Consider the following 55953-nt stretch of genomic DNA (forward strand, 5'->3'; position numbering starts at 1 on the left):
CAGTGAGCGTTTTCACGTGCGAGGGTATCGGGAGGAGGGAACGACCACGACGCCCTTTGACATGTTGGTGCTCAATGGCATGAGTCGTATCCATCTGGCGCTCGATGCGCTGCGCTACGCACCGGGGCATCTCAAAAATGCCGTACGTATCATTGATGAGCTCGAGGGGCTGCTGGAGCGCCACCATGCCTATATCCGCGAGCATTTCGAAGATATGCCGGAAATTACCCAATGGCGCTGGAATGCCGGACAGGCGCCGCTGAAAAATTAGTAACCCTTGAAAAAGGCGTAACCCTGTAGAACGCTGGAACGTCAAAAGGGGCCGATCGCGATCGGCCCCTTTTGTATGCTTGCTGATCCGAACGGGCCAGCGTTTGTCAGTGTTTAAAGATCATCCGGATCACGGCTTTCCATGTCCGGGCGGGTGCGCTGTGGGTCAACGTGGTCGCCGCCGTCGGACTCCTCAAAATCAAGCGACTTGATGTTGGCCTCGATGCCTTCTTCATCGGCTTCGGTGACTTCCAGCTCGTTTTCAAGCTCGGCCTCCTTTGCATCAAGGAGACACTCATCGTCATCCAGTGCGCCGGTCTCTACCAGGTCGGCGTATTCATCGTTTTCATCAGGCAGGACGGAGGCATTCTCCGTGGAGCCCGTGCCGTCGTTGATGTCTTCCAGATCATTGGTCCATGCAGCCGTTTCCGGCGTGGCGGCGGTCACATCCCGGCCGTCGCGTGCCGGGCGTTGATCGCTGGGACCCTTCTTTTCCTCGTCCATGAGTACGCTCCATCGTTATCAGGGAAATTGAATGACGTTGCCTTGAGTCTAGAACATTACGAGCCATTACCTGCAGGGAAGTGGTGATCCTGAGGCGTTTCTTCAACGTGGCGGGTCATGCGCTCACGCCGGAAATGCCAGTACACCATGACGCTGATCAGCGCAGCGTAAAAGCACCATACCGAGGTAAAGGCCCAGGTGCGAAAGAGCGCCACGACCGTCAGCCCGACCAGATTGGCCAACCCCATGATCATGAGCCAGCGCCGACGCGAGGCCAGCAGGGCGCCGCAGGTCGCGATCACGTAGACGATGGCGACCAGCATCTCGCGTGTGCGCGGATTGTGATAGGTAATGCTGTGCCCGCACTGACCAATCTCGGTAGGCAGGGTAGCGAGAAACCAGAGGTTGTAGGCCGAAAGCGCCGTGCCCAACAGCAAAAAGGGCACAATACGCCGACGCTCGCCGGAGGGCAGCAGCAGCCAGATGGCCATGGGCATGACCACAGGCAGCAGTCCCTGGGCATAAAAGACATAGAGCTCACCGGCAAGCCCCGGCCAGGGCGGCGCCAGCCTGCCGTCCATGCCCAGCCAGACGATGCCTTCCAGCAGCTGATGCAGGGCAAACAGGATCGGTATGGCAGCAAACAGCAGCGTCCGGGGCGTTCTGACCTGCATCAGTGTGGCCACACCCACCAGGGCGATGCCGGCACTGCCGGCAAAACTTGCAGAGGCGGAAAAACACATATTGATGTCCGAAGGCCGGCAGCGTTTCGGACGAACCCAAAGCGCTGCCGGTGAAATGGGAGAGTAAAGAGATAGCCCTCAAGAATAACTGAAAGATGATGATTCTGCCCCGGGCGTTTAGAATGGCCGCTCTTGATCATCACTCGAGGAAATGAACCGATGGACGACCTTTCTACTGCAGGCGTGGTTGTTGCTGGCGTCGTTGTGCTCGAAGGTGAACATATTGTGGCTGCTGGTTCGAGCGAGCAGGACGCCATGGCCAGCGTGCCTTCGGCCTGGCAGGCCAGTCCGGCGTTGAAGTGCGTCCCTGCTTCCATGAAGCTGGTACGCCAGGTCCAGAAGCACGGCAGCGTGCCCTTTGTTGTGGTGGAAGGCGTGCTGTGCACGATCGATGATGCCGATGCCCTGCTCGATGCCGATGAGGTGGTCGAGGAGCCCGGCAGCCCCGAGGTTGAGAACCTGTTGCGTCGTAGCGACGCGCTGGTGGCCGACAATGATGAAACGGATGCCGAAGACGTCGGCTGAACCGCTTGATGCTTTCCATCTCTTATTGATGCCGCAGGACAGTATGTCGCATGACCCGGAATGAGGCCTCACTTCGCCACGGCGAATCCCTTGAAAGCGATCAGCCGATCTGGCTGTTCGGCTATGGTTCGCTGATCTACAAGGTCGGCTTTGACTATCAGGAGCGCCGACCGGCCAGTATTCGCGGTTGGACGCGTCGTTTCTGGCAGGGCTCCCACGATCATCGCGGTACGCTCGAGTCGCCGGGAAGAGTGGCGACCCTGGTCGTCAGTGAAGGTGCCGTATGCCACGGCATGGCCTATCGCATCGCGCCCGAGGTGCTCAAGGCGCTCGATATCCGTGAGAAAAACGGCTACGTGCGCGTCATCACTGATCTCTATTTCGAGGATGGCACCCGCGACGAGGCGCTGGTCTATATGGCCACCCAGGGTAATGAAGCCTGGCTGGGGGAAGCCACGGCGTTCGAGATCGCTCAACAGATTTCAACCGCCGCGGGCCCCAGCGGTCCCAATCGGGACTATCTGCTGCTGCTGGCCGATTCCCTGCGCGACATGGGCCACGATGATCCCCATGTCTACGCCCTGGAGGAGGCCCTGCTGGCGCTGGAGGCCGGTACGCTCTGAGGCGTTATCTTCATGCGCAGGAGTCAAAAAAGGGGCCACTGATGCGGCCCCTTTTTTATGACAGATTTGTTTTATGGACGATCCATTTTACGGCTGATCCGTGGCAAATCGTCTGACCTTCAGAACGTCTCCCACTCATCCTCATCGCTTGTCACGCGACTGCTCCTGGCCGCAGGTGCAGAGTGCCCGGCTCTGGCAGCAGTCGTTGCCGAGGCGTCGTTCAAGGCGTTTGACCCTGCGGTTTTGATGGTTTCGTTACGATCATGGGACGCCGCCGCGGGCCGCGTCGATTGATGGGGGCCGGTTGAGGCTGTGGTGGCACGAGTATGGGCATCGTTGCCATGCGCGGCGGATTTGGCAGTCCCTGCGGCTCGAGCCTCGTGATGACCTGTTGCCGACGTATCACTGCCTTTTGAGGCCGCGCTGTCCTCGTCTGTCAGGGTGAACAGATCGACCGAATCGCGCAGGGCATGAGCCTGCCGTTCGAGCTCACTGGCGGCGCGGGCGGCGTTTTGTACCAGCTCGGCATTTTGCTGGGTGACCTGATCAATCTGGGAGATCGCCTGATTGACCTGGCCGATGCCGCTGCTCTGTTCCTGCGAGGCCGAGGCGATTTCGGCGATGATTTCAGTGGCGCGCTGAACGGATTCCACGATCACCTGCATGGTGCTGCTGGCCTGTTCGACCAGTTCAGAGCCGTCGCCCACCCGCTTCAGCGAGTTATCGATCAGCTCGCGAATGTCGCCGGCGGCGCTGGCCGAACGTCCTGCCAGCGCGCGGACTTCGCCGGCAACGACTGCAAATCCCTTGCCCTGTTCGCCGGCACGCGCAGCCTCGACCGAGGCGTTGAGGGCGAGAATGTTGGTCTGAAAGGCAATGGAGTCGATCAGGGCAATGATATCGCCCATCTGCTGAGAGCTCTGATTGATCCCCTGCATGGTCTGCTGAACTTCTACAATGACCTCACCGCCGCGCTGGGCCTGACGGGAAGCCTCCTGGGCCAGCTGACTGGCCTGACGCGAATTTTCGGCGTTTTGTGACACCGTGGCCGTCAGCTCTTCCATGCTGGCTGCCGTCTGTTCGAGAGACGCGGCCTGCTGCTCGGTGCGGGCCGACAGATCCATGTTGTCGCGGGCAATCAGGCGCGCATCGTCATTGATGCGATGACTGCCCAGGCGAACGGTGCTGACCGTATGTGACAGGCTCTGCTGGGTGGCCGATAGCGCCTTGAAGAGGCGGCCGATCTCGTTGTCGCCGCGCTGCTCGGCGCTCTGCGACAGATCGCCCTCGGCCATGCGCTCGAAATGGGTCACCAGCCGCTTGAGCGGATTGATGACGTTGACCGTCACGCCCCACATGACCACGGCACTGACCGCAACCGCCATTACCATGGAAAGCCCCATGATCGTGCGAAGCAGGGTAGCGGTCGTATCAAAGCCTGCCTGCAGCCGCGCGGCGTCATCGATCGCAAGGCGAGAGACGATGCCTTCACTGTAATGAAGACCGTAAAGTCCGAGGGCACCAACGCCCATGATCAGTGCCAGAAACACTACGATAACCAGTGTCCAGCTTGTTCTGACGGTCATGTCGTCAATCAGCTTCATGTCGGCTCTGCACCCTTTCAGGAGTCACGGGGAGGTATCTGATAATGCAGTGTTATCGGCGGTACACGGCAGATCTGAAGCTGTCATCGTCCGTATGAGGCGTGAGGGTGTGAAATACACTTTAGAAAAGTGCATCGAGGCCGTTATTCACGAAGCAGGCTCAAAAGAGACGATTGATTCGCCATGACCGTATTCTACGACCACAAGGGTGTTCCGGTACTTCAGCAGCTGTTGCGTAGCGCTGCGCATGCTGCCGACTGCACGTGCAGCGTTTTCTACGGCACCCGTGGCGATATTGTGGCCGGTTATGGCAGTGGTCTCTCCGCGGGTATGTCATCCGAAATGGTCGCCATGCTCGGTCAGCTGATCGACAGCAGTGGCGAAGGGCATCTGTGCATCGAAGATGTGCGCTGCACTCAGCCACCGCTGGCGGACATCGTCTGGCCCGAGGGCACCGCTTTCGCAGCACTGTTTCTGGTGCGATCAAGCAGTGCAGCGCTTCTGGGGGTGCTGGTGGTCGGCGATGACCGGCCGCGTTCGGGACTGAGCACGGCGCAGCGCTATGTGCTGCATACCCATGCCGCCCAGATTGCCCACTATGATGACTGCCAGCAGATACGCGAATCGATCGAGATCGCCAATACCACCACCAGCGAGCGCCTCAGGCTGCTGGAGTCGGTGGCGGTACATGCCAACGATGCGATCCTGATCACCGAGGCCGAGCCGATCGGTCTGCCGGGACCGCGCATTGTCTATTGCAACGCCGCCTTTACCCGCACTACCGGCTACACCGAAGCCGAAGTGCTGGGCAAAACACCGCGCATCCTGCAAAACCAGCGCACTGACCGCAGGGCACTGGATCGATTGAGAGCCGCGCTGGAAAAGTGGCAGCCCGTGGAACTCGAACTATTGAATGAACGCCGTGACGGCAGTGAGTTCTGGGTAGAGCTCAGTATCGTCCCGGTGGCCAATGAACGGGGCTGGTTTACCCATTGGGTGTCGGTCCAGCGCGATATCAGCGAGCGCAAACGGGCCGAGGCCGTCGAGCTTCAGGCGCGCCGAGCGCAGGCGGAAAACGTGGCGCTGGAAGCGCGGCTGCTGGAGCGCCAGCGCATCGAGCAGGAGCTCTCCTGGGCGGCGACCCACGATAATCTGACCGAGCTCTACAACCGGGCCTGGATCATGGGGCGCCTGCGTGAACTGCTTTCAAGAACGCCGCCGTCGCAGCCTGAAGCCGCCGTACTGTTCATGGATCTGGATCGCTTCAAACTCGTTAATGACAGTCTCGGTCATCGCGCCGGTGATCAGCTGTTGACGGACATGGCACGCCGGCTCGAATCCTGTCTGCGCAGCGTCGACACCCTGGCCCGAGTCGGCGGCGATGAATTCGTGGTGTTGATTGAGGATGTCTCGCCGAAGCGAGCGGCCGGTGAGGTCGCCCATCGCATTGCCCAGTGCCTGCAAAAGCCCTTCAGAATTCAGGGGCAGAATATCTTTTCTTCCAGCAGCATTGGCATCGTGCTGCTGGAGGCGCATTACCATACGCCCGAAGAATTGTTGCGTGATGCCGATACCGCCATGTATGTCGCCAAGGAGGAGGGTGTTGGGCGCTACGTCTTCTTTACGCCCTCGATGCGTGAAAGCGTGGTCGAGGCACTGGCGCTGCAAAATGACCTGCGCCATGCCATGAAGCGTGACGAGTTTACGCTGTGCTATCAGCCCATCCATGAACCGCATTCAAGGGCGATCAGGGGCATTGAGGCCCTGTTGACCTGGCAGCACCCTCAGCGTGGCAGAGTGGCACCGGAAGTCTTTATCGGCATGGCCGAAGAACTTGGCATTCTGCGAGACATCGGCCGCTGGGTTGTGCGTGAGGCCTGTCAGCAGCTGGCGGTCTGGCGCCGGGCGCATCCCGAGGTCTGTGACCAGCTGACGCTGAACATCAATGTCTCGGCCCAGGAGCTCAAGCATCATGGTTTCAAGAGTGATCTCGTCTCGGCGCTGGAAAGCAGCGGGGTGCCCGCGCATCTATTGCAGCTTGAAATCAACGAAGGCGTTTTTCGCCATCACCCCGAGGTTATCGGTCAGATCCTGCACGATATCCGCGCACTGGGCGTGAGCATCGTGCTGGATGATTTCGGCACCGGCTATTCGGCGCTGAGCTATATCGATCAGTACGAGATTGATGCCATCAAGGTGGATCGTGCCTTTGTGCTGCGCATGGTCCTTCACAAGCGCTCCATGGCGATCATGCAGAGTCTGTTGTGGCTGGGCAGGACCCTTGAGCTGGACATCGTGGCAGAAGGTGTGGAAACCCTGGAGCAGTTACAGATGCTGCAGCGTCTCGGATGTCCGCTGGCGCAGGGATATTTTCTTTCCCGACCGATGGCCCCCGATCAGATCGATCTGTTGTTGGCAAAACGTGAAAAGACGCCGTCCGGTGCTCGTTCGGCGTTACCGCGGCTGACGCCCTAGTCTGTGCCCGACGCTGATGAGGGCAGCTGCGCCTGATCAACGACCCATACGCACGAATGATCGTTGTCAGCGGTGAACGGGACGCCGAGCAGTCATGACCCGTTGATGCAACAGTGGGTCATGCACAAAAGGGGCGGGACAGCATCTTCGCTGTCCCGCCCCTTTATGATTGGCAGTGACGCTTGCGCACTGGTGCTCGATCAGTAGTGAATGACCGTACGGATCGACTTGCCTTCATGCATTAGCTCAAAGGCTTCGTTGATCTGCTCCAGCGGCATGGTATGAGTGACGAAAGGATCAAGGTCAATCTTGCCGCCCAGATAGTCGTTGACCATGCCCGGCAGTTGCGAGCGACCCTTGACGCCGCCAAACGCGGAGCCTTTCCAGACGCGGCCGGTGACCAGCTGGAAGGGGCGGGTGCGGATTTCCTGCCCGGCGCCTGCCACACCAATGATGATGCTCTCGCCCCAGCCCTTGTGACAGCACTCCAGCGCCGAGCGCATGACGTCGACATTGCCGATGCACTCAAAGCTGAACTCGACGCCGCCGTCGGTCATTTCGACAATCACTTCCTGGATCGGACGGTCATGATCCTTCGGATTGACGCAATCAGTGGCCCCCATGGAACGGGCCAGCTCGAACTTGTTCGGGTTGGTGTCGATGGCAATGATGCGCGAGGCTTTCGCCTGCACGGCGCCCTGAATGGCGGCAAGGCCAATGCCGCCCAGACCGAAGATGGCGACGGTATCCCCTTCCTTGACCTTGGCAGTATTGTGTACCGCACCGATGCCGGTGGTTACACCACAGCCCAGCAGGCACACCTTTTCCAGCGGCGCCTCTTCGTTGACCACGGCCAGCGATACCTCGGCGACCACAGTGTATTCACTGAAGGTGCTGGTGCCCATGTAGTGATAGATCGGCTCACCGTTATAGGAGAAGCGAGTGGTGCCATCCGGCATCAGACCCTTGCCCTGGGTGGTGCGAACCGCCGAGCACAGGTTGGTCTTGCCCGAACGGCAGAACTTGCACTCGCCGCATTCGGCCGTGTAGAGCGGAATAACGTGATCACCCGGCTTGACGCTGGTCACGCCTTCGCCCACGGCCTCAACAATACCGCCACCCTCATGGCCCAGCACGGCAGGGAAGATGCCTTCCGGGTCGTCGCCGGAGAGCGTGAAGGCATCCGTGTGGCACACGCCGGTATGCGTAATGCGCACCAGTACCTCGCCCTTGCGGGGCGGTTCAACGTCAATTTCCACGATTTCGAGCGGTTTGCCTGGTCCAAAGGCGACAGCAGCACGTGATTTCAAGTGACTCTCCTTAGAGGTTGTGAAGGGCCCGCCTACCGGGCCACAGGCTATTTCAGATAGGAACGGATCAGTGAGGCCGTCTCATCCACGCGATCAGTACGCTCCTCATCGCTGGCGGCAGCGTCGCCAAAGGTCTCACGGATGTGCGTTTCCATCATCTCCGACATCAGGCCGTTGATGGCGCCGCGCATGGCCGCGATCTGTTGCAGAATCGGGGCGCACTCGGCGCCGGCTTCCAGCTGACGCTCCAGTGCCTCGCACTGACCTCGAATGCGACGCACCCGGGTAAGAACACGCTTTTTTGCAGCGGGAGAATGCGGCATGAGGACATCTCTATATACTATACCCCAGTATGATAAAGACATTTTGACCGGGATGCATCCCTTCATTGGTTGGGCCGAAAACCCCACCACTCAATGTCAAAACATTCCCTTCAATGCATGTCTGCCATCACATATTAATGTAAAAACACTTGAGACCGACGGCCGGCAAGGCCATCATCGGCGGCCTTCTTGCCGCAATGCCCCAGCAGGGCAGGCGAGACCACGACCGGGGTGGCATCGGGTCGGGGTGTGCTGAATCTTTCCTGGTGAAAAGTTGGTTGCCCACTACCGATAAGACCCTTACCACTGTTGACTTTCCCGATCTGGAATTGACTCCATGAACAAGGTTCTGATTATTGGCGCCGGTGGCGTCGGTGGCGTTGTAACCCACAAGTGTGCGCAACACCCTGAAGTGTTTGGCGAGATCTGTCTGGCCAGCCGCAACGAAGCAAAGTGCAAGGTGATCGCCGATCAGCTGTCGCGCCCCATTCAGACCGCACAGGTCGACGCCGATGACGTTGACGCCCTGGTGGCGCTGATTGAATCCTTCAAGCCGGATGTTCTGATCCATGTGGCACTGCCCTATCAGGATCTGACCATCATGGAAGCCTGCCTGCGCACCAATGTGCCCTATCTGGACACGGCCAACTACGAGCATCCCGACGAGGCGAAGTTCGAGTACAAGGAGCAGTGGGCCTTCCAGGACCGCTATGTGAAAGCGGGCAACATGGCCACGCTCGGCTGCGGCTTTGATCCGGGCATGACCAACATCTACTGCGCCTATGGCCAGAAGAACCTGTTTGACGAAATCCACCGCATCGACATTCTCGATGCCAACGGTGGCGATCACGGCTACCCGTTTGCCACCAACTTCAACCCGGAGATCAACATTCGCGAAATCACCGCGAATGGGCGCTACTGGGAGAAGGGCGAGTGGGTTGAAACCGCGCCGCTGTCGGAAAAGCGCACCTTTGATTTCGACGGCATCGGCGAAAAGGATCTTTACCTGCTCTATCACGAAGAGCTGGAATCGCTGGCGCTGAACATCAAAGGCATCGAGCGCATTCGCTTCTGGATGACCTTTTCTGAAAAGTACCTGACGCATCTGAAGGTGCTGGAAAACGTCGGCATGACCAGCATTGAGCCGATCAATGTCAACGGCTGCGAGATCTCGCCGCTGCAGTTTCTGAAGTCGGTGCTGCCTGACCCGGCCTCGCTCGGACCGCGCACGAAAGGCAAGACCAACATCGGCGTCATCCTCGACGGCATCAAGGATGGCAAGCGTCGCAAGGTGTATATCTACAACATCTGCGACCACGAGAAGTGCTACGCCGAAGTGCAGTCCCAGGCGATCTCGTTCACCACCGGCGTGCCGGCCGTCACTGGCGCCATGCTGATGCTCGAAGGCCTCTGGAAGGGCGAAGGCGTGTTCAACGTCGAGCAGCTCGACCCGAACCCCTTCATGGAGCGTATCGGCGACATGGGCCTGCCCTGGCAGATGGTCGAGCTCGACCCCGACCATGACCCGCTGGGCTGAGCCTTGATGAGCGATACCGGAATCGACTTTGACCTCCACGCCTGTCCGTCACCGGCCTACGTGGTCGATGACGCGCTGCTGCGGCGCAATCTGGAGCGGCTGGGGCGGGTGCAGGAAGAGAGTGGCGCAAAGATCCTGCTGGCGCTGAAGGGCTTTGCCCTGTGGGACAGCTTTCCGCTGGTGCGCCAGTATCTGGTCGGCACCACCGCCAGCGGTCAGGATGAGGCGCGGCTGGGGGCCGAAACCTTCGGTGGCGAGGTGCATGTCTACTCGCCGGCCTTTACCGAGGCCGAGATGGCGGAAGTGCTGCGCTACGCCGATCACCTGAGCTTCAACTCACCCAACCAGTGGCGGCGTCATCGCGACACCGTCATGGCAGCGCCGCGGCGTCCCTCCTGTGGCCTGCGGGTGAACCCCGAGCACTCCACCGGGGCCGTGGCACTCTATGACCCCTGCGCGGCGGGCTCCCGGCTGGGTACCCGGGCGAGTGATATCGCGCCAGGGGATCTCGACGGTCTGGAAGGGCTTCACTTTCACACCCTGTGTGAGCAGAACAGTGATGCACTGGAAGAGACGCTGGCGGCGTTCGAGGTGAAGTTCGGTCAGTATCTGGGTGATATGCGCTGGGTCAACTTCGGCGGTGGGCACCACATCACGCGGGAGGATTACGACGTGGCGCGGCTGGTGCGCGTCATTCGTGACTTCCGGGCGCGCTATCCGCATCTCAAGGTCTATCTGGAACCGGGTGAGGCCATTGCGCTTAATACCGGCTACCTGGTGGCGACCGTGCTGGATATCGTCGATAACCACGGGCCGATTGCGATTCTGGATACCTCCGCCACGGCGCACATGCCGGACGTGCTGGAGATGCCGTATCGGCCCGAAATCATTGGCGCCGGCCATCCGGGAGAGAAGGTCCATACCTATCGCCTCGGCGGCATGACCTGCCTGGCCGGTGACGTGATCGGTGACTACGCCTTTGACGCACCGCTTGAAATCGGCGACCGGCTGGTCTTTACCGACATGGCGCACTACACCATGGTCAAGACCACCACCTTCAACGGCATTCGTCTGCCCTCGATCTGCCGGATTGATGAAAAAAGTCGCGAGATTCGAACGGTTCGAACCTTTGGCTACGTCGACTACATGCAGCGTTTGAGCTGATTAGAGCGCTGTCATGGCATGACCCAACGCCCCGCACCCGCGGGGCGTTTTTTTAAAGATATGTCGAGCAGACGCAACAGGTGTCAAGGCGCTTTATCAGTACTGGTGCCACACTGGCTCATGGACTCTCCATGACACAGGGAATGTGGCATCTCATGACAAGACCCATCAGTTTTTTCGTACACCACCAGGGGCGTGGCCACGCCCGCCGCACCATGGCGATCATTCGCGAGTTTTCCCCCGAACGCCCGGTCAGCGTGATGACCGCTGACCCGTCGCTGTTTGATGGCTTTGAGCGGGACATCGAATTGATCGCGCTGCCCAACATGATCGGCGCCGATGTGCCGACTCAGGCCCTTTTTGATCAGCCCACGCCGTCGGTCATGCACTGCGTGCCGATGGGGGTGGTCGAGATGCGCCAGACCATGCGCCGCATTCTGGATCATCTGGACGATATCGAGGCCGGGCTTTTCGTGATCGATGTGTCAGCCGAGCTGGCGCTGCTGTCGCGGGTGGCCAGCGTCCCGGCGGTCAAGATCCGCATGCACGGTGATCGTAATGACCCGGGGCATCTGGGCGCCTACGAGGCGTGCGTTGGCATGCTGGCCCCTTATGACGCGCGCCTGGAACAGGACGACTACCCGGATCATCTGCGGGCTAAGACCTTCTATAGCGGTGGGCTGTGTACCACCACGCCCGATGTGCCCACGCGTGAGGCGGCGCGCGCGCGGCTGGGGCTCGATCCGGATCGCGAGATCGTGGTGGCCCTGACCGGCGGTGGCGGGGCGGGCACACCCTGTGCGCCGCTGACCGTGGCCGCACGTGCCGCGCCCCGGACCCTTTTTCTGACCATTGGACCGCTGCACCTGGAAGGCCATGAGACCGATTTTGCCAATCTCATCAACTGTGGCTGGGTCGATAACGTGGTCGACTACATCGCGGCCAGCGACATGATCATTGCCTCGGCCGGGGACAACACGGTGCATGAAGTGGCCATGCTGGAGCGGCCCTACATCTGCGCGCCGGAGTGGCGCTACTTTGGCGAGCAGACCCGCAAGGCCGAATGCCTGGCCGGGCTGGGTGCAGCGGTCAACATGACCCACTGGCCGTCCGATTTCGCCGGCTGGCAGGATGTGCTGTCCCGGGCGCGCGACCTTGATGTTGAGCGGCTGGCCGAGCTGTATGCGCCTGACGCGGCGCGACGGGCCGCGCAGTGGCTGGAAGCCTGTGTGGATCGTCTCTGGGAGGGCGCACCGGCAGGATCTGTCGAGCACGTGCCGTCCGAGACAGCCGCCAGCACCGTGCCGAATGCGCCGCACCCGGCGGTGGCCAACGATCTGTATCAGCAGTAGCGGGCACTCGAGGGCAGTTGCGCCTCATCGATCTCCTGGTCGGTCGGTGTGCGTACCACTCGGATGTCATCGGCCTCGGGTGACCAGTCGATCACGCCGACATCACGGAACTGCCCCAGCCAGTAGTCCATGCACCAGCGCCCCCAGCGCGCATGAAAGCGCCGGGCATTGGCGACGATGGCCTCCAGATAGGGGTAGGGCGGGGCATGCAGCGGGTGGTGCTGATGCCAGGCCAGCGCCCCGCCCAGCCAGTACAGTGGAATCCCGGCGGCGGCCAGCCGCCAGGCGTAGTCGGTCTCCTCCCCGCCATAGCCCACGTAGGCTTCATCCATGCCGCCGGCACGCCAGTGATCGGCGCGCATCAGTGCAAAGCTGAGCCCCCACAGCTGACCGTGATCGGGCTCAGGACGAACTTCCCTTGAAGAGAGGGCCGGACGCGCCGGATGGCGCTCCCCCTGCTCACTCAGACGGTCAATATCCATGTCTCCGCGGTCGTGATAGCGCACGGCATCGGCCGGCAGATAATGCACCTCGCCGATGTAGAGGGCGGGGCGGGTCTGTAACGCCTCATGGTAGCGGGCGATCAGCTCGGGGGAGGCGATGCAGTCCACATCGAGAAAGACCAGCGCTTCGAAACTTGCCGCCTCGACGGCGGCATTGCGGGCGCGTGCCAGCGGCAGGGCATCGCCTTCCACCATGACGTGATGGACAGGAAAGGAATTCTCGGGGAGATCGCACTCCCGCGTGGGCTGCATCCAGGCAATCACCAGCTCATCAGGGCGCTGCTGCTGCATCTCAAGGCTTCGCATCAGGTTGACGAGGTGCTCGCGCCGGTGCCGCACCAGGGTCAGGACGCTGAGTTTCATGAGGCAAGCTCCCGGTGCTGATGCTGCTGCTGGAAGTGTTTGACGCCCTCGATGATGCCCAGGGCGTGGGCGGCGCTGGCGGCATAGACATGGCGCATGCCAGGGGCGTCAAGCAGACCATCGCTGTAGTTGGCCACCACGATCGAGCAGGGCATTGATCGCAGCATGTCGAGATCGTTGCCCGAGTCACCGGCCACGTAAAGCTGCCTTTCGGAGATATTGAAGCGCTGTCTGACGTGCTCGACGGCCAGCCCCTTGGAGGCATTGATGGGCAGGATGTCGAAGTAGCGCCCGTGGCTGTGGATCACCGTACAGGCCAGCCCCCGATCCTGGAGATAGCGCTGCACGCGGCCGACCAGCGCCGTATCGCCATCGCTGAAATAGCTCAGCTTGTGACGGCGCTGCTCCAGTGGGCCCTGCGGCGTCAGGCCGGGAAAGTCCTCAAGGGCGTGCGCGATGGCCCCACGCTGCCAGCGTTCATCAATCAGGGACGACCAGCGCTCATCCTGCTGGTAGCGCACCCCGCTGTCATCGAGGTAGTGGATCTCGGAACCCACCGAGGAGATGATCAGCTGCGGGTAGACGATACCGGCCTGCTCCAGAATGGACAGGGCACTGTGGAAGCTGCGCCCGGTGGCCACGCCAAAACCAAGCCGAGGCTGGGCCTGATACCAGGCATTGAAGGCCTGGATGCCGACCGGCGAGCCGGTGAGGGTGTTATCGATATCGCAGATCAACAGTGCCGGTGGCGACGTTCGGTGCGGGTGGGGATGACACAGGCGCGTCAGCAGGTCGTGGTAGCGCGCCACGTGGCGCTGCCAGTCAAAGGCCAGCACTGCCTGATGACCATTGTTGGCCATGCGTTGCCAGCGGGTTGGATCATTGAGCAGCGCCAGCATCTCGCCGGCCATGCGCTCGGTGTGGCGTGGGTTGATCAGGATGCCGTTGCCGCACTGCTCGATGATGTCGTTGGGGCCGCCACTGTCGGTGGCCACCAGCGGCAGTCCGGCGGCGGACGCTTCTAGCAGCGTCAGCCCGAAGGGCTCGTTGAATGCCGGATTGATGAAGATGCCGCCGCGCTCGCGCGCCCAGGCATAGAGCGCCGGAATATCCTCCTCTCGGTGATGGCGCGGATAGGCCACCTGCCCGTAGAGATCGTAATCGTCGATCAGCTCCAGCAGCTCGCGCAGGTTGTCGGCAAACTCGGGCTCCAGATGATCGATGCGCTCACGTACGCCGGCCACAATCACCAGATTGGCCTTGTCCCTCAGCGCCGGGCTGTTGCCAAAGGCGCGTACCAGCGCGGCCAGGTTCTTGCGTGTCACCGGGCGGGCAATGGCCAGCAGCGCCGGCTTGTTCGGATCGGTGAGAAAGCGTCCCAGCATGGCCTCCACACAGGGGGTGGAGGCCGCCTCGGTGAAGGCGCTCAGGTGACTGCCGGGGGGAATGACCCGAATGCGCCCGGCATCATACCCGGGGTAGTCGGCATACTGGATTTCGGCTTCATCGCGGGAGCTGGCAATGATCAGCCCGGCCTCGCGAATGGCGCGCGCTTCGAAGGCGATGCGCCGCGTCAGGGCCTGACGCATGGAAGGCGGCAGTGGCGTCCCACTCTGTTGCAGACATGCCAGCTTGCTGCGCCCCAGCGAATGACCGGTAAACACGAAGGGAATGCCAAGGCGCGCCTGCATCTCGGCGGCGACCTCACCGGCATCGGCGTAGTGGGCGTGCAGGGCATTCGGCAATTGCGGCTGCCTCTTCAGCCACTGCTCGAAAGCGTCCATAAAGGCGGGCAGCTCCTGATAAAGCTGCTCCTTGGGCAGATAGTCCGGGTTGTCAGTGGCCAGACGGACCAGCGTGACCTTCTCGCTCAGCACTTCCCGCGCCCAGGTGTAGTCGACCTGGCTGAAATCGCTGTCGAAGGCGCGCGTGACCAGCGTGATGCGCTTGATGGCCGGGTCCTGCTCGCTGGCCTCTACCAGTTCCAGCAGATATCGAATATGGCCTCCTGTGTCGGCGGTGATGCCATACTCGATATCGCTGCCGCGCAGGCAGCCCTGTAACGCCACATGTACGATATGCATGGTGTGAAAAATCCCTTTCACTGATATGGAACGTCCCTTTCATGCCCAACAAGGATCGTTTGCGCATTGCCCAGATCGCCCCGGTCATCTTTCCGGTACCGCCGGCGGATCATGGCGGCACCGAGCGTATCGTGTCGGATCTGACCGAAGCGCTCGTGGCAATGGGGCACGATGTGACCCTCATTGCTCCCGGTGACAGCCGGACCAGCGCCCGCCATATTGCGGCCTCGCCCAGCCTGAGCCTTTTACAGCAGCGCCATGACAACGTGCCGCCGGGCGTGCCCGGGGTGCTGGAAGCGCTGGCACTTGAGCAACTGCGCCAGCACCTGGACGACTTTGATGTCATCCACTGCCATGGCGAGTTCTGTCACGCCGCCCTGCTGGGCGAGCGACGCCGGCATAGCCTGACCACCATCCACTGGCGGGTTGATGAGCTGGATCGCCAGCTGTTCTTTGCGGGCTTCCCCGATCTGCCGGTGGCGGCCATCTCCCACGCTCAGGGCGCAGGAATTCCGACATCCAACCGACTTGGAACGGTCTATCACGGGCTGGACGCTGATCGCTTTAACCCAGGTAACGGCAAGGGCGACTATCTCGCCTTCATTGGTCGCATGACCGATCAGAAACGCCCTGATCGTGCCATCGATATCGCGCGCGCCACCGGCCATGAACTGCGTCTGGCCGGCACGGTGGATGTGGGCAACCCTGACTGGTTTGATCAGCATGTTCGCCCCGAGCTCGATGAACACATTCGCTACGTGGGCCCCATCAATGATAGTCAGAAACAGACACTGCTCGGCGCTGCCAGGGCACTTCTTTTTCCCATCGACTGGCCGGAGCCCTTTGGGCTGGTCATGATCGAGGCGATGGCCTGTGGCACACCGGTCATTGCCTGGCGTAATGGGGCGGTCGAGGAGATTGTCGAGGAGGGCGTGACCGGCTTTATTGTCGATTCACATGATGACGCCGTGGCGGCGATCGCCCGGCTTGATGAGATCGATCGCAATCGGGTGCGGGCGGTCTTTCTTGAGCGTTTCAGCGCTGCACGCATGGCGCAGGACTACGTGACGCTCTATCGCCGGTTGCTCGCCTGAGTACACGGGTGCAGCAGGCTGCTGTACCCGTGGGAAAATCTCGGGGGAATTCGGACAACGCCCCAGGGAATGAAGGGAAAATCAGTCACATCAGTCGTGCGGCCTGACCAGACGATCCCGCCCGGCGCCCAGCGCCACGATCATGGCGCCCAGGCCGATCAGGCCCAGCAGGATGCCTACCACGTCCCAGCCACCCGACCAGTCATGCAGCAGCCCGACCAGCAGCGGGCCGAAGGCCGCCAGCACGTAGCCAAACCCCTGGGCCATGCCGGAGAGTTCGGCGGCGGTGTCGGCATCCGGTGCACGCAGGGCCAGCAGCGTCAGCGCCATGCTGAAGGTGCCGCCCTGGCCCAGCCCCAGAATCACGATCCAGAGCCACAGGCTGTCGGTCGGCGCATACAGACAGCCCGCCAGACCGCACAGGGTGAGCATCATGACGGCAATCAGTACCGCGCGCTGATCCTTCATGCGGCTGCCGATCAATGGCGCCACAATGGCGGTGATCACCTGACACAGGATCGACACCGACAGGGCCAGCCCCGCCGTGACCGGGGCCACGCCGCGATCCTGCAAAATGGTCGGCAGCCAGCCAAACACCGTATAGGCCAGCGACGACTGCAGCCCCATGAACAGCGTGACCTGCCAGGCCAGACCGCTGCGATACAGGGAGTGACCGCCCCGGGGGCGCATGCGAGCGGTATGTTTGATCCGAAGCTGGGGAATCCAGACCAGTGCGGCAATCACCGCCGGCACCAGCCAGAAGGCCAGCGAGGGCTGCCACTGATCACCAAAGGCCTGACGCAGCGGTTCGGTGGCGCCGGCCGCCAGCGAGGCCCCCAGATTGAGCGCCACGGTATATAGCCCGGTCATCAGGCTGACCCGGGTCGGGAAGTCGCGCTTGACGATGCCCGGCAGCAGCACATTCATGATGCCGATGCAGGCACCGGCCAGCGCCGTGAACACGAAAAGCCCCGGCATGCCGGTGACGGGGCGCGCCAGCAAAGTCACGGCCAGCAGGATCAAAATGATGAAGATGGTCCGTTCGGGCCCAAGGCGTCTTGAAAGTCTGGGTGCCAGCGGCGCTGCCAGCCCGAGGCAAACGACCGGCAGCGTGGTCAGCACGCCCTGAGCGGCCGGCGACAGCGATAGCCCGGCGGCGATGTTCTTGAGCACCGGGGACACGCTGGTCAGCGCCGGTCGCAGGTTGATGGCCACCAGCAACAGCCCGACCAGCGCCAGTGCCCCCTGATACCCCTTTTTTGTATAGCTCACCGATGTCATGCCACGACATTCCCTTGGAACAAAAAAGTGCCCCATTTTGGGGCAGAACGTTGCATCAGGATAGCGATTGTGCGACCGGCAGTCGCAGAGAAAAGCAGACCCCGCCGCCGTGATTGTCCGCCGACGCTGTGCCGCCATGAAGCCCGGCGATGGCGCGCACAATGGCAAGCCCCAGCCCGCCGGAATCATCCGGTGTCTGGCGCGACGCATCGATGCGATAAAACCGCTCGAACACCAGCGGCAGATGTTGCGGTTCGATCCGGGGGCCGTCGTTGCACACGTAGAGTTCGACGGCGCCATCATGACCACGCGTGCCGATGGTCACGGTGGTGTTGGTGTAGGCGTAGCGCAGGGCATTGGCGATCAGATTGGCCAGCGCCCGGCGCAGCAGGTCGACATCGCCATGGACCTGCCCGTGAGCGCAGGGCGCCAGCGTCAGCCCCCGCTCCTCGGCCATGCCTTCAAAGTAGTCACACAGCTGAACGGCCAGCGCGTTCAAATCGACCGGTTGGTGATCAAGCGCTGTATCGGCCTGCTCGGCGCGGGCCAGAAACAGCATGCTGTCGATCATGCGCGAGAGCCGCTCATACTCCTCCAGATGCGAGCCCAAAAGCGTCTGATACGCCTCGATGCTTCTATCCCGCTGCATGGCCTGCTGGGTCTGACCCATCAGGTTGCTCAGGGGCGTGCGCATCTCATGGGCCAGATCTTCCGAGAAGCGTGAGAGCTGCATGAAGCCTTGCTCGAGTCTTTCCAGCATGACGTTGAGAACACGCCCCAGCACGCGCAGCTCGCTGACCTCGCCCGTGTGCGGCAGGCGATGATGCAGATGGCGGGTATCGATGGCATTGATGCGCCCGGCCAGTCGCCGAACCGGCGCCAGCCCGCGCAGCGCGATCCAGTAACCCAGCATCAGCGCCAGCAGGGCGCCGCCCAGCAGGGAAGCCAGCAGCCGGTGGCGATAGTCACCCAGCATGCGGGTGCGCTCATCGAGCACGCGCCCCGCGACCAGCGTGACCGGCTGGTTCTGAAAGCGCACCGTCACCCAGGCCAGACGCGCCGGTGAGGGGGTCTCCAGCGTCGCCAGTTGCACACCGTCGCCTTGCGGCAGCTCGGGCACGGCGCGATGCACGGGGTTGACCTCCAGCAGCGCCCGGCCGCGGTCGTCCAGCAGCCACAGCAGGCTTTCGCGGTTATCCAGCATGTTGGCGTACAGTCCGGGGCGCTGGCGCAGTACCGCAAGGCTGTCGCTGTCCTCGAGCAGTGCCGTCATCCGCTCGAGTCGACCCTTGAGCGCCTGATCATCGCGCCAGACGATTTCCCGTTCCAGCGCGTGATAGAGATACACCCCAATGCCGCCCAGCAGCAGCACGGTGGCCAGCGCAAACATCAGTGCCAGCCGCCAGGCCAGCGAGCGGGGTACAAGCTTCATGGTGCTGCGCTTGTCGTGTCAGGCCCGAGACAATAGCCCATGCCGCGTACCGTATGAATCAAACGGGTGTCGAAGGGCTCATCGATCTTGCTGCGCAGGCGGCGGATGGCGACATCCACCACGTTGGTGTCGCTGTCAAAGTTCATGTTCCAGACCTGGGAGGCGATATGCGTGCGCGAGAGCACCTCGCCCTCATGGCTGATCAGCAGATGCAGCAGGGCGAACTCTCGATTGGTCAGGTGGATGGCCTGTCCCTGACGCACCACCCGGCGCTGCAGCACATCCAGCTCGAGGTTGGAGACACGAAAAAGATGGATCTCGCGCGGCGGCCCCCGGCGCAACAGCGTGCGCACTCGCGCCAGTAGCTCCACAAACGAGAACGGCTTGATCAGATAGTCATCGGCGCCCAGCTCCAGTCCGCGCACCCGATAGGCCACTGCATCGCGCGCGGTGAGAAACAGCACCGGCGTCTGCCAGCGACTGCGGATGAACTGCAGCAGCTGCCAGCCATCCATGTTGGGGACCATCACATCCAGAATGAACAGATCAAAATGGGCATGGAGAATGCGCTCACGGGCCAGCAGGCCGTCATGGACCACCTCCACGGTATAGCCCGACTCGCTCAGTCCCTTGTGCAGGTAGTCGGCCGTCTTGATTTCGTCCTCGACGATCAGAATGCGCACGTCTTTCTCCTCAACGTCTTTCTCCCCGCCTTGCTCCCGACGAGAGCGTGCCTCCGGCAAGGGCGTGATCCTGAGCCATTTCAGCGCGCGGCACCATTACAACATTGTCATGTGGGCGTAATGGTGACGGCGCCCGCGCCGGGGCAAGCTTGCCCTCGCTGATACGCACTCCTGCCTCGCGCTCGGGCCAGGGGATCGATGGATTCCATCGGAGCCAGAAAAAGGCTCTGCCACGGAGATGATCATGATGAAATGGATGACCGGTGCCGCGCTGCTGCTGTGCGCCGTACCCGCGCTGTCACAGGCCGCAGACAATACAAGTGCCGACAGAAATCCGCTGAGCGTGCATGTGCTCAACACGCAGACGGGCATGCCCTCGTCCGGCGTTGAGGTCATGCTCGAGCAAAGGACCGACAGCGGCTGGAAAACACTGGCCACGCAGACCACCAATACCGATGGCCGCATCCCGGCGCTCTATCCGCAGGGCGAGACCATGGCTGCCGGCGTGTACCGCGTGGTGTTTGAAACCGGCGACTGGTATGACCAGCAGGGCACCGAGACCTTCTTCCCCGAGATCCCGGTGCCGTTTCGGGTCGAGCCGGGTGTGGCGCACTACCACATTCCGCTGTTGTTGAGCCCGTATGCCTACTCCACCTATCGCGGCAGCTGATCCGGGGCGTTCGCTCGTGCTGCACCGGTCATGCAGTAGTGTCATGACCGGTGCAGCGCCGCCATCAACGCATGACAGTCGGCCAGGTGATGGTCGGTGGCTTCGGGGCAGGCGTTCTCTGGTGCATTGACCAGCACGGTGCGGGTGCCCGCCGCGCGCCCGCACTGCATATCCAGCGGGCTGTCACCCACCATCACCACGCTTGAGGGCGCCACGCCCCAGTGGCTGATAAAGTGTTCCAGCCCACCCGGGTGTGGTTTGGGGGACGCATCCTCCCGGCCCAGCACATCAGCACGATCAAATCACTGCGCAAGCCCGATGACCTCCAGCGTAATATGCGCCAGCTCGCGGGCATTGCGGGTCAGGATGCCCAGCCGAACATCCCGTTCGCAGAGTTCCCGTATCAGGGCCACCGCACCTTCCGCCGGGGTCGAGCGTGCGGCCAGTTCGCGTTCGTGTTCCATCAGCCAGGCGTGGCTGGCCCGGCGCTGCGCCTCGGGCAGTGACTCGAGATGCTCGAGGATGTCGCTGTCATCCGGTACCTCAAGCTCGCGACGAATGAACTGAAAGTCATGAATGCCCACGGTCAGCGTGCCATCCATGTCGAATACCCAGTGCCGGCAGTCGTTGAGAGAAGCAATCGTCATGAAACACCGATAGTCAGGGGGAGATTGTTATGGTGGCACGCCGGGGCGAGGTTGGCAGGGCCGTCTTGCAGATTTCTTGCGTCAAAGAGATGATCGAACGCCGGATTAAACCCGAGGCAAGCGTGGCGACGGAAAGGATGGCCGTGATGGGGCCGATGGACAGGATGGATAAGATGAGGCCACCTGACCGGATGAGGGTCATGTCAGAACCGATATTCCATGCAGGTGGCTGATAATAAAGGCTCTGTCGTAAATTCTGGTATCGTTGGATGCCGTCAGCGCCACCTGACACCTTCTTCGGGCCGAGGCACAAGGAGCCCCATGACCTCTGATCGTCCCAACATCAGCCTCCAGACCTACGAGGAAAGGCACGCGCCAGCGCTACGCGCGTTTTCACTGCCGCGTGAGCAGGAGCGCTATACCGACCTGCCGGCCACGCTTCTGGACAACATGGCAGAGCATCATCAGGACCACTTCATGGTGATTCTGAAAGAGGAACAGCCGGTCGGTTTTTTTGCCCTCAAGCACGACCCCACCCACCTGAGCCCGTACAGGAAACATGAGGCGATCGTATTGTCGGCGCTCTCCGTTAATGCTTCCGAGCAGGGCAAGGGGTATGCCAGCCAAGGGCTGATCCTGTTGAAACGCTACGTCGAAAGGGAGTGGCCGGAGATCAAAAGCATTGTGCTCGGGGTCAATGTCAAAAATAGAGCGGCCCAGGCCCTGTACGAGAAAACAGGATTTGAAGATACGGGCAGAACCATCATGGGAGAGATGGGGCAGCAGAAGGTGTTTGAATTGTGGTGCGGGGAGGAGTGAGTTAGAGATCGAGGCTGGTTTCATTGTCTGGCCATGATCGCCGTCGATCGCTTTGCTCTGGCAGGCGAAAGCTTTTTGGACGTGGGTACCACAAAAACAGCCCCGCACATGGCGGGGCTGTTTTGTAGGGTGACTCACCTCAGGGGCCGGAAAAAACAAGAGCATCCAGCAGGCCTGAAGGATAGTGAAGCGACAGAAGCGATTGCATGCCGAGCAAAAAGGCCACAATTCCCAGCGTAATCAATACAATGGTCAGCCAGCGCGCCTTTGCCACAAATGTCAGGAAAAGGAGACTGCCCAGGGCGGCAGTGCTGACAAAGCCCAGCACCGATGCCACCACAATGACCATCAAAAGACCGGCCAACCAGCACAGTTCCTGAAGTGCCGGCTGTTCGACACGGATGGCGCCTTCCGTTCGAATCTGGAGGGCGACGGCCAGCGCGCCACCGCCCAGAAAGACAATGGAAAGCATCGGGAAGACATGCGCGATGAAGGAAATATCGCGGACGTCATACCAGGACAGGGCCGCGATCAGCAGCATGCCTACCACCAGTATCACATCCACTACGCCCCATGTGGCCTGCGTCCTTTCAACGACGGAGGTCGTCTCTACCTTTTCAGACGCCGTGTCTCGGCGACGCGCCAGCAGTTTTTTGCCCAGCGGGTACAGCAGCGCCAGCGCGGTGATCAACAGGATAATCAGAACGCCCGGGCGCATGAACCCTGCCAGACCATTGAACTGAATGCTCTGATAGAAATACGTTTCAGCGCCGGGAGCCAGTACAAAACCGATCAAAAAGGCCGGCCTGGACCAGCCTGCCTGTTTGAACAGCAGACCAATGGCGCCTATGGCGATCAGGGAATACCAGTCTCCCAGCGAGCGCGTGGCCTGATAGGCGGCAAACAGCACCAGCATCGTGATGACAGGCGCGATCAGGGCAAAGGGGACGCGTGTCAGCTGTGCCACGGGTCTGGCCAGGATCAGACAAAAGGCGGCCCCCAGGATGTTGGCCAGCGCCAGCGACCAGATAATGTTGTAGGTCAGATCCAGGTGCGTGGTAATCATGCTGACACCGGGCTCAAGCCCCAGCAACAAAAGGCCACCGAGGAAAATGGCGGCTGTGCCCGAGCCGGGGACGCCAAACAGTAGCGTCGGCACCATGGCACCGCAGGCACAGGCGTTATTGGCCGATTCAGGCGCGATGACGCCGCGAATATCGCCCTGCCCGAAATGTTTTTCACCCTTGACCGTTCGGCTGGCGTAGCCATAGGTCAGCCAGTCGACTACCGAGCCGGCAAGGCCGGGGATGGTGCCGATGATACTGCCGATCCCGGCGCAGCGAGCGACCAGGCCACGATTTTGCCAGACATCCTGAACGCCACGTTTCCAGCCCTTGCCCAGTCCGGCCTGTTCCCGTGCGATGCTGCTTTTCTGAATCATCAGTTCGATGATTTCCGGGATGGCGAAAATGCCCAGACCCAGCACCACCAGCGGAATACCGTCAAACAGGTATTCGACGCCCAGGTTGAGACGAAACTCGCCCGTGGCCGGTGCGGTGCCCATGGCGCCGACCAGAAGCCCCAGCCCACAGGCGGCAATGCCCTTGAAGAGCTGGCCACCTGAGAGCACAGCGACCATGGCTAGGCCCAGCATGGTCAGCACAAACAGCTCGGAGGAGGAAAAGCCCAGAACCAGTGGCCGGGCCATTAAAATGAACACGGTCAAAATCAGGGCCCCGATGACCCCGCCACACAGGGAGGAAAGAAATGCGCTGGAGAGGGCCCGTGCGGCCTGCCCCTGTTTGGCCAGCGGGAAACCGTCCATGACGGTGGCCTGAGAGGAGCTCGAGCCGGGGATGCCCATCAGGACCGAAGCGAAGGTATCCCCGGTGGGGATGACGGCCACCATGCCCATCAGCATGCCCAGTGCCAGTCCCGGCTCCATGCCATAGAGAAAGGGCAGTAACAGGGCCATGCCGGCAATCCCGCCCAGGCCCGGAATAATACCTACCAGCAGTCCTACCGAGACGCCGAGGCACATATACAGGATGTGGGAGACCGTCAGGATCTGGCCAACCCCGGAGAGCATGGATTCAAGCATGATGACTGTCCTCGATTGCCCGATGCGGTGTCATTGTTCTGGAGAGGTTCAGGCTCATTGCGTCACCACACGGATGCCGTGCTTCTGCTTGAGCCAGTCGACGATCCACTGGCGGCGTGTCTGACTCATCTGCATGGCCGCTTCAAGCTGACGAGCGGCGACATCGCCGGTGACCGGGTCATAGGGCCCGATGCGCTGACGTGCGGCTTCCAGAAACTCGGGATTTTCGGCCAGTTTTTTGGCCGCATCGCGATAGGTCGCCAGCAGCGAGGCATCGATATCCTTCGGAACCAGCAGCAGCTTCTGGAGGGCATAGCCTGACGCGAAAAACTTGTGATACACCTGATAGGCCATGTCGTCACGGCGGGTGCCCGGCTGGGCGAGATAGAGCTCGCTGAAGGTCGGCAGGTCAGGAAAGGCAGGGTCACGCACGATGACGTTGTCATCGTTCATGACGCCCAGTGAAAACAGGGGAACGGCCTGCCCCGATTTGACCAGTGGGGTCACGCTGCTGAAATAGGCTGAAGTTGTCTGAAAATCGATGCCGGCTTCGCCGCGCTCAAAGGCCAGCCGGCCCTCCCCACGGCTGCGCATGCCGAAAACCGGGTCCACCTGCAGGCCCAGCATGTCGAAGGCCAGCAGGATCGGCAATTCCAGTCCGGTCGGGGTCTGGGCGCCGAACTTGGACTCATGCTGGCGCAGATGTTCAAGCACCTCTTTGAGATCACCTCCCATGCTGGACTGCGCATACACCACCCCACCGGTAGGCGCAGCAATAATGGGCGTCCAGCGGCTGTAATCGAAACGGACCCTGGGGTCTTTCAGCATGGCCGGGTACTGGGTCGAGGCTGAGGTGACGATCATCTCGGCACCATTGCTGCGGGCGCGGCTATAGAAAAGATTCGCGCCGGTAATCGAGCCACCCCCCGGGACATTGTTGATGACAATGGCTGGACGGTTCTCAAGAGACTCGCCCACCCAGTGAGACATGAAGCGTGCCCATACATCGGTACCGCCGCCTACCCCGAAAGGCACCGTCCAGGTCAGTGTGTCAGGCACTGGCGTCGTGACACTGTCTGCAGCCTGCGAAGACTGAAATGTCATTGCAGTTACCAGGGCCAGCATCAGCACTCGTATGTATGGCGGCCGGTGCCGTTTTTTGCGATCAGACATCGCTCACCTCATGCACTGTTTTAATGAGTTCTGCGCTGACGCATGCCCGGCGCAGTGGTTAGGCGACAAGCTTGCATAGTTGCCATCAATCGTGCCAATGCATTCAATTGGCGCGTTTGATGTCTTTATTGCATTAATAGGTGGCAGGTTTTCATCGGCCCCGTCAGGGCAGGGCCTGGCGCGAAGGGGGTGGAATTCGGGATTCCCAATTTTCAGGCCGGCTATATACCAATGTTTAAGAGGCCATCGGGGATATTTGCCCTGATCAGAGCGGGGCGGGGCCTGAAAACCTTGAGGGCCGACATGAAAAAGCGCCCTTGAAAGGGCGCTTGAAGGCGACACGACTAGAGATGTCGTTAATCGTTGGCGTCAGGAACAAACACATCGCCACTAAACAGGCGTCTGGCCGTACGAAGCAGCGAACAGATCGGCGCCTGCCCGGAGGCATCAGGTGTCATGGCCACGCTCAGTCGACCGCTGGGGTGGGCAATATCCATCTCTCCCTTGAGCGTCTCTGGATCAATCAGATCACGAATCAGACTGTCGCCATTGCTGCAGGCGATGGCCAGCCCCACGGCACCGGTAATGGCGAGTGCCTTGTGGCAGCGATGTGGCATGAAATAACGCACGGTCAGCGGGGCATGAGGATCGCCGTTGCTGATCAGGACCGGTTTGGGAATTACCTTGTCGCTGACATCCCCGAATCCCATTGCCAGCCCGGCCTGGCGTCGAATGCGCTCCAGCCGTGTCATGAAGGCCTTGTCATCATCGAACTCGCCCGGGGCTTCATCGCCTCGCTTGCCCAGTGACGAGGCATGGATCAGGACCATGGGCATGGCCGCATCCACGCAGCTCACTTCAACACCGTCAAACGTATCCCGGCTCTGACCGGTCGGATACAGCTTGCCGGTACGCGCACCGACGGCATTCAGAAACGTCAGATGAATGGGGGCAGCCGTGCCCGGTACGCCATCAATGGCGGCGTCGCCATCGTAGCGAACCTGACCGTTGGGGGTCTGAACGGTCGCGTCTATCAGCGTATTGGTGTTGACGTTACGAATACGGATACAGGTGGTATCGCCTGAGGGCGTTACCAGCCCCTTCTCGATGGCAAACGGCCCCACGGCGCTGAGCATGTTGCCGCAGTTGGGGGAAACATCCACGCAGCGCTGTTCGACCATGACCTGCACAAACAGATAGTCAACATCGACGCCCTCTGTCGATGACGGCCCGACAATGGCGACCTTGCTGGTTTGAGGGTACCCGCCACCAATGCCATCTATTTCAAGCTCATTGCCAGAGCCCATCAACTGCAACAGCAGCTCATTGCGAGCGTCTTCATTGTCAGGAAGGTCGCCGGCAAGAAAAAAGGGGCCCTTCGAGGTCCCGCCACGCATCAAAACACAGGGAATGGCATGCATCGGTAGATTCCTGGCAGCAAGCGTTCAGCTTCGGATGGAGGTGAAAATCGCATGCTTGTTTTCATTGTTCCAATGCAACTGTTTGCTTTATTGATGCGTGGAGAGAATTAAAACGATAAGGTCGCCATGGGATGAGGGATAAGCTCATCCTCCAACCCTGAGCTTTTTTGGAGAGGACAGAGGAATGCATTACGAGCTGCAACACATCCTGGCCTTTTTGAAGGTGGTGGAACTGGAAAGCTTTCACGCCGCGGCCGAAGCGCTCAACGTGTCGCAACCGGCGCTGAGCCGGCGTATTCAGAAGCTTGAGCAGGCACTGGGGACATCGCTGCTTTCAAGAACCACCCGACATGTCGGCATGACCGCGGTAGGCAGGGATTTTTATCCTCAGGCACGCCGCCTGATCGACGATTTCGATCACGCCGTCTTTAATATCAAGGCCCTGGCGGAACACCGGATCGGGCAGATCACGCTGGCCTGTATCCCGACGGCGGCCTTCTATTTTCTGCCCTCGGTCATCCGCGACTTCAATACGCAGTACCCCAACATTCGTATCCGCCTGCTGGATTCAAGCGCCAATGAGGGGTTGGAAGCCGTGCTCAGCGGTGAAGCCGATGTCGGCATCAACATGCTGAGCGGACAGCACCCGGACATCGAGTTCACGCCGCTGGTCGTGGAGCCCTTTGTGCTGGCCTGCCGATCCGATCATGAGTTCGCCTCGCGCAAGCAGGTGCGCTGGAGTGAACTGAGCCGGCACCGGATGATTGGGGTCGGGCGCGCCAGTGGCAACCGAACGCTGATTGACCACGAGCTGGCTTCTCTGGAAAACAGGCCGACCTGGTTTTTCGAGGTGCAGCATCTGTCGACGTCGCTGGGCATGGTCGAGGCCGGGCTGGGCGTCGCCGCCGTGCCGCGTCTGGCCATGCCGCGACAGGAGCATGCAACGCTCATACAGCGTCCCCTGATTGACCCTGTGATTCGCCGAACGCTGGGTCTGGTGCGTCATCGCAACAGCCACCTGTCCCCGGCGGCAGAACGTTTTGTCGACACCCTGTTGTCGCAGTGGCGAACCCCGGACGGCGGCGCATCCGAACCTTCCATCTCTGAATGATTGTGCGAGTGTAAATGCAGTGAGAACCCGGTGTGGTGTCTGGTTGGCATTGATGAAAAGAGCGGGTGATTGCTTCCACCATGGTGGGGTTTAGCAGCCACCGTGACTGGCTCTATTACCTGACGGTGGATCACAACAGGCGGCGATGCGGTCATGGCTGTGTTTTGGTTGGCAAGCGGAAAATCATGCTGATGGTGCGCTGTGGTCAGCCGGTGCTGGAGGCGTATTACCGTGCACCGGGCTTTGAGGAAAACGGGGTCGTGATGATGGGAAAACGAATGATCGAGGACGATCAGGTTTGAAGCATGAGGGAAGGGCTGGCGCCCAGCAGGATTCGATTTTTGGTATAAGCTACTGTTTTTTTTAGAATAATTGTTTTGTGTTAATAATGGTTATACCAAGAGATATACCATTAAGCTGCATTGATTGCTTATTGGGGGGGGGATCCGAATCATGCCAGCGCGAGCAGGGCTGGCCGCTTACGGCCAGGGAAGGCATGACGCTAGAATAGATATAACGGCCGTCTCAAGCGCCGATTGGAGCCGCATAGCGGCGAAAAATTGGTCACTGCACAGAGGGTTTTAGGGTTTTTTTATAATTAACGATGGAACAACTGGCAGGCCGCACCACTCAGCTATTTTATTATATTTGGCGGCTATTTCACTAAAAATTTCCCAGCCAGATTCTACTTTATTTATGGCGTTGTGAATCTCGCTACCATCATCAACAACTTTATCAATTAGCCGCTTAAATTTACTCATGGCAGGCGATTTTCGGACAGATGCAGGGTCGTTATCAGCTTCAACAGTCGCTAATGAACCCTCGAGCTCACTCAGTGCGAAATATGCATCATTCGATCTTGGTAGTTCTTCCATAAGCTCATTTATACTTCCCAAAGCCGATGCTATATCATGATTTATTGCAACATTACTTGACAATGTTATTTCAGGTTTAAAGTCAATTGAAACCTGATGCTTTTGTGATAATCCATTACCTACAATGCTAAGCAGTTGATCTATACGATTGTTCTGCATTCCAATTAAATCTTGCTGTGACTCAAGCCTAAATTGTGCAATTCTTAGCTCGTTCTTGAGTTCAAGAATAAGCTTATCACTCTTAGCGAACTTTTCAGGTGGTTCAACTCCAGAAACAATCAGTTCGTATTCATGTAATGCCTTTTCAACTGTTTCTGAATGACCGCTCTCAGTCTCTATGATCATTCTTACATTTAAACCATTTTGTTCAATTTTTACTGAGGCGCTTTCTTCAGGATATTGCTCTCTAAGATAAGTCCCAAAGAAATTTAGAATATCTAAGCCAGCCTGATGATATTCTGGAGGGAATACAATGCATCTATCCACAACCGAACTGTTTTGCTCGACATAAGCATCTGCCTCAAGTTCAATGATTTCAGGATCTTCAATCATTATATGATCTGAATATCCAATTATTAAGAAGGGGTATTGATGACTTAGAGGCGACAAAAGCTCAAGCTGCCCCAAATTCATCTCAAATGTTTCCCTTCTCATCCAAGGGGAATTTGCATTTCGTGCAAAATCACGAATTGGTATTAACATGATTGGAAGTTTTATAAGTCCGTGCTTCACAGCTACAGCACTCTGCTGGAAAAGCCATCGGCTTAGGTGATCAAAACTACCAAACGGAAATGAAACGCTGAGGCCTTTTTTTGTCGGACCAAGCCTTCCAATATTTATTCGTCTGCCATCTGACGAATAATGTGTTCTATCAATAAGCTCCCATCCCCTGTCATATAGCGATTTCTCCCATTCTTCGCGCGGGTTCTTCCTGCCAGATTCAGTCTCAATTTCAACTCTGCCAGCAATAAAATCATCAAGTGCATCCATGATTTCAGATAATTCGGAAGGGTTTTTTTCGCATGTGCTATTCCATGAATTTTTGAAACTGATGACTTTATGAATGAACATGATTTCTCTCTGTTTACTTTGAGTATAAAATCAAGGCTCAAGCCGCGATTTATGGGGGTTCAGTAGTGGCTTGTTAGCCATTGCTCTCTTCTGGTTTTTTCGTAAAAACTGTTTCAATTGCAGATTTAGCCATGGGGTCAATGACATAAGTGTAGTTTCTTTGAGGTTGAGCAAATATTATGCTTTTTGAATAGCTCGAAAATATCCGCTCATTGTCATAGTATTGACTGCCAGTCGATGTGCGATTTAATCTCTTTGTTTTTATAGAGCTTCTAGAGAGAAACTCTTGGAAGTACCGTGCATCTTCTGCCTGGATACCTTCAAAGAATCTAACTAATGAATTGAACTTAATTTCGTCAAATTTACGCCATAGCTCATTATCCAAAATATCCTTTGCTATAGTAGTTAGTGATGCGGATTCATAATGTTCTCCAATAGCTGGTGTGTAAATAATTTTAAGGCTTTTTAATGTGAATAAAGGTGCTCCTTTTTTGATTTGAACATGATTTTGCCTTTTTAGTTCTTGGATTATATAAAGCTGGAATATGTCCAGTGTTTTAAATGCACTGCGTATGTTTTCTCGATTTTTTAAGCTCTCGGATTCTGCGTTTCTGGCATTTTCGGCAGCCTTTTCCAATTTTACTTTTTCTTTTTGGCGGTTCTGGAAAGAAGAGTATATGAGCCCTATTAAACTGTAGACCAATCGAACCAAGGTAATAAACACCAATCCTCTTAAGAATTTTTTAGTCACAGGGTCAATTTCGACTAAATCTTTAGAGGTACAAGCTAGAATCGCTAACGAAACAACAAATATGGCTATATTTAGTCTTATGTCCTTCGCTTTTGTAAGCAGATCCAAAATTTCTTTAAAACCCTGCACTAATATTTGCTCCAAATAGATAGGTAACAGGTAATTAGACTGAGTGCTCGTTTATTGATTTGAACGTGCATGCGCCCTTCCTCAGACTATGTGCGCTTGGTTGCAAGTGGTCAGCTTTTTAAAAGCCTGCCGAAAAATTTTCTACATCAGCTGGCCGCACCCCACTCGTTGCTCTATTCAAACCCACCGCCCCCCTTGTGTCGGGCGTCAGTAAGCGCATTATTTTTTAGGCCCTCTAGTCGCCCTCGCAGCCCGGTAAAGGCGAGCCTTGGCATCCTATGTGACGTAGCATCAAAGCACATCCATTTAGTGCGCTGGCAGATTACGGCTCGATAAATCCCGATGGTTATATCAGTGAACAATTACGTCTGTTGCTCGCCAAAGCGTGGATAAAAACAGGACCAGCACCAGAGTATGCGACGAGCTTAAACGCTGGTCGGCCATAATTCTTTTCACTCGCCCGGCGCGCTGTCGACTCCCCGCCCCGCCTGCGCGCTAAATGGGTCGGTTTTATTGCACCCTTGCAAACGGCACCGATCCGCGCCAGTACTGGGCCGCGCGGCGGTTTTATGGTCCCAAAAAGCCTTGCGTTTCCTTGCATCTCACACCTGCCACATAAGGCGGTACGGGGTGAAAAGCCGGCTTTCCTGCGCACGTTGCCGTTGTGATCAGAAAACGGGTGGCCCTAGCGGTCCTCGGCAAGCTCTAAAAGTCTTTTCAGCACAATATTCGAGCGCACTGATTAAGTAAAGTTGTGTAACGGGTGGATGAGACAAAAGGAGCACCCATTACGAACCCCCTCGCTCGCCAGAGTGGAATGATTACGTCCTGATTTGGCCTGTTTCGGGCGCCACGTTATGTGGGGTAATGGCTCGGTCACCAGAACGTTTGATTCGTGAGATGGGGAAGTGATGGGAGGGGCAGGGTTAATCTCTATTCCTTGAAAAACCTGAGCAGGGCATTTGCCAGTGCTTCTGGTGCTTCCTCGGCCATATGGTGGCCGCAGTCGATACCTCGACCCGTGAGCGTGGTCGTCCATGGCCGCCACACTTCCAGCACATCGCCATAAAGTCGCTCCAGATCATCACGCAGTGACCACAGCACCAAGGTAGGGCACTGGAGTCGCCGGCCTTGCTCTCGATCCTCTCTGTCATGCAGGTGATCAATGCTCATCCCTGCGCGGTAATCTTCGATCATGCCGTGCACAACATCCGGATCGTGGATGGCTTTTCGAAAGTCGGCGTAGGATTCAACTCCCATGGCTTTTTCGCTGCCGCCATACCATGCATCGGGATCGGCAAGAATGGCTCGTTCCGGTTTCTCTGGCTGGGCGAAGAAGAACCAGTGCCACCACTCGGTGGCAAAGCGGTCATCACAGCGCTCCAGGGCTTCCAGAATCGGGACGCCATCCAATATGGCGGCGCGCTCGATGGCGTCTGGATAATCCATGGCAGTGCGAAAGGCGGTATAGCTGCCACGGTCGTGCCCTACAATCGTGAAGCGATCAAACCCAAGATGATGCATCAGCTCGATACAGTCGCGTGCCTTGGCGCGTTTTGACGAATTTGCATGATCCGGCGTATCTGCCGGCTGGGATGATTGGCCGAAACCTCTAAGGTCCGGGCAGATCACGGTGTAGTAGGGGGCCAGTAGCGATGCGACTCGGTGCCAGGTGGCATGTGTACGTGGATGACCGTGTAGCAACAGCACCGGAGGGCCGGAGCCGCCGTATCTGACGCGCAGGGTCGCTTCAGACAACTCAACAATTTCAAGCTGGAATCCTTCGAACATCATTCTCTCCCTTAAATGACTTGAGCCCGGTCAATAGAGAGTAGTGTCAATCGCTAATCCTTTTCGCTCGCTAGAACGAAATGATCATGCCTCAACCCAGCCGTTTCTTGACTCTCTCTTGTTGAGACTGATTCCCATTCCCCTGATACGTTTTCACATCTGTGATTTTGGGGTGGCAACACTGGCAACAGTGGCAACAAGGCTCAACCATGCGGGTTCCAGAGCGGCAACACTGTTGCCAGTCAAAAAGTCACTGGCAACAGAATGAGGGTGAAAAGCCCCCTTATGGTGTGGTGTTGCCAGTTGTTGCCACTCTTTAGTGTTTTACTGGCAACGCGGGAACCCGCCTGTGGCGCGGCTTTCAGCGATGTGTTGCCTTGTTGCCAGTGTTGCCACTCGATTCAGGTTCCTGTGGCGATTCTTCCTCACCGTTCCGGCGCTCGATAAGGATCGTCTGGCCATCTTTACCGCCGGTTTTGGCGATCCTTTCCCTTGGCGAGCGAAGGGGTTTAGGGGTTCCCTGCCAAAACGCAAAAGGGCCGCCCGAAGGCAGCTCCTGTTGGCATGACTCGTTTTCAGTGGGTCTGCTGATGCAGCGCCCGCTGCTGAAGGCTGTTTTTTGGGCCGCTGTATTGCTGCTCGCAGGCCAGTAGTGGCACGACACGCAGCACGGTCAGGCTTTCCGGTGCTGCCGGCGTCTCCTGTTCCGGATCGATCCGGCGGGTGAGCCCCATCAGGCGTTCGGCCAGCTTCTGCTGGAAGCGCTTCGCCAGCTCCTCATCGATCCGTGCGCGGTGATCAGCGGGACCGTCATTCTGATGGTTCGGCTCGCTCATCACATCATGATCGGTCTTGCGCTTGACCTCCGGCAGCAGGGACAGCAGATGGCGCCCCTCGGGCAGATCCAGCAGCGCGGCGGTGGCCTTCTCGAAGGCCTGCTCAACCTCCAGCCCCCAGGCTTGCTGCCGGGCAACCTCATACTTGCGGCGGGCATCGATCACGGCGATGTGCTGCTCGATCAGCGGCGCCTGCAATTCGCCGGACATGGATTCCAGCTCTTCGGCGGTCTCGCGGCTTTCACTGACCGAGCGTTTGATCTGCCGAATCTCCTTGGTCAGCTCACCGTTGCTCTCGCGCAGCAGGTCGCGCCAGCGGCGATCGTTGCTATCGGCTTCTTCCCGGGCCGCCGCTGCGCCCTTGCTGAAGCGCTCGACGCGCTGTTGCAGGTCGGTCAGCGTCTCGCGTTGGCTCAGGTACTCGTTTCGGGTCTGTTCGTGTCGGGTCATGTGGCTGGCCATGGGGGCAGCTCCTTCCTGTGGGGTGGCTTTGGTCGTGGTCCGGGCGTTGGCAGCAGTCATGGGGCGTCTCCATGTGGTGGATGAGGGGACAGCCCTGGGGCCGCCCCGGTTTGCGGGGGTGAAGGTGAGCCGGTTCACTGGACGCCGCCCACGGGTTCCAGTTTGTCGGGATCGATGACAAAGAAGCGGGCACTGCCGCCGCCGGGCAGGCGGTAGTTCTTCTGTTTGCGCCCTTCATCCATGCGAGCCAGCACGTCATGTATGCCCAGGGTGCGAAGGATGCGGTCGCGGCTGTAGCCCGGAACGGCTTCAACCAGTGCGGCGCGGTTGAACAGGTAGAGCCGCTGGCCGTTGTCGATCTCGTAATAGCCGGCGCGGCTATTCACATGGGCGGCCATCTGGGCGTTGACGTCCGAGAAGCGGCTGTCGCCATGCAGGGCAATGAAGTCGGCCAGCGCGGTGAGGATTTGCCGATCTTCGGCGTTGCCGTCGCCGATGGTGGCCAGCCATTCCATGAACAGCAGCCGGCAGGCCTGAATGGCGGTTTCCGGTGGCCACGGCAGGATTCCCCATTCACTGGCCAGCTCCCCGGCCAGTGCCATGACCGCAAAGCGATCCGCGACGCGCCCGGCCTGCGAGCTGGTGACGTTGAAGCGTTTGCGGATCTCACCAAAGCGCCACGGCAGGCCGTTGGCGGTTTCCTCATCGATCAGGTGTTCCACCAGTGCCGGCCCGGCATGGCCGTAGTGTTTGGCCACGGCGCCGGTGAGGGTGCGGTGGAAGGTTTCGCCATCCATACCGTGCACATCATCAAAGGCGCGGTATTTCCGGGTGCCGGCGTTGATGTCCACCATGCGCAGTTCGGCGCCGGCGTGTGCCGTGCTGCCGCCCATGGCCGCGTGATCGGAGAGCGAACGTTCGCCGCTGGAAAGGGCCAGCAGACGCCAGTAGTTTTTCGGGCGTCCCTCGCGCTCGCGGGTCATGGTGCCCTTGCCGGTGCCGTTGGCAATCGCGTAGGCGTGGCCCTGTATCTGCTTCGGGCTGGCCCGGCTCATCTCGTCGTTGATCATCACCGTGTCATTGCGCGAGGACGCCTCGATCTCGACGCCCCCGCCGGACATGTCCCACGACACCTTGAAGCGATCCGGTGGCCCCCAGACAGTCGCGGCCACGTCCTGTGCCAGTGACTTGCCGCTGGAGGAATCACCCACCAGATGAATGCCGCCGCCGTTGACGCCTACCTTTTTCAAAAGCGGGCCGGCCAGTGCGCAGCAGACCGACAGGATCAGCACCGGGTTGCCCAGGCATGGGGTGGCCACGTCCGTCTGCCACTCGACAAGCGTGCCTTTCGTGTCGAAGATCTTCGCCTCGCGCCCCGAACTCTGGAACCGTACCCGGGTGCTGCCGATGATCCGCTCGGGCAGCACGAAGGCGCCGCTGCGCTCATGCCAGCCGGGCCGCGTGGTGGTTTCGAGCACCACATCGGGGGTGTGGTGGCTGGCCACGAACGCCGGAATGTACTTGCGGTGGTGGTAATCGACGATCAGCCCCTGTCGCATCAGCGGCTTCAATACGTCGTCACCCTTGCCGGCCAGTGCCTCCATGGGGATGACGTATTCCAGTTCGCGGCCCCGGTGATAAAAGCGCACCAGCCGCCCGATGCTGCCGTCGTCGCTGTCGATGGTCTCGGCCTCGATATACAGCGGCGAGCAGATCCACAGGTCGAACGGCTGGCCGGGTTCGTCCGGCGAGGTCTGCTTGATGCCGTGATACCAGGTGCCGGCACGGTAGAGTCGCCCGTCGATGTTCACCGGGCCGTCGTAGGTGGCAAAGCCGGGCCGGGTGATGCCTTCGCGCTCGGGCACGTTGGGGTTGCCCACCAGTGAGAGGTGCGGTTCCTGTTGGCTCATTGGGCACCCCCTGTCTGGCTGGTGCTTTTGCCCTTGCCGGTGTCTTTCTTCTGGCGAGCGTGGGGTTTACCGGCCTGCGCCCGATCACGTTTGCTTTCGGCCTCGATGCGCTGACGGTGCCAGCAGTACAGGTCGTTGAAGTCGGTAGCATCTTCCGGGGCGCCTTCCGGCCACTTGGGGTACAGCACCAGCGCGCCAGCGGCGACCGCGGCGTCATTCGCCATCTTTTTGCCCGGGTTGCCTTCGGTGTGCCGGTCGTCGCCGGCGATTACCAGTTCCAGCGAGCCGTTGAGCGCCCTTTTCATATAGAGCGCCACGGCTTCCAGATTGCCGGCGTTCATGGCGCACGCCACGGGGTCACCGGTCAGACGGTGCAGGGTGGCGCCGGTGGCCCAGCCCTCGCAGACGAACAGCCGCCCGCCGGGGATCAGGTCGCCGATCAGCGAGTAGGCGCCGGTCACCCGACCGCCTTTCAGGAAGCGCTTGCGCCCGTTGGGCATGATCCATTGCAGATTGACCAGCTCGCCATCAGCGTACAGCGGCACCATCAGCCAGCCACGCCCGGACTGGCGCAGGTTATAAACCGGCAGCCGTTTGGCGATCAGGTAGGGATGGTGGGCACTGGCGCGCTTGGCGCTGTCCCAGTAGCGCTTGGCGCGTTCGGCGGCGGCCTCGCGGTTGCGGGCCTGCTCCTGTTCCATGGCCTTTTGGCGGGTATCAAACGCCTCGATGGCCGCTTGATCCAGTACCGGCGAGGACGCGAGGGGAACGCCATTTCTTGCAGTGCGAAAGACGCCCAATCCCAGCCGCGCATCGATCTCCATGGCAGCATCGACCTGCCGGCAGCCGCGCAGGTAACTCAGAAGGGACACCAGATCACTGCCCCGGGCGTCACGGTCGGCAAAGTCGTTCCACTTGCCGCTGGTCAGCGATACCCCAAAGGAGCCGGCGTGGCGATCACCCCGGACGGTATTGCGGGCCTGCCACTCGCTGCCCTGTCGCTTGCCTTCCGGCAGCCACTCGGAGAGCAGCAGCTCGGCGTATTCCAGCGCCGCCGCGCTGACACGGCGAATCTTCGAAAAGGTCTCGTGCTCAGCCATGGGCCACCTCCCGGCTGTGCGCGTGACCCACGGCATTCATCAGGTCGTCGGCGTCGTTGAGCAGCAGATAGGCGGCGTGAGCGATGCTGGACAGGTCGCGGCCATCGACGGCACCGCCCTTGCTTTCACTGCCCAGGGTGGTAACGGTGAACAGCATGTCGCGGGCCGCAGAGAGTCGCAGGCCGGCGCAGTCGTACAGCTCTTCAAAGCTCGCCTTGCTGTCGATCAGCATGGCCGGGCGCTTGTGGGTCGGGTGAGCGGTCAGGGGGACGTATTGATCAGCCACGGGCCACCCCCTCACTGATCAGGTCATTCAGATCCGAGAGCAGGTCGGTGTAGTCGGCGGCAGAAATAACGCCCAGCGTGTGGGCCATGCGGGCCATGCCCACCAGTTCGGCAAACTGATCCAGACGGCGGTTCACACGCAGCTCGATCAGACGCGAGCCGATCAGGGCAATGGCTTTCTGGGAAGCGGGAATTTCAGTATGGGAATTTTGCGGACGTGCGGACGCACTAGAGGCATGAATAGCCATGGGACGGACTCCTTTGTGTGATTCGGAGTCGTCGCCAAACGTTCTCACGCGCTTGGAGACGACTGTGCACGGGGTGAGAAACCGGCCACAAAGGAAACCGGCCAGACCGAAGTCTGCCCATGCACAGCCGCCATAACAGCAGGTTGCGGGCACAAAAAAAGCGCCTGCAATGCTATTGGGGGCGCTACTGCGCCTTTGTGAACTCGGGTTCTCACGCCCGGTCGCAGATTTTGCTGCGACCCTTTCATCATAATCAGACCGGCCAGGACGTGGCAAGCCATGGCGGGACGATTTTGTCCCGGTGGCCGGTGCCGGATCTCGAAAAAAGTGCCCGGCAGCCCGTCGTGTCTCGATTTTTTCGCGTGTTGTGGGCACAAAGTCTCCCCAACCCCACCCGGTGACTACCGGGCAGCGGTGATATTCATTGGTTCAGAGGGTCAGGCGGTGGCGCGGCCTAGCAATCGGTCTCGATGCTGGGGCCCCGGTGCAGGTCGGTCAGCAGGTGACGATTCGCGGGGTGTTCGGCGTGATGGCCGGGTGTGGTGCTCGTCTTGTGCTGCGTGACCGACACAAAGCGCTCGCTGCCGCCGCGCACGATCTCGCGGCCAGGCAGGTTGACGGCGCCGGTCAGGGCCGAATCCATCGACTCCATGTCAGCCTCGGTAAAGTCGATGCTCTGATTGCCGATTTTCATGGTGAAGCGTTTCATGCGCGGGCCTCCGGTCGGGCAGTCATTTTCAGGGCGGTGTTGCGCTGGGCCAGTCGCTCGGCGATCCAGCCGTCGATCTCTTCTTCCAGCCAGGCGACGCTGTTGTCGCCAATCGGTACGGGTGCCGGAAAGGTGCCGTCGCTCACGCTCTTGTAAATCGATGAACGGCTTTTGCCGGTCTTGAGTTCCACTTCACGGCGGCGCAGCAGGCGGTTGCCCAGCTGGATGCGCTCGACGTGCCGGCAGGCGCTGGTGGTGGATGGTGTTGATGCCGTCATGGGCGTTTCCTGTCGTGGTTGATTCGAGCGGCGCAGGTGCCGCCGGGGACAGGATTAGCTTGCCAAGGGATGGCGGGGACTTCGAGCGGCGCCAGTTGTAAAACCCGAGTTTTACAACGAAATACAACATTCGTTGCCATCAGCGTATAAAAAAGCCGCTGCGGTCTGTCGACGGCAGCGGCCTGGATCAGTTCAGAACTAAAGCGTGGCCATGTCGCACGCTATGAGTTCCACTTGATGATGTTCTTTTGAGCCTGGAGTTAAAGATCAATGCCTAGCGATAGAATCGGTTTTTACCAGGAGGTCGAAATCTGCGCCGATGGCCAGTATCGAGGTTTGAAAGGAGCTGTCTTGGGGATCAGTGAGGAGGACGGAGTAATTTATGGCTATGCAGTGTCGATCCACGGGAAGAGTCATCTCGTATCTTTTGACAAGGATGACCTGAGACCCACCGGGGTTTATTTCACCCGGGATGACTTTTACTGATTAGTGAGGCGAAAGCCAGGTTCTGTCTGAAAAGTCGTGGCTGCTGCGCTATCTATAGTTTGCGGCGAAGGAGAAATAGTATCCGCGATCATGTGCCAGCACTGATATGAAGGCTCGTAACGGCCTGCCCTGGTGGTTTCCTATTTAGTGAACCATGCACGGATAAAATAACACCAACCGAGGATCAGTGTTTAAAAGAGCCAACGATGCACGTTGTAAAGAACTACGATTTTAAACCCTTTAGATGATTGAAGGGTCCCTCTTTCAAGTCAAATCCCATATCCAAGGCCAGTTGAATTGCCTCGCGATATTCCTCGTCGGTAATAGATACATCATATTCGCAAATATGGTCACACAGAATCTCAAAAGCCAGACTTTCTTCATTATATTCAACATAATCCAGCGCCCCTTGGAGTATCGTAAACTCAAGCCTTCCCCAGAATTTCTCTCCAAATTTGACAATGCGTTCAGCGTACATAAAGACCTATTTAACGGGGCTTACAAGGAGGGACAGGTGCACCGATCAGAAAGCTTGCAACAGCCTGCCATGATAGTCTTTTGTCCAAGGAACAGGGGCAGCTTAGCAGTCATGACTTTTCAGACAGAACCTAGAAAATCCCCGGGCGGTACCATCGGCTTGCATACCCGTAGAACGTCAGGTGATACGCGAGCGGAGGCAGGGCGGTGATTCGAACATCAGTGCTAAAGCGCTGGCCACAGTCAGGATTGAGGCAATCGAGATAGATTGTTTTGCGGTTTTTTAAAATGCGGCGGCTGGAGCGAATCCGTAGATCGCTATCACATTTCAAACAGGAGATACCCAACCCTTTAGGTTTTGGGTCCGGATGGTAACCATAGTTGCCTATCATGCGTCTGGGCCCAGAGCGTCGTCTCTCGTAATCGTCATGTGTTGACTGAGTACGAGGCGTCTTTAGGCTTCGATAGGTGCGGACCGGCTTTGTTTGCAATTCAGCTTTGACGCGTGCCCGGCAGTCCAGGCAATACATGAAAGCAACATCATGGCCGTGAGCAATCCAGCCTCGATATTTTATTAACATTATGCCGCTGCAGTTAGGGCATTTCTCGCCAAAGCTAAACATATTCAGAAAAACTATTTATTTGGGAAGACATGGGCAGCCCACGCCTGCATCATGGCCGGCCTTTGCTCGGCGGCCATGTGCTCAGCATGGGTATAGACGCCCTCGATGCCCGGCAGCTTGTGCGAGAGTTGCATCTCGATCCATTCACGCGGATAGCCCATCTCTTTTAGGCCAGTGGCCACTACATGGCGTGTACCATGCGGCACATGCCGGCCATCAAAGCCCATACGCTTTAGAGCCATGCCGAATGCGGCATCAGAAATAGGTTTCGTCGAATCGTTGCGCCCCGGGAACAGCAGCTTATACCGCCCGGTCAGCGCGTATAGTTCGTGCAGGATGGCGACAGCCTGAGAGGGGAGTGGGACCTGGTGGGGGCGATCCATCTTCATGCGCTCGGCGGGAATCTTCCAGACCTTGCCGACCAGATTGAACTCTTCCCAGCGGGCGTTGCGTAGCTCTCCAGGGCGTACTGCGGTCAGCAGCAATAACTGAAGTCCACAGCGTATCAGCGTGCTTTTGTCGTAAGCGTTGACCGCCTGCACCAGCTCTGGCAGCTCATGCTGTGAGATATGAGCAAAGCTCTGCTTCTTGTGGCGCAGTAGTGCACTGTTCAATTCGGCCAGAGGGTTGTAGGTGGCTCGTCCGGTAATGATGGCGTAGCGGTAGATCTCGCGGCAGAAGGTCAGGATCTTGCGGCGCTGTTCAAATTTACCGGCGGCTTCAAGCCGCTTGAGCAGATCGAGCCATTCAAGGGGTTTGATATCGTCGATGGCGCGCTGACCCACATAGGGAAAGACATGGGTTTCAAGCGCCGCCCAGCTTTGTGGGCCTCGTTTGGAGGTCGATTTCCAGCGGGGCAACATGGTGGTGTGCCACTCGCCGGCCAGCACGCGAAAGGTGTTTTCAGTGGCGTAGAGCTGTTCCCGTTTTTCCTGTTTACGCTGCTCAACGGGGTCGATGCCCTGAGCCACCAGGCGTCGTGCATCGGTGCGCTTTTCTCGTGCTTCGGCCAGAGAGACTTCGGGGTAATTGCCCAGGCTCATCATGTTGCGCTTGCCGTTTGGGCGTACATAGCGAAAGCGCCAGCCCTTGCTGCCGTTGGGTGAAATCCTGAGTTCGAGTCCCAATCCGTCCGAAAGCGCTATCGGTTTCTCACCCGGCTTGGTTTTTTCGATCTTTCTGACAGTTAGCGACATCGTGGTATATCGAGCATCTTCGAATCTGGAATATGCCTAGCTGTATACCATTTTTATACCGGATTCGGGAAGAACGCCTAGGACTGTCTGAGAGCGTGAAGCCGCTTAAATCAAGGCTTTGGGGCGGTTTTGAAGGCTTGGGGAGGACTGCTTGGGAAGGTGCGGTGGCGCCCCCAGCACGATTCGAACGTGCGACCTTCCCCTTAGGAGGGGGACGCTCTATCCAGCTGAGCTATGGGGGCGAAGCGGGCGCCATTATAGGGATTTCAAGCGTATAGTGAAACCCTGACGCATCAACGCCGCCAATCGAGCCCGCATGAAAGAACGCATTACCACGGATCGCCACTTCAACGGCATGGCCGAGAAGTTCGAACACGCCTTATACAATCACTCTCGCGGCCGGCTGCGCCTGGCGCTGTTGACCCGCGCCATTGAGGCCTCCATCCCGCTGACCGGACAGCCGCTGGTCGATGTCGGCGCCGGGCTGGGGCAGATGGCGCACTGGGCGGCAGAAAAGGGCCATCCGGTCACACTGCTGGAGCCGGCCGAGGAGATGCTCGCCGCCGCGCGCGCGCGTCTGGCAGGTCATGATGTCCGCTTTTATCAGCGCGATCTGCAAGGGCTGTGTGATGTGGCGCCCGGCCCGTGGTCGCTGATGTTCTGTCACGCGGTGCTCGAGTGGTTGATCGATCCCGAAGCGGCGGTTCATCGGCTGGCCGAGAAGCTGGCACCAGGCGGGTGGCTGTCACTGATGGTGTTCAATGAGGATGCGCTGCGCTTTTCCAATGTGGTGAAGGGCAACCTGCAAAAGGTGCTCGATGATCAGCTGGCCGGCTTTGGCAAGCGCAAGCGCCTGACGCCGATTTCCCCGCTACGCCATGACGAGGTGGTGCGCTGGCTGAATGAAGCCGGGCTGGAGGTTCGGGCCGTGACCGGCATCCGCGTGTTCCATGATTATCTGCGCGAGCGTGACCCGGATGAGGCCACGCTGGAAAGGCTTTTTGAGCTCGAGCATCGCTATTGCCGGCAGGAACCCTACTGGCGGCTGGGCCGCTATCTTCATTACAGCGTTTATCGTCCGAGCTGATATTCTTCACCTCATCGCAGGAGTGTTTCCGGGCTTGCTCGGGGATATACCGTTATCTTTACGGCCGTGTCACGGGACAGGCCAGCCATTATTTGAGTAGAGCAGGGGATTCATGAGTTTTTCCACGCCCATGGGGCAGTTACTGGACCGACAGTCACCCGCTATCAGGGAAGGTGAGTGGCTGATCGCCCCGCCGCTGGATGAAGGGCTTTTAAACGGCGCGAAACATCGGATCTGGAGTCTGGATCATCTGATTGCTGAGGTCTGGCGCAAGCATGGTCATGAGGTGGTCGAAGGGCTGACACCGCCGGAGGGGATGACGGCGGCGCTGCTGTTCTGGCCCAAGACGATGGATTTGGGTCGCTGGTGGCTGGATCAGCTCAATGCCCACTGCGATGTGGGCAGTACGCTGCGCATCGTCGGGGAGCATCATGGCGGCGGCAAGCGAGTGCCGGGCGAGCTGAAGGCGCGCGGCATGTCGCATCAGCGTCTCGATAATGCGCGGCGCTGCTCGCTGTATGAGGCCGCCACCATTCCCGGGGAGGCGGGTGATCACTGGTCCACGTTCGAAGCGCTGGATCTCACCCTGGTCAGCCATCCGGGCATCTTCGGGCACGGCCGTCTGGATGACGGCACCCGCATGCTGCTGGAGGTTCTGCCGGCTCAGGAAGGGCGCGTGCTGGATGCCGGCTGCGGTGATGGTGTCATCAGTGCCTGGCTGGCGCGGCAGGGCGCTGACGTGACGGCCGTGGACATCAACCATCTGGCGCTGGAAGCAACCCGGCGCACGCTTGACGCCAATGATTTAAAGGGCGAGGTGCTGCCCAGCAATATGCTGGAAGCCGTCGAAGGGCCCTTTGAGGCCATCATCAGCAACCCGGCCTTTCATCAGGAGCGCCACGTCTCGATCGACCCGGCCCGCAAGCTGATCGAGCAGGCCAGCAAGAAGCTCACGCCCAGGGGGGCGCTGTATATCGTGGCCAACAGCTTTTTGCCCTACATGTCCCTGATGAAAAAGCACTTCGGCCGGGTCGATGTGCTGAATGAGAGCAGCCGCTTCCGGGTTTATCGCTGTAGCCGGCGTTAAAGGTCGTGCTCCGGGCGCCGGGTGTTCTGGATCAGCATCAGCGCTCGGCGTAGGCGATGTCGGTAATGATATAGGTGGTTTCCCCACCCGGGGCGTCGACGGTGACTTCGGCGTCCAGCGGTTTGCCCAGCAGGGCACGCGCCAGCGGGGCGTCCACGCTGATCCAGTGTTTTTTGTTGTCGGTCTCGTCGGGACCAACAATGCGGATGCGCATCTCTTTGCCGTCATCATCTTCCAGCGTCACCCAGGCGCTGAAAAAGACCCGGTCGCGGTCGTCCGGCAGGCGGTCGACCACGGTCAGGGCGTCCAGCCGCTTTTGTAGATAGGCGATACGAGCGATGGTGCCGTTCAGCGCCTTCTTGTTGTAGGTATAGTCGGCGTTTTCACTGCGATCGCCCTGGGCGGCGGCTTCGCCGGTCTTGCGGGACTGCTCCGGTCGACGCACGCGCACCAGGTGATCCAGCAGGCTCTGCATCGAGGCATAGCCTTCCGGGGTGATCAGGTCGGTCTTTTTCTCCTGACGTGGATCCTTGGCGGGATCGCGCCAGCGAGTCATGTTGCGTCCTTTCATGCAGGCGATGGCCGTATGACAGTGGGGCAATTACCATAATCGTCTCGTATTGTGCTGCCAAGGCCGGCCGTCGGTGTGCGCTTGAAAGTTTCTGGCGCAGCGCCCATAAACATGCCAACACTGCCTTTATGGCCCGGCGCATTCCGTCTTCCCGTCACCCGAAGCTGTCTGCCATTTTTGTCCGGCGGCAGGGTTCATGTATTGCAAGGATAAGCCGATGACTTCTCAGGAGAGGGCGCCCCTGCCGCGCTTTGATGGCGCTGACGTCGAGCACATCGAAGACACGCCGCTGCATCGCGGGTTTTTCAACCTTGATCGGGTCGATGTGCGCTATCGCCAGTATCAGGGCGGCTGGAGCGAGACTGTCTCGCGCGAGGTGTTTCGTCATCATGACGCCGTGGGCGTGCTGTTGTATGACGTGGAACGGGACGCCGTCGTGCTGGTCGAACAGTTTCGCGCCGGCGCCATGGGGCGCGCATTCAGCCCCTGGCTGCTGGAGCCGGCCGCCGGCCTGATCGACTCGAGCGAGTCACCGGAGGAGGTGGCCCGCCGCGAGGTACACGAAGAAACCGGATGCCAGACCGAACAGCTGATGGAGATTCACCGCTATTTTCCCAGTCCCGGCGCCTGTGACGAGTACATCACGCTGTTCTGCGCACTGGTGGATTCGAGCAATGTGGGTGGCGTGCACGGGCTTGAAGAGGAGCACGAGGACATCATGGTGCGTGTGCTACCCTTCCGTGACGCCTGGGGAATGCTGGAAAACGGTACCATCAACAATGCCATGTTACTGATTGCGCTGTACTGGCTGGCTCGTGAGCGCCCGGCCCTCAGAGCAAGGAGTTAATCATTTGAGTAGACGAACCGCTTACGTTACCGATCTCAGGACGCTACAGGCCGAGTGTACGGCCAATTTCGTGCGTCTTGATCGGCTGCTGGGCGATACCGCCGCCGGCGAGCGGGTAGAGCTGCCGCTGGCAAGCCATACCGCGCGTTTTGGCACCCTGCATCTCGAGGTTGTCGAGCGTGCGCCCTACACCACGGTTGTGCGCGTTTTTCAAAGCGGCGTACTGGATGACATGATCGATGCGCCGCGCATGATGGTGCATCTGTATCACGACGTGCAGATGGCCGAGGTGACCGATTTTCAGCGCAAGCGTCACTTCGAGGGGCGCTACCGCTACCCCAACGCCCATATGCATCAGCCCGATGAGAAGCTGCAGCTCAACCGCTTTCTGGGCGAATGGCTGGAGCATGGTCTGGCCCACGGCCACGATACCCGCATTTTTGAAACGCCCTGAGTTCCACAGCGCCTGCTGAGGCAACCTCGTGTAAATCCTCGCCCTGCTGCGCCATCGTGTTGCGCTGATAACGTCGCCGGGAATACCCCTGTCAGGAGAAGGCCATGCTGATCATTCAGCTGTCGGACAGCCATTTAAAGGCAGACCCCGCCGGGGTATATCGAGACGTTGATGTGGAGGCGCGGCTGACGTCGATGCTGGCCGTGGTGGCCCGTCATCAGCCGGATCTGATCGTGGTCAGCGGTGATGTCAGTGATGACGGTTCATTGGCCTCCTATCAGCGCGCTGCCGGGCATCTCGATGCACTGGGCTGTCGCTGGGTGTGGTTACCCGGCAATCATGATCATCCGGCGACCATGGCCGAAGTGCGCGCGCTGGAGGCCGTCATTCATCTGGCGGGCTGGCAGATTCTTTTGCTCAACAGCTGGATCGACGGCGAAGAGGGCGGACGGCTGGGTGATGAACAGCTGGCGCGTCTCGAGGCGCAGCTGACCGGTGACGCGTCACCGGCGCTGATGGTGCTGCATCATCCACCGGTGAGCGTGGAAGCCGCCTGGATGAACGAGATTGGCCTGGAAGATCGCGAGGCCTTCTGGGCCGGACCTGGCCGATTTGATCATCTGCAGGCCGTGCTGTGTGGCCACATTCACCATGAGATGACCTGCCTGCATCATGGCGTGCCGGTCATGTCGGTGCCGGCCATGGCCGCGCAGTTTGTGCCCGATAGCCCCGATTTTGCCGTCGATAGCCACGCCCCGGGCGGCTTTCGTCTGATACATCTGGAAGTCGATGACGCCGGGCGGCCTCGTTTATCGACGCGGGTTGAATACGTTCCGGTTTGATAATCAGGGTGGCAGGAAGCATTTTCGACAGCTTTTATAGCTTAAACGTCTAAAGGAAGAAACGTTGATTCTTTGACGTTATGAAGGCGGCTCGCTAACGTGAGCGCATCTTTATTTGCTCGTGACGTTTTTATCGCGAGAACCCCCGTTTACAGCGTCATTGTCATCCGGCGATGGCGTTTGGTCATGAGAGGTTGTGATACGCATGCTTTCTCCCGAGCGGCAAACACATCTGAAACAGCTCGAAGCCGAGTCGATTCATATTATTCGCGAGGTAGCGGCCGAGTTTCGCAACCCCGTCATGCTCTATTCGATCGGCAAGGACTCCTCGGTCATGCTGCATCTGGCCCGCAAGGCGTTCTACCCCGGTACACCGCCGTTTCCGCTGATGCACGTCAATACGACGTGGAAGTTCAAGGAAATGATCGAGTTTCGTGATCGCATGGCGGCCGAAACCGGTATGGAGCTGATCGAGCACATCAACGAGGAAGGACGTGAGGCGGGCATCAATCCGTTCGATCACGGCAGCTCCAAGTACACCGACATCATGAAGACCCAGTCGCTCAAGCAGGCGCTGGACAAGTATGGCTTCGATGCCGCCTTTGGCGGGGCTCGTCGTGATGAAGAGGCCTCGCGTGCCAAGGAGCGTGTCTACTCGTTTCGCGATCAGTACCACCGCTGGGACCCGAAAAATCAGCGCCCGGAGCTGTGGAGCCTGTACAACGGCCACATCAACAAGGGTGAGTCGATTCGCGTCTTCCCGCTGTCCAACTGGACCGAGCTGGATATCTGGCAGTACATCTATCTCGAATCGATTCCGATCGTGCCGCTGTATTACGCAGCCCCGCGTCCGGTGGTCGAGCGTGACGGCACGCTGATCATGGTCGATGACGAGCGCATGCCGCTGAACGAGGGCGAGGTGCCCGAGATGAAGTCCGTGCGTTTCAGGACGCTGGGCTGCTATCCGCTGACCGGCGCCGTAGAGTCCGAGGCGGCAACGCTCCCCGACATCATTCAGGAAATGCTCCTGACCCGTACCAGTGAACGTTCCGGGCGCGCCATTGATCACGATCAGGCCGGTTCCATGGAACGCAAGAAACGCGAAGGTTACTTCTGAGGCGCATATGGCACACCAATCATCCCTGATAGCCGAAAACATCGAGGCGTATCTCAAGGAGCATGAAGCCAAGGATCTGCTGCGCTTCATCACCTGCGGGAGCGTCGATGACGGCAAGTCGACCCTGATCGGGCGACTGCTGCACGACTCGAAAATGATCTATGAAGATCAGCTGGCGGCCCTGACGCGGGATTCAAAGACCCGCGGCACCACCGGCGAGCGCGTGGATCTGGCGCTGCTGGTCGACGGGCTTCAGTCCGAACGCGAGCAGGGCATCACCATCGATGTGGCCTATCGCTTTTTCTCGACCGACAAGCGCAAGTTCATCATCGCCGACACGCCCGGGCATGAGCAGTACACCCGCAACATGGCCACCGGCGCCTCGACGGCAAGCCTGGCGGTCATCCTGATCGATGCGCGCTACGGCGTGCAGGTGCAGACGCGTCGCCACAGCTTCATCGCCGATCTTTTGGGCATTCAGCATCTGGTGATCGCGGTCAACAAGATGGACCTGGTCGATTACTCGCAGGATCGTTTTGAAGAGATCAAGCGCGACTACCTGGGCTTTGCCGAGAACCTCAAGGCACGCGATATCAGTTTTGTGCCCATGTCGGCGCTGGAAGGCGACAACGTCGTCAACAAGAGCGCCAACATGCCCTGGCATGACGGCGTGCCGCTGCTGGAGCAGTTGGAAAACGTCGAGATTTCACGCGACCAGAACCTGACGGATCTGCGCTTTCCGGTGCAGTACGTCAATCGGCCCAACCTGGATTTCCGCGGCTATGCCGGCACGTTGCAGGCGGGTGTTCTGCGCCCGGGCCAACAGGTCAAGGTGCTGCCTTCCGGCAAGGTGTCCACGGTCGAGCGGCTCGTGACCTTTGATGGCGATCTCGCGGAAGCCTGGCCCGGTCAGGCCATTACCGTCACACTCGCCGATGAGGTCGATATCTCGCGCGGTGACTGGCTGGTGGCTGCCGACACCGAACTGCCGATGTCCAACGCCTTTGTCGCCGACATCGTCTGGATGAACGAGCGCGAGCTGACGTCCGGTCGCGGTTATGACTTCAAGCTGGCCACGCGGGATGTCAGCGGCCAGATCAGCGCCATCGAGTACAGTATCGACGTCAACACGCTGGAGCATCACGATGCCGAGCGTCTGGCGCTCAACGAAATCGGCCGCTGTCAGGTCACGCTGACCCAGCCCGTGCCGGTAGACGCCTACGACACCAGCCCCGGAACCGGCAGCTTTATCGTCATCGACCGCCTGACCAATCTGACGGTCGGCGCCGGCATGATTCGCAAGGCGGCTGATAACGCCGAAGGCAGTGGCGCCGTCGACTGGCAGGCCTTTGAGGTCGAGCTCAACGACCTGATCCGTCGTCACTTCCCGCACTGGGAAGCGAAGGACGTGCGCGACATCTTTAAGCGCTGACGCTGTAGCTGTAGATGTCGACCTATCCACGCCCGGCCCTGTGCCGGGCGTTTTTGCAGGTGCCTTTCCGCCATAGCAAGGTCACTGGTGGTCAATCCGTTGTCTGGCCTGGTTTCAAATCGTTGCGTTGTCTCATTATACTGCCACCGCTTCTCAAGCCGTCAGACAGCGTGCGCCCTGTCCTGCTCGGCGTTTTTTATCGTGATGATCGAGACTTGCCATGAATATCGGGAAAGGGCGGGGGATACTGCTGGGCCTGACGGGCGGTCTGGTACTGGTGCAGGCGGGCGCTGCCCGGGCTGAAGTCGCGCTGTTGTCACCCGCCGAGCAGCCGCGCACCCGACTTGATCGTGTCGAGGTCAAGGTCGGCGGCAGCATCCGGGCGCAGTATTTCAATGAGATGGGCGGGCGGATGACGGCAGCTACAAGCATCGCGGCTATGACGGCGGCACGCGCTTTCGGCTGCACGTCAACTATCACGTCAGTGATGATCTAACGCTTTTGAGCTATGGCGAGCTGGGCGTGAACACGGGCCGCGCCATGGGCTGGAATGACCACTATGATCGGGACAGTGACGATAGTGCGACGACCCGCCGACAGGTCTATTTCGGGTTTGAAAGCGACCGCTACGGTCGTTTGACGGCCGGCAAGCAGAACAGCGTCTACTACGACACCGTCGGGGTCAGCACGGATGTCTGGGATTACAATCAGTTCGCTCAGGCGCCGGGTGTGGGCATCGATGGCAGCTACGATGGCTCCTATCGCGCGCGCAAGAGCCTGCGCTATTCCAACGGCACTGAAGACTTCACGGTCTTTGCGGGCTGGCTGTTTCCCGATGATGACCTGCATCTGGACGGACCGCTTGATTATCGCCGTCGCAATGGGGGCTCCATCGGCTTCAGATGGCATTTGACCGATGATCTGACGCTGGGGGCGGCCTATGCCAATACCTCCGCCGAGATCAAGGGCAGCGGCGATCAGCAGTCCTTTCGTCAGCAGCTCACCGGCAGTTCCCTGACCTGGACGGGCGGTGACTGGTATCTCGCCGTAGGTGCGGGTTATTACGACGATTTCGTGCCCGACCCTGGCGCCGACGGGCTCAATGACTACCTTGCCAGCGACGCCTACGGGGTAGAGTACATCGCGCGCTACAGTTTCCAGCTCGACAACGACTGGGTGCAGAGCATCAAGCCCTTTGTGGCCGGCGATCGCCTGAAGCGGCTGGGCAGTGCTGATGCCCAGAGCAACCATCAGGTGCTGGGGGTGACCACCCAGTTCAACCACGGCTTCCGCCTGGATCTTGAGCGCATCTTTGCCAACACCTCGGACAGTGAGCCCGACTCGGTACTGGCCAGACTGCGCTACGACTTCTGAGCACCGCCGCACGTCGCCAATCACATGTCCGTAAACGGCCAATGCCTGAGCATCAGACGCGATATATTGGGGGCATGAACCTTGCTCCCGATGTCTGCTATCAGGCTCTGGCCTCCCGCGACCGCCGCTTTGACGGCCAGTTTGTCGTCGGTGTGACGTCGACCGGCATCTACTGCCGGCCGATCTGTCGTGTGCGCTGCCCGAAACCTGATCACTGCCGTTTTTTTACCCACCCGGCCGCCGCCGAGCAGGCCGGGTTTCGCCCATGCCTGCGCTGCCGCCCGGAACTGGCGCCAGGGCTTGCGATGATGGATGCCCGTGATCAGCTGGCCCGTGCCGCCATGGTCATGATCGACAACGGCTTTCTGGATCACGACAGCAGTGATGCGCTGGCGCGCCGGATCGGGGTCAGCGAGCGTCATCTGCGGCGTCTGTTCAGGGCCACGTTCGGTGTGACCATGTTCGATGTGGCCAGAACCCGGCGCCTGTTGCTGGCCAAACGGCTGCTGACCGATACCGCACTGCCGGTCAGCGAGATTGCCCATGCCGCGGGGTTTGGCAGTCAGCGTCGGCTGAATGCGCTTTTCCAGACACACTATCGCATGTCGCCCGGTCGTCTTCGTCGTGGAGGGCGCGCCGGGGCTTCCGGCGCATCGATCACGCTGTCGATGGCCTATCAGCCGCCACTGGACTGGGCGGCCATGCTCGACTTTCTGTCGATCCGACAGGTCGAGGGACTTGAGCAGGTCGAGACAGGGTGCTGGCAGCGCAGTCTACTGATCGAAAAGGATTACGGCGGTGAGCGCACGACACATGCCGGCTGGATCAGCGTTGAGCACGTCGGCCCTGAGCAGCTGGCGCTGACCCTGCCGGTATCACTGGTGCCGGTCATGGGCGATGTGCTGAAAACCGTGCGTGATGTGTTCGATCTGGACGCGCCCATGGCGCTGATCGAGTCGCATCTCGAGGGGCTGGAGAGCACTGGCCTTCGAGTGCCCGGCGCCGTCACCGGTTTTGAAATGGCGGTGCGCGCCATTGTCGGCCAGCAGATCACGACCATCCGGGCGCGTCGGGTGCTGGCCGAGCTGGTGGCCCGATTTGGTGAGCCGCTCGCCGGCCATCCCGGGCGTTATAGCTTCCCGACGCCTGCGGTCATGGCCGAACAGCCGCCTGAGGCCCTGATCTCGCTGGGGCTGTTGCGCATTCGGGCCGAGGCGATCATCGCCGTGGCAGGCGCTGTGGACTGCGGGGCACTGAGGTTGTGTCCGGGAGCGCCTGCGGCAGAGACGATAACAAGGCTTTGCGACATTCGCGGCATCGGTGACTGGACCGCGCAGTATATCGCCATGCGGGCGCTGGCCTGGCCGGACGCTTTTCCAGCCGGTGATCTGGTGCTCAAGCGGGTGCTGGGTTGTGACAACGCCCGCGAGGTGGTGCAGCGGGCGAGCCGCTGGTCGCCCTGGCGTGCCTATGCCGCCATTCGGCTCTGGCAGCAGGCCTCCGGTGCGCCCACTTCATGCCCTGCCATTACTTCACAGGGTGCCCTGACACGATCAGGCGCCTCTGCGTCATCGAGTGAGGAGTCGTCATGATGGAATATGCCGTTATGTCCTCTGTGCTGGGAGATATCGTCCTGCGCGCCGAGTCGGATCATCTGACCGGTGCGTTTTTCCACGACCAGAGGCATTTTCCACCCTCGATCAAGGGGCCATTTATACCGGTCGAGCAGAGCCGCTCAGACGTCATTCGTCAGGCCTGCGAGCAGATCGAGGCGTACCTTGCCGGTGAGCGTCAGCGTTTCGAGCTGGCGCTGTCACTGACGGGCAGCCCTTTCCAGCAGCGCGTCTGGCAGCGCCTTGAGGAGATCGGTTTTGGTGAGGTCATGAGCTATGGCGCGCTGGCGAGAGCGCTTGGCCTCTCACGTGGGCATGCTCGCGCGGTAGGGAGTGCGGTCGGGCGCAATCCGGTCTCGATGATCGTGCCCTGTCATCGTGTGCTGGCCGGCGGTGGTGCGCTCACCGGTTACGCCGGCGGGCTGGCGCGCAAGGCGCATCTGCTGGCGCTGGAAGGGCGCCCGGAAGGGTCAGCCGCGCTCCGCCAGGTCGAGGGCGAGCATCATCTCGCCGCTGGCGTCGAACGCCTCCAGTGAGGTGGCAAGCCCTTCGGGGCCGGGCCGCACAACCTGCCAGGCCTCATGCAGGGCGCTGCTGTCGAGAGACAGGGTCAGGTGATCGCTTTCAAGGCGGAGCGTGTCGCTTCTGCCCTGATGAAAGTGTTTGAAACGGGCGCGATGATGATGGCCGCCGCCGGCGTGGATCAGACTGGCGCGGGTGGGCTGCGTGCGCCGACAGGCGCCGGCCAGCGCCATGATAAAGCGCTCGGGCGCCACGGGGGTGCTGAAATGCCCTGCGACGGCGCGGTTGGCCTCCACGCGTCGCAGCCGGTGATGCGACAGCAGTCGCGAGAAATCCGCTGCGCCGCGCATGGCACGCCATGACGTGAGCAGTGCCGGGCGATGCGCCTCGGGACAGTCGTGGGCAATATCGATACAGCGGGTAAAACCGGGGCGTTTGAGGGTGGAGAAGTACTCAAGCAGGGTCCAGCCGGAGGCTTCGGGCGTCAGGCTGTACAGCTGGTGCAGCACGTGACCGAAGCGGTCGAACACCTGCAGGCAGGGCACCTCTGCAGCCGTTGGCGAGGGCCGTTCATGGGACAGGCTGACCCAGTACCAGCAGGGCAGCAGAAGCTGCATGGCCAGTGCCTGGTCGCCCCAGAGGCTGGCGCGGCGCTGATTGGCGTCGGTGTGGCAGCCCTCCAGCCGGCTGGACAGTGCCGCATGCGAGGTCCGGGTCACCATCTGCACCTGGCCCAGCTGCGGCAGCATCATGACCAGATCGCAGGGCGTCAAAGCCAGTGAATGTACGCCACGCCCCAGCCGTGAGGCCTGAATCTCGCCTTCACTGCAGTCCAGCAGCGCTGCCAGTGTGCGACATTCCAGATGCGGAGCCCGCAGACGGGCCTCCTCGAACGCTTCAAACAGGATGTTGGCCTGGTGCATGCGGCAGCCCTCGCGACGTGACCATCAATGGATAGTATATATCGCTAATGATAACCATTTGCAACAATGTGGCAGGATAAAACATGTCCGTCCCTCGACGGGGCAGGGCATGAGGCTTGATACCAAAGCGCCCTGGGCGCTGTCAGGGCCTTGTCGCGATCACGACGGCCCGCCTGGGGGCGGGATAGCCTTCGATCGTGCGGCTTGGGTCCTCGGGGTCGAGAAAATCCGCCAGCGACTGGAAGGTCATCCACTCGGTGGCGCGCTGCTCCTCCAGCGTGGTATCGGCTTCATCGACCACCCGCGGGTCCTGAAAGCCCACCCGCCCGAGCCAGTGCACAAGTGCTTTGGAAGAGGGCAGAAACCAGACGTTGGGCATCTGCGCGTAGCGCTCGCCCGGCACCAGCACCTGATGCTCATCGCCTTCCACCACCAGCGTTTCAAGCACCAGCTCACCGCCGGGGCGCAGCGTGTCATACAGTTCGCGCAGATGATCGATGGGGGAAGGGCGGTGATAGAGCACCCCCATGGAGAAGACCGTATCGAAGGCAGCCAGCCGCGGGGGCACTTCTTCGATGCCGACCGGAAGGAAATGCACATTGCGTCCGGCTTTTCCCATGAAATGGCGAATGGCATGAAACTGCCAGTAAAAGCGCGGTGACGGGTCAATCACGAGCACGAAGTCAGCGCCGGCCCCCGCCATGCGCCAGCCGTGATAGCCATTGCCGCCGCCGACATCGAGCACGCGCCGACCCTTGAGATCACTCAGGTGAGGCGCCAGACGCTGCCACTTCCAGTCCGAGCGCCATTCGGTATCAATGGTGATCTCACCGATCCGGTAGGGACCCTTGCGCCAGGGAGAGAGAATCTTGAGAAGGTTGTCGCACTGTCGGCGGCTGGAGGCATCCATCGCCACCTCCACGCTCACCGTATCCTGCGTCAGATGCACCTGTTTCACTTCCAGCGCGGGCAGGCGGTTGACCGCGCGCTCCCAGGCGGGCAGATCGCCAAAGCGCTGGCGATCCAGGCCGCGAGCCAGCTGCTCGGGCAGACGGGCCAGCCAGCTTTCCAGGCCCTGTTCGAGAAAGGCGTGATAAAGGGGAAGATGACGCGCATCGATCGACATGCAGAGGTCCGGACGGATGAAGATAAAAGGAGATGGCTTGTTTAAGGGCTTATTTAAAGGCCAGTATCGAGGCGAAGTTGAGATACTGAAACCAGGTGTCATGACGCGTGAAGCCCGTTTTGGCCAGTCGCTCATGATGGGTGGAAAGCCGGTCCGGAATCATGACCTCTTCAAGCGCCGTGCGCTTCTGGCTGATCTCGAGATCCGAATAGCCGTTGGCGCGCTTGAAGTCATGGTGCAGGTCGATCAAAAGCGATTCCTGGCCTGGCTCGCCCAGAATCTTTTCCGACAGCAGCAGTACGCCACCCGGGAGAAGGGCGTTATACAGGCGTTGAATGACCTGGTCACGCTCGCTCGGGTCAAGAAACTGTAACGTAAAATTGACCATGATCATGCCGGCCCGGGGCAGCGGACAGTCACGAATATCGCCCTGCAGCACTTCGACATGATGATCGGGGGCCTGCTGCGCCAGAAGGCCACGGGCCTTGTCGACCATGGGCTGGGAGAGATCGATGGCCTGCAGGGTGAAGGCCTCGGGGCTCAGGCGCTGACAGATGGACAGGGTCGAGGCGCCCAGCGAGCAGCCCAGGTCCAGAATATGGGCGCCGGGGCTCAGGTGGCGTGCGGCGATGACACCGGCCATGCTGGTGATCTGGGCATAGCCTGGCACCGAACGGCGGATCATGTCGGGGAAGCAGTCGACCACGCGTTCGTCAAAGGAGAAGTCGGTCACCTGATCCAGCGGTGTCGAAAAAAGGGCGTCGCGTCGGGAGACGTCGGTCATCGGGGTACCCACGATCTATCAGACTCTGAGAGAAGGTTGTTCGGTCATGCAGACAGTGGTCTGATAGAGACCCGCTGCGTGTCGGACGCGCCGTCTGTCAGAATGAACATCAAACAGGGGCGGTCTTCATGGCCGACCATGTTACGCTTTGAGCATGAAAGCTGCACCTATCACGGAGGAAGAGCAAGGATGTCAATTCGTCAAAACACGGCCTGGAAAGCGCTGGAAAGTCATCGCGATACCATGCGCGATGTGCACCTGAGCACCCTGTTTGAACAGGATGGGCGCTTTGACGCCTTCTCCCGTCAAGCCGCCGGACTTACGCTTGATTTCTCCAAGCAGCGCATTCGTCAGGAGACCCTGGATCTGCTGCTGGACCTGGCCCGTGAGGCCGGGGTGGAAGCCGCCGTTGAGCGCCTGCTTTCCGGTCGTCGTGTCAATCTGACCGAAGATCGGCCGGCACTGCATACGGCGCTGCGTCTGCCGCAGGGCGGCGAGTTTCACGTTGAAGGGGAAGACGTTCAGGCCGATGTGCATGACAGTCTCGACCGCATGCAACAGATGGTCGAAAAGCTCCAGGCCGGTCAGTGGCGGGGCGCGAATGGCCATGCCATCAAACAGGTCATCAATCTGGGCGTCGGCGGTTCCGATCTGGGGCCGCTGATGGTCGTCAAGGCGCTGGAAGATGCGTTTGTGGCGCCCAATGCGCTGGACGTGCATTTTGCGTCCACCATCGACGGTACCCAGCTGGCCGAGCTGCTGCCGACGCTGGATGCCGACGAGACGCTGTTCATCTACTCCTCCAAGTCGTTTGGCACCATCGACACCTCGGCCAATGCCGATACCGCTCTGGCCTGGCTTGCCGAGCAGACCGGCAGCGACATCGAGCGCCTCAAGCGCCATCACTTCATTGGTGTCTCTACCAAACCCGAGAAGATGACCGAGTGGGGCATCGCACCCGACCATCAGCTGCTGTTCTGGGACTGGGTTGGCGGTCGCTACTCCTTCTGGAGCGCCATCGGTCTGCCCATTGCCATTCGTCTGGGCATGGACAACTTCCGTCGTCTGCTGGCCGGTGGTCATGCCATGGATCAACACTTTGCCTCGGCGCCGCTGGAAGAGAATCTGCCGGTGC

Annotated in this window: 56 protein-coding genes and 1 tRNA gene (2 of these 57 running past the window's edge); 24 read left to right on the forward strand and 33 right to left on the reverse strand. The window is 59.7% G+C overall.

Annotated features, from left to right (window positions below; all coding sequences use genetic code 11):
• Positions 1-271, forward strand: partial view of a phosphoketolase gene (locus Q0931_RS02365; protein WP_299256877.1) — the 3' portion only. It extends 2144 nt beyond the left edge of the window; 271 of the gene's 2415 nt are visible here — the last part of the coding sequence; the start codon falls outside the window, past its left edge; the stop codon is at positions 269-271.
• Positions 272-384: 113 nt separating this feature from the next.
• Here the strand turns inward: Q0931_RS02365 and Q0931_RS02370 are convergent, their stop codons facing one another.
• Together Q0931_RS02370 and Q0931_RS02375 are read right to left on the reverse strand one after the other, a co-directional pair.
• The gene (locus Q0931_RS02370; protein WP_299256878.1) at positions 385-774 is read right to left on the reverse strand and encodes a hypothetical protein; all 390 of its coding nucleotides are present in this window, start codon (positions 772-774) and stop codon (positions 385-387) included.
• Between the two features lie 56 nt (positions 775-830).
• Positions 831-1517, reverse strand: coding sequence for a DUF6629 family protein (locus Q0931_RS02375; protein WP_299256880.1), 687 nt, complete (start codon positions 1515-1517; stop codon positions 831-833).
• A 159-nt stretch (positions 1518-1676) separates the two neighbouring features.
• Here Q0931_RS02375 and Q0931_RS02380 point away from each other — a divergent pair, with 159 nt between their 5' ends.
• Together Q0931_RS02380 and Q0931_RS02385 are read left to right on the forward strand one after the other, a co-directional pair.
• The gene (locus Q0931_RS02380; protein WP_299256882.1) at positions 1677-2042 is read left to right on the forward strand and encodes a hypothetical protein; all 366 of its coding nucleotides are present in this window, start codon (positions 1677-1679) and stop codon (positions 2040-2042) included.
• Between the two features lie 50 nt (positions 2043-2092).
• The gene (locus Q0931_RS02385) at positions 2093-2665 is read left to right on the forward strand and encodes a gamma-glutamylcyclotransferase (protein WP_299256884.1); all 573 of its coding nucleotides are present in this window, start codon (positions 2093-2095) and stop codon (positions 2663-2665) included.
• Positions 2666-2784: 119 nt separating this feature from the next.
• Here Q0931_RS02385 and Q0931_RS02390 read toward each other — a convergent pair whose 3' ends face one another.
• Positions 2785-4269, reverse strand: coding sequence for a methyl-accepting chemotaxis protein (locus Q0931_RS02390; protein ID WP_299256886.1), 1485 nt, complete (start codon positions 4267-4269; stop codon positions 2785-2787).
• A gap of 183 nt (positions 4270-4452) precedes the next feature.
• On the opposite strand from Q0931_RS02390, the gene Q0931_RS02395 reads away from it, so the two are divergent.
• The gene (locus tag Q0931_RS02395; protein ID WP_299256888.1) at positions 4453-6744 is read left to right on the forward strand and encodes an EAL domain-containing protein; all 2292 of its coding nucleotides are present in this window, start codon (positions 4453-4455) and stop codon (positions 6742-6744) included.
• A 200-nt stretch (positions 6745-6944) separates the two neighbouring features.
• On the opposite strand, the gene Q0931_RS02400 is transcribed toward Q0931_RS02395, so the two are convergent.
• Entirely contained in the window at positions 6945-8054 is a 1110-nt protein-coding gene (locus Q0931_RS02400) for an S-(hydroxymethyl)glutathione dehydrogenase/class III alcohol dehydrogenase (protein ID WP_086901141.1), read from the reverse strand.
• A gap of 47 nt (positions 8055-8101) precedes the next feature.
• A complete protein-coding gene (gene frmR, locus Q0931_RS02405) occupies positions 8102-8377 on the reverse strand; it encodes a formaldehyde-responsive transcriptional repressor FrmR (protein ID WP_086901142.1) in 276 nt (91 codons plus the stop codon).
• A 337-nt stretch (positions 8378-8714) separates the two neighbouring features.
• Between frmR and Q0931_RS02410 the strand changes: the two genes are divergently transcribed.
• The 3 genes from Q0931_RS02410 to Q0931_RS02420 all read left to right on the forward strand — a co-directional run bounded on the left by Q0931_RS02410 (position 8715) and on the right by Q0931_RS02420 (position 12430).
• A complete protein-coding gene (locus Q0931_RS02410) occupies positions 8715-9914 on the forward strand; it encodes a saccharopine dehydrogenase family protein (RefSeq protein ID WP_299256895.1) in 1200 nt (399 codons plus the stop codon).
• A gap of 6 nt (positions 9915-9920) precedes the next feature.
• Positions 9921-11078, forward strand: a complete 1158-nt coding sequence (gene nspC / locus Q0931_RS02415; RefSeq protein WP_299256897.1) for a carboxynorspermidine decarboxylase — start codon at positions 9921-9923, stop codon at positions 11076-11078.
• A gap of 155 nt (positions 11079-11233) precedes the next feature.
• Complete coding sequence (locus tag Q0931_RS02420; protein WP_299256899.1) at positions 11234-12430, forward strand: glycosyltransferase; 1197 nt, start codon at positions 11234-11236, stop codon at positions 12428-12430.
• Here the strand turns inward: Q0931_RS02420 and Q0931_RS02425 are convergent.
• Together Q0931_RS02425 and Q0931_RS02430 are read right to left on the reverse strand one after the other, a co-directional pair.
• Entirely contained in the window at positions 12421-13296 is an 876-nt protein-coding gene (locus tag Q0931_RS02425; protein ID WP_299256901.1) for a galactosyltransferase-related protein, read from the reverse strand. The genes Q0931_RS02420 and Q0931_RS02425 overlap by 10 nt on opposite strands.
• Entirely contained in the window at positions 13293-15380 is a 2088-nt protein-coding gene (locus Q0931_RS02430; RefSeq protein WP_299256903.1) for an HAD-IIB family hydrolase, read from the reverse strand. The genes Q0931_RS02425 and Q0931_RS02430 overlap by 4 nt, the downstream gene beginning before the upstream one ends.
• Before the next feature lie 41 nt (positions 15381-15421).
• Here Q0931_RS02430 and Q0931_RS02435 point away from each other — a divergent pair, with 41 nt between their 5' ends.
• Entirely contained in the window at positions 15422-16474 is a 1053-nt protein-coding gene (locus tag Q0931_RS02435; RefSeq protein ID WP_299256905.1) for a glycosyltransferase family 4 protein, read from the forward strand.
• Positions 16475-16564: 90 nt separating this feature from the next.
• On the opposite strand, the gene Q0931_RS02440 is transcribed toward Q0931_RS02435, so the two are convergent.
• The 3 genes from Q0931_RS02440 to Q0931_RS02450 form a co-directional block, all read right to left on the reverse strand.
• Positions 16565-17746, reverse strand: a complete 1182-nt coding sequence (locus tag Q0931_RS02440; protein ID WP_299256907.1) for an MFS transporter — start codon at positions 17744-17746, stop codon at positions 16565-16567.
• A gap of 64 nt (positions 17747-17810) precedes the next feature.
• Positions 17811-19187, reverse strand: coding sequence for a heavy metal sensor histidine kinase (locus Q0931_RS02445; protein ID WP_299256909.1), 1377 nt, complete (start codon positions 19185-19187; stop codon positions 17811-17813).
• Entirely contained in the window at positions 19184-19870 is a 687-nt protein-coding gene (locus Q0931_RS02450) for a heavy metal response regulator transcription factor (protein ID WP_299256911.1), read from the reverse strand. Before Q0931_RS02450 ends, Q0931_RS02445 begins: the two co-directional genes overlap by 4 nt.
• A gap of 244 nt (positions 19871-20114) precedes the next feature.
• Between Q0931_RS02450 and uraH the strand changes: the two genes are divergently transcribed.
• The gene (gene uraH / locus Q0931_RS02455; protein ID WP_299256913.1) at positions 20115-20540 is read left to right on the forward strand and encodes a hydroxyisourate hydrolase; all 426 of its coding nucleotides are present in this window, start codon (positions 20115-20117) and stop codon (positions 20538-20540) included.
• A 41-nt stretch (positions 20541-20581) separates the two neighbouring features.
• On the opposite strand, the gene Q0931_RS02460 is transcribed toward uraH, so the two are convergent.
• Together Q0931_RS02460 and Q0931_RS02465 are read right to left on the reverse strand one after the other, a co-directional pair.
• Entirely contained in the window at positions 20582-20827 is a 246-nt protein-coding gene (locus Q0931_RS02460) for an HAD hydrolase-like protein (protein WP_299256915.1), read from the reverse strand.
• Between the two features lie 15 nt (positions 20828-20842).
• The gene (locus Q0931_RS02465; RefSeq protein WP_299256916.1) at positions 20843-21187 is read right to left on the reverse strand and encodes a hypothetical protein; all 345 of its coding nucleotides are present in this window, start codon (positions 21185-21187) and stop codon (positions 20843-20845) included.
• Positions 21188-21508: 321 nt separating this feature from the next.
• On the opposite strand from Q0931_RS02465, the gene Q0931_RS02470 reads away from it, so the two are divergent.
• Positions 21509-22006 carry a GNAT family N-acetyltransferase gene (locus Q0931_RS02470; protein WP_299256918.1) on the forward strand — a complete coding sequence of 166 codons (498 nt, stop codon included), beginning with the start codon at positions 21509-21511 and terminating at the stop codon, positions 22004-22006.
• Between the two features lie 139 nt (positions 22007-22145).
• Here the strand turns inward: Q0931_RS02470 and Q0931_RS02475 are convergent, their stop codons facing one another.
• From Q0931_RS02475 to Q0931_RS02485, 3 genes are all read right to left on the reverse strand, one after another.
• Positions 22146-24107 carry a tripartite tricarboxylate transporter permease gene (locus tag Q0931_RS02475; protein ID WP_299256920.1) on the reverse strand — a complete coding sequence of 654 codons (1962 nt, stop codon included), beginning with the start codon at positions 24105-24107 and terminating at the stop codon, positions 22146-22148.
• Between the two features lie 54 nt (positions 24108-24161).
• Positions 24162-25211, reverse strand: a complete 1050-nt coding sequence (locus tag Q0931_RS02480; RefSeq protein WP_299256921.1) for a tricarboxylate transporter — start codon at positions 25209-25211, stop codon at positions 24162-24164.
• Positions 25212-25636: 425 nt separating this feature from the next.
• On the reverse strand, positions 25637-26701 hold the full coding sequence (locus tag Q0931_RS02485; protein WP_299256922.1) for a 4-oxalomesaconate tautomerase: 1065 nt from the start codon (positions 26699-26701) through the stop codon (positions 25637-25639).
• A 184-nt stretch (positions 26702-26885) separates the two neighbouring features.
• Between Q0931_RS02485 and Q0931_RS02490 the strand changes: the two genes are divergently transcribed.
• Positions 26886-27812 (forward strand): LysR family transcriptional regulator, encoded by a 927-nt coding sequence (locus Q0931_RS02490; protein ID WP_299256924.1) that lies wholly within the window; start codon positions 26886-26888, stop codon positions 27810-27812.
• Positions 27813-27892: 80 nt separating this feature from the next.
• The gene (locus Q0931_RS02495) at positions 27893-28114 is read left to right on the forward strand and encodes a DUF2845 domain-containing protein (protein ID WP_299256925.1); all 222 of its coding nucleotides are present in this window, start codon (positions 27893-27895) and stop codon (positions 28112-28114) included.
• A 279-nt stretch (positions 28115-28393) separates the two neighbouring features.
• Here Q0931_RS02495 and Q0931_RS02500 read toward each other — a convergent pair whose 3' ends face one another.
• From Q0931_RS02500 to Q0931_RS02560, 14 genes are all read right to left on the reverse strand, one after another.
• Positions 28394-29758, reverse strand: a complete 1365-nt coding sequence (locus Q0931_RS02500; RefSeq protein WP_299256927.1) for a hypothetical protein — start codon at positions 29756-29758, stop codon at positions 28394-28396.
• Between the two features lie 73 nt (positions 29759-29831).
• On the reverse strand, positions 29832-30638 hold the full coding sequence (locus Q0931_RS02505) for a hypothetical protein (RefSeq protein WP_299256929.1): 807 nt from the start codon (positions 30636-30638) through the stop codon (positions 29832-29834).
• A gap of 933 nt (positions 30639-31571) precedes the next feature.
• Positions 31572-32429: an alpha/beta hydrolase gene (locus tag Q0931_RS02510; protein ID WP_299256931.1), complete on the reverse strand. Its 858-nt coding sequence runs from the start codon at positions 32427-32429 to the stop codon at positions 31572-31574.
• 575 nt (positions 32430-33004) lie between these two features.
• On the reverse strand, positions 33005-33787 hold the full coding sequence (locus Q0931_RS02515) for a hypothetical protein (protein ID WP_299256933.1): 783 nt from the start codon (positions 33785-33787) through the stop codon (positions 33005-33007).
• Between the two features lie 74 nt (positions 33788-33861).
• Positions 33862-35637 (reverse strand): DUF927 domain-containing protein, encoded by a 1776-nt coding sequence (locus tag Q0931_RS02520; protein ID WP_299256935.1) that lies wholly within the window; start codon positions 35635-35637, stop codon positions 33862-33864.
• Positions 35634-36737 (reverse strand): toprim domain-containing protein, encoded by a 1104-nt coding sequence (locus Q0931_RS02525; protein ID WP_299256937.1) that lies wholly within the window; start codon positions 36735-36737, stop codon positions 35634-35636. The genes Q0931_RS02520 and Q0931_RS02525 overlap by 4 nt, the downstream gene beginning before the upstream one ends.
• Entirely contained in the window at positions 36730-37023 is a 294-nt protein-coding gene (locus tag Q0931_RS02530) for a hypothetical protein (RefSeq protein WP_299256939.1), read from the reverse strand. The genes Q0931_RS02525 and Q0931_RS02530 overlap by 8 nt, the downstream gene beginning before the upstream one ends.
• A complete protein-coding gene (locus Q0931_RS02535) occupies positions 37016-37270 on the reverse strand; it encodes a hypothetical protein (protein WP_299256941.1) in 255 nt (84 codons plus the stop codon). Before Q0931_RS02535 ends, Q0931_RS02530 begins: the two co-directional genes overlap by 8 nt.
• A gap of 454 nt (positions 37271-37724) precedes the next feature.
• Positions 37725-37979 carry a hypothetical protein gene (locus Q0931_RS02540; protein WP_299256943.1) on the reverse strand — a complete coding sequence of 85 codons (255 nt, stop codon included), beginning with the start codon at positions 37977-37979 and terminating at the stop codon, positions 37725-37727.
• Complete coding sequence (locus tag Q0931_RS02545; RefSeq protein ID WP_299256945.1) at positions 37976-38257, reverse strand: AlpA family transcriptional regulator; 282 nt, start codon at positions 38255-38257, stop codon at positions 37976-37978. The genes Q0931_RS02540 and Q0931_RS02545 overlap by 4 nt, the downstream gene beginning before the upstream one ends.
• A 709-nt stretch (positions 38258-38966) precedes the next feature.
• Positions 38967-39221, reverse strand: coding sequence for a MafI family immunity protein (locus tag Q0931_RS02550; RefSeq protein WP_299256947.1), 255 nt, complete (start codon positions 39219-39221; stop codon positions 38967-38969).
• Between the two features lie 130 nt (positions 39222-39351).
• On the reverse strand, positions 39352-39843 hold the full coding sequence (locus Q0931_RS16705; protein ID WP_366941559.1) for an ogr/Delta-like zinc finger family protein: 492 nt from the start codon (positions 39841-39843) through the stop codon (positions 39352-39354).
• 11 nt (positions 39844-39854) lie between these two features.
• Entirely contained in the window at positions 39855-41039 is a 1185-nt protein-coding gene (locus tag Q0931_RS02555) for an integrase arm-type DNA-binding domain-containing protein (protein WP_299256949.1), read from the reverse strand.
• 165 nt (positions 41040-41204) lie between these two features.
• Positions 41205-41281 (reverse strand) — tRNA-Arg (locus Q0931_RS02560).
• Between the two features lie 74 nt (positions 41282-41355).
• Here Q0931_RS02560 and Q0931_RS02565 point away from each other — a divergent pair.
• Both Q0931_RS02565 and Q0931_RS02570 read left to right on the forward strand, forming a co-directional pair.
• The gene (locus tag Q0931_RS02565; protein WP_299256951.1) at positions 41356-42126 is read left to right on the forward strand and encodes a methyltransferase domain-containing protein; all 771 of its coding nucleotides are present in this window, start codon (positions 41356-41358) and stop codon (positions 42124-42126) included.
• 112 nt (positions 42127-42238) lie between these two features.
• The gene (locus tag Q0931_RS02570; RefSeq protein ID WP_299256953.1) at positions 42239-43213 is read left to right on the forward strand and encodes a class I SAM-dependent methyltransferase; all 975 of its coding nucleotides are present in this window, start codon (positions 42239-42241) and stop codon (positions 43211-43213) included.
• Positions 43214-43250: 37 nt separating this feature from the next.
• Here the strand turns inward: Q0931_RS02570 and greB are convergent, their stop codons facing one another.
• Entirely contained in the window at positions 43251-43784 is a 534-nt protein-coding gene (greB, locus tag Q0931_RS02575; RefSeq protein WP_299256955.1) for a transcription elongation factor GreB, read from the reverse strand.
• A 217-nt stretch (positions 43785-44001) separates the two neighbouring features.
• Here greB and Q0931_RS02580 point away from each other — a divergent pair, with 217 nt between their 5' ends.
• The 9 genes from Q0931_RS02580 to Q0931_RS02620 all read left to right on the forward strand — a co-directional run bounded on the left by Q0931_RS02580 (position 44002) and on the right by Q0931_RS02620 (position 51999).
• Positions 44002-44631: an NUDIX domain-containing protein gene (locus Q0931_RS02580; RefSeq protein WP_299256957.1), complete on the forward strand. Its 630-nt coding sequence runs from the start codon at positions 44002-44004 to the stop codon at positions 44629-44631.
• Positions 44632-44635: 4 nt separating this feature from the next.
• Positions 44636-45085, forward strand: coding sequence for a DUF1249 domain-containing protein (locus Q0931_RS02585; protein ID WP_299256960.1), 450 nt, complete (start codon positions 44636-44638; stop codon positions 45083-45085).
• Between the two features lie 104 nt (positions 45086-45189).
• Positions 45190-45927, forward strand: coding sequence for a metallophosphoesterase (locus Q0931_RS02590; RefSeq protein ID WP_299256962.1), 738 nt, complete (start codon positions 45190-45192; stop codon positions 45925-45927).
• Positions 45928-46132: 205 nt separating this feature from the next.
• The gene (cysD, locus tag Q0931_RS02595; protein WP_299257252.1) at positions 46133-47044 is read left to right on the forward strand and encodes a sulfate adenylyltransferase subunit CysD; all 912 of its coding nucleotides are present in this window, start codon (positions 46133-46135) and stop codon (positions 47042-47044) included.
• A 7-nt stretch (positions 47045-47051) separates the two neighbouring features.
• Complete coding sequence (cysN, locus tag Q0931_RS02600; RefSeq protein ID WP_299256964.1) at positions 47052-48476, forward strand: sulfate adenylyltransferase subunit CysN; 1425 nt, start codon at positions 47052-47054, stop codon at positions 48474-48476.
• A 220-nt stretch (positions 48477-48696) separates the two neighbouring features.
• A complete protein-coding gene (locus Q0931_RS02605) occupies positions 48697-48972 on the forward strand; it encodes a hypothetical protein (RefSeq protein WP_299256966.1) in 276 nt (91 codons plus the stop codon).
• Between the two features lie 26 nt (positions 48973-48998).
• On the forward strand, positions 48999-49850 hold the full coding sequence (locus Q0931_RS02610; RefSeq protein ID WP_299256968.1) for a porin: 852 nt from the start codon (positions 48999-49001) through the stop codon (positions 49848-49850).
• Positions 49851-49924: 74 nt separating this feature from the next.
• Positions 49925-51442: an Ada metal-binding domain-containing protein gene (locus tag Q0931_RS02615; RefSeq protein WP_299256970.1), complete on the forward strand. Its 1518-nt coding sequence runs from the start codon at positions 49925-49927 to the stop codon at positions 51440-51442.
• Positions 51439-51999: a methylated-DNA--[protein]-cysteine S-methyltransferase gene (locus Q0931_RS02620; RefSeq protein WP_299256972.1), complete on the forward strand. Its 561-nt coding sequence runs from the start codon at positions 51439-51441 to the stop codon at positions 51997-51999. The genes Q0931_RS02615 and Q0931_RS02620 overlap by 4 nt, the downstream gene beginning before the upstream one ends.
• On the opposite strand, the gene Q0931_RS02625 is transcribed toward Q0931_RS02620, so the two are convergent.
• The 3 genes from Q0931_RS02625 to cmoA form a co-directional block, all read right to left on the reverse strand.
• A complete protein-coding gene (locus tag Q0931_RS02625) occupies positions 51934-52908 on the reverse strand; it encodes a ChuX/HutX family heme-like substrate-binding protein (RefSeq protein WP_299256974.1) in 975 nt (324 codons plus the stop codon). The genes Q0931_RS02620 and Q0931_RS02625 overlap by 66 nt on opposite strands.
• Before the next feature lie 142 nt (positions 52909-53050).
• Positions 53051-54034 carry a tRNA 5-methoxyuridine(34)/uridine 5-oxyacetic acid(34) synthase CmoB gene (gene cmoB, locus Q0931_RS02630; protein ID WP_299256976.1) on the reverse strand — a complete coding sequence of 328 codons (984 nt, stop codon included), beginning with the start codon at positions 54032-54034 and terminating at the stop codon, positions 53051-53053.
• Positions 54035-54083: 49 nt separating this feature from the next.
• Positions 54084-54818, reverse strand: a complete 735-nt coding sequence (gene cmoA / locus Q0931_RS02635) for a carboxy-S-adenosyl-L-methionine synthase CmoA (RefSeq protein ID WP_299256978.1) — start codon at positions 54816-54818, stop codon at positions 54084-54086.
• A gap of 189 nt (positions 54819-55007) precedes the next feature.
• Between cmoA and pgi the strand changes: the two genes are divergently transcribed.
• On the forward strand, positions 55008-55953 hold the 5' portion of the coding sequence (gene pgi, locus Q0931_RS02640) for a glucose-6-phosphate isomerase (RefSeq protein WP_299256980.1). The gene runs 698 nt beyond the window's last position; only the first 946 of its 1644 coding nucleotides appear in the window; it begins with the start codon at positions 55008-55010; the stop codon falls past the right edge of the window.

The organism is uncultured Kushneria sp. (assembly GCF_947497025.1).
In the GTDB taxonomy this organism is placed as follows: Bacteria; Pseudomonadota; Gammaproteobacteria; order Pseudomonadales; family Halomonadaceae; genus Kushneria.

Bases quoted from the DNA above. Each gene is read 5' to 3' on its own strand.
- Q0931_RS02370 (WP_299256878.1), bottom strand. From the start codon at position 774: ATGGACGAGGAAAAGAAGGGTCCCAGCGATCAACGCCCGGCACGCGAC.
- Q0931_RS02375 (WP_299256880.1), bottom strand. From the start codon at position 1,517: ATGTGTTTTTCCGCCTCTGCAAGTTTTGCCGGCAGTGCCGGCATCGCC.
- Q0931_RS02380 (WP_299256882.1), top strand. From the start codon at position 1,677: ATGGACGACCTTTCTACTGCAGGCGTGGTTGTTGCTGGCGTCGTTGTG.
- Q0931_RS02385 (WP_299256884.1), top strand. From the start codon at position 2,093: ATGACCCGGAATGAGGCCTCACTTCGCCACGGCGAATCCCTTGAAAGC.
- Q0931_RS02390 (WP_299256886.1), bottom strand. From the start codon at position 4,269: ATGAAGCTGATTGACGACATGACCGTCAGAACAAGCTGGACACTGGTT.
- Q0931_RS02395 (WP_299256888.1), top strand. From the start codon at position 4,453: ATGACCGTATTCTACGACCACAAGGGTGTTCCGGTACTTCAGCAGCTG.
- frmR (WP_086901142.1), bottom strand. From the start codon at position 8,377: ATGCCGCATTCTCCCGCTGCAAAAAAGCGTGTTCTTACCCGGGTGCGT.
- Q0931_RS02410 (WP_299256895.1), top strand. From the start codon at position 8,715: ATGAACAAGGTTCTGATTATTGGCGCCGGTGGCGTCGGTGGCGTTGTA.
- nspC (WP_299256897.1), top strand. From the start codon at position 9,921: ATGAGCGATACCGGAATCGACTTTGACCTCCACGCCTGTCCGTCACCG.
- Q0931_RS02420 (WP_299256899.1), top strand. From the start codon at position 11,234: ATGACAAGACCCATCAGTTTTTTCGTACACCACCAGGGGCGTGGCCAC.
- Q0931_RS02425 (WP_299256901.1), bottom strand. From the start codon at position 13,296: ATGAAACTCAGCGTCCTGACCCTGGTGCGGCACCGGCGCGAGCACCTC.
- Q0931_RS02430 (WP_299256903.1), bottom strand. From the start codon at position 15,380: ATGCATATCGTACATGTGGCGTTACAGGGCTGCCTGCGCGGCAGCGAT.
- Q0931_RS02435 (WP_299256905.1), top strand. From the start codon at position 15,422: ATGCCCAACAAGGATCGTTTGCGCATTGCCCAGATCGCCCCGGTCATC.
- Q0931_RS02445 (WP_299256909.1), bottom strand. From the start codon at position 19,187: ATGAAGCTTGTACCCCGCTCGCTGGCCTGGCGGCTGGCACTGATGTTT.
- uraH (WP_299256913.1), top strand. From the start codon at position 20,115: ATGATGAAATGGATGACCGGTGCCGCGCTGCTGCTGTGCGCCGTACCC.
- Q0931_RS02465 (WP_299256916.1), bottom strand. From the start codon at position 21,187: ATGACGATTGCTTCTCTCAACGACTGCCGGCACTGGGTATTCGACATG.
- Q0931_RS02470 (WP_299256918.1), top strand. From the start codon at position 21,509: ATGACCTCTGATCGTCCCAACATCAGCCTCCAGACCTACGAGGAAAGG.
- Q0931_RS02475 (WP_299256920.1), bottom strand. From the start codon at position 24,107: ATGCTTGAATCCATGCTCTCCGGGGTTGGCCAGATCCTGACGGTCTCC.
- Q0931_RS02480 (WP_299256921.1), bottom strand. From the start codon at position 25,211: ATGACATTTCAGTCTTCGCAGGCTGCAGACAGTGTCACGACGCCAGTG.
- Q0931_RS02485 (WP_299256922.1), bottom strand. From the start codon at position 26,701: ATGCATGCCATTCCCTGTGTTTTGATGCGTGGCGGGACCTCGAAGGGC.
- Q0931_RS02490 (WP_299256924.1), top strand. From the start codon at position 26,886: ATGCATTACGAGCTGCAACACATCCTGGCCTTTTTGAAGGTGGTGGAA.
- Q0931_RS02495 (WP_299256925.1), top strand. From the start codon at position 27,893: ATGGTGGGGTTTAGCAGCCACCGTGACTGGCTCTATTACCTGACGGTG.
- Q0931_RS02500 (WP_299256927.1), bottom strand. From the start codon at position 29,758: ATGTTCATTCATAAAGTCATCAGTTTCAAAAATTCATGGAATAGCACA.
- Q0931_RS02510 (WP_299256931.1), bottom strand. From the start codon at position 32,429: ATGTTCGAAGGATTCCAGCTTGAAATTGTTGAGTTGTCTGAAGCGACC.
- Q0931_RS02515 (WP_299256933.1), bottom strand. From the start codon at position 33,787: ATGACTGCTGCCAACGCCCGGACCACGACCAAAGCCACCCCACAGGAA.
- Q0931_RS02520 (WP_299256935.1), bottom strand. From the start codon at position 35,637: ATGAGCCAACAGGAACCGCACCTCTCACTGGTGGGCAACCCCAACGTG.
- Q0931_RS02525 (WP_299256937.1), bottom strand. From the start codon at position 36,737: ATGGCTGAGCACGAGACCTTTTCGAAGATTCGCCGTGTCAGCGCGGCG.
- Q0931_RS02535 (WP_299256941.1), bottom strand. From the start codon at position 37,270: ATGGCTATTCATGCCTCTAGTGCGTCCGCACGTCCGCAAAATTCCCAT.
- Q0931_RS02540 (WP_299256943.1), bottom strand. From the start codon at position 37,979: ATGAAACGCTTCACCATGAAAATCGGCAATCAGAGCATCGACTTTACC.
- Q0931_RS02545 (WP_299256945.1), bottom strand. From the start codon at position 38,257: ATGACGGCATCAACACCATCCACCACCAGCGCCTGCCGGCACGTCGAG.
- Q0931_RS02550 (WP_299256947.1), bottom strand. From the start codon at position 39,221: ATGTACGCTGAACGCATTGTCAAATTTGGAGAGAAATTCTGGGGAAGG.
- Q0931_RS16705 (WP_366941559.1), bottom strand. From the start codon at position 39,843: ATGTTTAGCTTTGGCGAGAAATGCCCTAACTGCAGCGGCATAATGTTA.
- Q0931_RS02555 (WP_299256949.1), bottom strand. From the start codon at position 41,039: ATGTCGCTAACTGTCAGAAAGATCGAAAAAACCAAGCCGGGTGAGAAA.
- Q0931_RS02565 (WP_299256951.1), top strand. From the start codon at position 41,356: ATGAAAGAACGCATTACCACGGATCGCCACTTCAACGGCATGGCCGAG.
- Q0931_RS02570 (WP_299256953.1), top strand. From the start codon at position 42,239: ATGAGTTTTTCCACGCCCATGGGGCAGTTACTGGACCGACAGTCACCC.
- greB (WP_299256955.1), bottom strand. From the start codon at position 43,784: ATGAAAGGACGCAACATGACTCGCTGGCGCGATCCCGCCAAGGATCCA.
- Q0931_RS02580 (WP_299256957.1), top strand. From the start codon at position 44,002: ATGACTTCTCAGGAGAGGGCGCCCCTGCCGCGCTTTGATGGCGCTGAC.
- Q0931_RS02590 (WP_299256962.1), top strand. From the start codon at position 45,190: ATGCTGATCATTCAGCTGTCGGACAGCCATTTAAAGGCAGACCCCGCC.
- cysD (WP_299257252.1), top strand. From the start codon at position 46,133: ATGCTTTCTCCCGAGCGGCAAACACATCTGAAACAGCTCGAAGCCGAG.
- cysN (WP_299256964.1), top strand. From the start codon at position 47,052: ATGGCACACCAATCATCCCTGATAGCCGAAAACATCGAGGCGTATCTC.
- Q0931_RS02605 (WP_299256966.1), top strand. From the start codon at position 48,697: ATGAATATCGGGAAAGGGCGGGGGATACTGCTGGGCCTGACGGGCGGT.
- Q0931_RS02615 (WP_299256970.1), top strand. From the start codon at position 49,925: ATGAACCTTGCTCCCGATGTCTGCTATCAGGCTCTGGCCTCCCGCGAC.
- Q0931_RS02620 (WP_299256972.1), top strand. From the start codon at position 51,439: ATGATGGAATATGCCGTTATGTCCTCTGTGCTGGGAGATATCGTCCTG.
- Q0931_RS02625 (WP_299256974.1), bottom strand. From the start codon at position 52,908: ATGCACCAGGCCAACATCCTGTTTGAAGCGTTCGAGGAGGCCCGTCTG.
- cmoB (WP_299256976.1), bottom strand. From the start codon at position 54,034: ATGTCGATCGATGCGCGTCATCTTCCCCTTTATCACGCCTTTCTCGAA.
- cmoA (WP_299256978.1), bottom strand. From the start codon at position 54,818: ATGACCGACGTCTCCCGACGCGACGCCCTTTTTTCGACACCGCTGGAT.